This window comes from Mesorhizobium sp. LNHC209A00 (genome assembly GCF_000502915.1).
GTDB lineage: Bacteria > Pseudomonadota > Alphaproteobacteria > Rhizobiales > Rhizobiaceae > Mesorhizobium.
In genome coordinates, this window is the sequence record NZ_AYWT01000016.1 from 1 (window position 1) to 54,025 (window position 54,025).

At 64.7% G+C, this 54,025-nt stretch carries 58 protein-coding genes and 3 pseudogenes (1 of these 61 cut by a window edge); 29 read left to right on the plus strand and 32 right to left on the minus strand.

What is annotated here, in order from left to right:
- Both X739_RS141335 and X739_RS1000000168485 read left to right on the plus strand, forming a co-directional pair.
- A pseudogene (locus X739_RS141335) lies at positions 1-624 on the plus strand (ATP-binding protein); the annotation flags it as partial.
- A gap of 65 nt (positions 625-689) precedes the next feature.
- Positions 690-830: a hypothetical protein gene (locus tag X739_RS1000000168485; protein WP_023795737.1), complete on the plus strand. Its 141-nt coding sequence runs from the start codon at positions 690-692 to the stop codon at positions 828-830.
- A 90-nt stretch (positions 831-920) separates the two neighbouring features.
- On the opposite strand, the gene X739_RS141330 is transcribed toward X739_RS1000000168485, so the two are convergent.
- Both X739_RS141330 and X739_RS141325 read right to left on the minus strand, forming a co-directional pair.
- Complete coding sequence (locus tag X739_RS141330; protein ID WP_023773995.1) at positions 921-1,199, minus strand: usg protein; 279 nt, start codon at positions 1,197-1,199, stop codon at positions 921-923.
- 172 nt (positions 1,200-1,371) lie between these two features.
- Positions 1,372-1,593, minus strand: coding sequence for a hypothetical protein (locus X739_RS141325; protein WP_023795738.1), 222 nt, complete (start codon positions 1,591-1,593; stop codon positions 1,372-1,374).
- On the opposite strand from X739_RS141325, the gene X739_RS141320 reads away from it, so the two are divergent.
- The 5 genes from X739_RS141320 (at position 1,592) to X739_RS141300 (ending at position 4,986) form a co-directional block, all read left to right on the plus strand.
- The gene (locus X739_RS141320) at positions 1,592-1,906 is read left to right on the plus strand and encodes a co-chaperone GroES (RefSeq protein ID WP_023773997.1); all 315 of its coding nucleotides are present in this window, start codon (positions 1,592-1,594) and stop codon (positions 1,904-1,906) included. The two genes, X739_RS141325 and X739_RS141320, sit on opposite strands and share 2 nt — an antisense overlap.
- A 59-nt stretch (positions 1,907-1,965) precedes the next feature.
- On the plus strand, positions 1,966-3,597 hold the full coding sequence (gene groL / locus X739_RS141315) for a chaperonin GroEL (RefSeq protein ID WP_023773998.1): 1,632 nt from the start codon (positions 1,966-1,968) through the stop codon (positions 3,595-3,597).
- A gap of 60 nt (positions 3,598-3,657) precedes the next feature.
- Positions 3,658-3,882 carry a hypothetical protein gene (locus X739_RS141310; RefSeq protein ID WP_023773999.1) on the plus strand — a complete coding sequence of 75 codons (225 nt, stop codon included), beginning with the start codon at positions 3,658-3,660 and terminating at the stop codon, positions 3,880-3,882.
- 87 nt (positions 3,883-3,969) lie between these two features.
- The gene (locus X739_RS141305) at positions 3,970-4,278 is read left to right on the plus strand and encodes a DUF982 domain-containing protein (protein WP_023795739.1); all 309 of its coding nucleotides are present in this window, start codon (positions 3,970-3,972) and stop codon (positions 4,276-4,278) included.
- 105 nt (positions 4,279-4,383) lie between these two features.
- The gene (locus X739_RS141300) at positions 4,384-4,986 is read left to right on the plus strand and encodes a cupin domain-containing protein (RefSeq protein WP_023795740.1); all 603 of its coding nucleotides are present in this window, start codon (positions 4,384-4,386) and stop codon (positions 4,984-4,986) included.
- Positions 4,987-5,318: 332 nt separating this feature from the next.
- Here the strand turns inward: X739_RS141300 and X739_RS141295 are convergent, their stop codons facing one another.
- Positions 5,319-5,549, minus strand: coding sequence for a hypothetical protein (locus tag X739_RS141295; RefSeq protein ID WP_023774002.1), 231 nt, complete (start codon positions 5,547-5,549; stop codon positions 5,319-5,321).
- A 223-nt stretch (positions 5,550-5,772) separates the two neighbouring features.
- Between X739_RS141295 and X739_RS1000000168490 the strand changes: the two genes are divergently transcribed.
- Both X739_RS1000000168490 and X739_RS141290 read left to right on the plus strand, forming a co-directional pair.
- A complete protein-coding gene (locus tag X739_RS1000000168490) occupies positions 5,773-5,997 on the plus strand; it encodes a hypothetical protein (protein WP_023782864.1) in 225 nt (74 codons plus the stop codon).
- Between the two features lie 69 nt (positions 5,998-6,066).
- A complete protein-coding gene (locus X739_RS141290) occupies positions 6,067-6,375 on the plus strand; it encodes a DUF1236 domain-containing protein (protein WP_023795741.1) in 309 nt (102 codons plus the stop codon).
- A 180-nt stretch (positions 6,376-6,555) separates the two neighbouring features.
- On the opposite strand, the gene X739_RS141285 is transcribed toward X739_RS141290, so the two are convergent.
- The 9 genes from X739_RS141285 to X739_RS141245 all read right to left on the minus strand — a co-directional run bounded on the left by X739_RS141285 (position 6,556) and on the right by X739_RS141245 (position 16,707).
- On the minus strand, positions 6,556-7,530 hold the full coding sequence (locus X739_RS141285) for a nucleoside hydrolase (RefSeq protein ID WP_023782862.1): 975 nt from the start codon (positions 7,528-7,530) through the stop codon (positions 6,556-6,558).
- A 59-nt stretch (positions 7,531-7,589) separates the two neighbouring features.
- Positions 7,590-8,588: an ABC transporter permease gene (locus X739_RS141280; RefSeq protein ID WP_023774006.1), complete on the minus strand. Its 999-nt coding sequence runs from the start codon at positions 8,586-8,588 to the stop codon at positions 7,590-7,592.
- A 76-nt stretch (positions 8,589-8,664) separates the two neighbouring features.
- Positions 8,665-9,639, minus strand: coding sequence for an ABC transporter permease (locus tag X739_RS141275; RefSeq protein WP_023782861.1), 975 nt, complete (start codon positions 9,637-9,639; stop codon positions 8,665-8,667).
- Positions 9,636-11,183 (minus strand): sugar ABC transporter ATP-binding protein, encoded by a 1,548-nt coding sequence (locus X739_RS141270; protein ID WP_023795742.1) that lies wholly within the window; start codon positions 11,181-11,183, stop codon positions 9,636-9,638. Before X739_RS141270 ends, X739_RS141275 begins: the two co-directional genes overlap by 4 nt.
- Positions 11,184-11,351: 168 nt before the next feature.
- Positions 11,352-12,386, minus strand: coding sequence for an ABC transporter substrate-binding protein (locus X739_RS141265; RefSeq protein ID WP_023795743.1), 1,035 nt, complete (start codon positions 12,384-12,386; stop codon positions 11,352-11,354).
- An 89-nt stretch (positions 12,387-12,475) separates the two neighbouring features.
- The gene (locus X739_RS141260; RefSeq protein ID WP_023782859.1) at positions 12,476-13,390 is read right to left on the minus strand and encodes a sugar phosphate isomerase/epimerase; all 915 of its coding nucleotides are present in this window, start codon (positions 13,388-13,390) and stop codon (positions 12,476-12,478) included.
- Between the two features lie 34 nt (positions 13,391-13,424).
- Positions 13,425-14,957, minus strand: coding sequence for a mannitol dehydrogenase family protein (locus X739_RS141255; RefSeq protein ID WP_023795744.1), 1,533 nt, complete (start codon positions 14,955-14,957; stop codon positions 13,425-13,427).
- A complete protein-coding gene (locus tag X739_RS141250) occupies positions 14,954-15,736 on the minus strand; it encodes an SDR family oxidoreductase (RefSeq protein WP_023795745.1) in 783 nt (260 codons plus the stop codon). The genes X739_RS141255 and X739_RS141250 overlap by 4 nt, the downstream gene beginning before the upstream one ends.
- 77 nt (positions 15,737-15,813) lie before the next feature.
- Positions 15,814-16,707 (minus strand): MurR/RpiR family transcriptional regulator, encoded by an 894-nt coding sequence (locus X739_RS141245; RefSeq protein ID WP_023795746.1) that lies wholly within the window; start codon positions 16,705-16,707, stop codon positions 15,814-15,816.
- 302 nt (positions 16,708-17,009) lie between these two features.
- Between X739_RS141245 and X739_RS141240 the strand changes: the two genes are divergently transcribed.
- The gene (locus X739_RS141240; protein WP_023795747.1) at positions 17,010-18,197 is read left to right on the plus strand and encodes a Gfo/Idh/MocA family oxidoreductase; all 1,188 of its coding nucleotides are present in this window, start codon (positions 17,010-17,012) and stop codon (positions 18,195-18,197) included.
- Between the two features lie 50 nt (positions 18,198-18,247).
- Here X739_RS141240 and X739_RS141235 read toward each other — a convergent pair whose 3' ends face one another.
- Positions 18,248-18,712 (minus strand): NUDIX domain-containing protein, encoded by a 465-nt coding sequence (locus X739_RS141235; protein WP_023795748.1) that lies wholly within the window; start codon positions 18,710-18,712, stop codon positions 18,248-18,250.
- Between the two features lie 184 nt (positions 18,713-18,896).
- Here X739_RS141235 and X739_RS141230 point away from each other — a divergent pair, with 184 nt between their 5' ends.
- Entirely contained in the window at positions 18,897-19,430 is a 534-nt protein-coding gene (locus X739_RS141230) for a sterol desaturase family protein (RefSeq protein ID WP_023795749.1), read from the plus strand.
- Positions 19,431-19,508: 78 nt separating this feature from the next.
- Here X739_RS141230 and X739_RS141225 read toward each other — a convergent pair whose 3' ends face one another.
- Positions 19,509-19,892 (minus strand): YkvA family protein, encoded by a 384-nt coding sequence (locus X739_RS141225; RefSeq protein WP_023774017.1) that lies wholly within the window; start codon positions 19,890-19,892, stop codon positions 19,509-19,511.
- A 207-nt stretch (positions 19,893-20,099) separates the two neighbouring features.
- Positions 20,100-20,399 (minus strand): hypothetical protein, encoded by a 300-nt coding sequence (locus X739_RS141220; protein ID WP_023795750.1) that lies wholly within the window; start codon positions 20,397-20,399, stop codon positions 20,100-20,102.
- Between the two features lie 163 nt (positions 20,400-20,562).
- On the opposite strand from X739_RS141220, the gene X739_RS1000000168495 reads away from it, so the two are divergent.
- Positions 20,563-22,650, plus strand: coding sequence for an alpha/beta fold hydrolase (locus tag X739_RS1000000168495; RefSeq protein WP_084056473.1), 2,088 nt, complete (start codon positions 20,563-20,565; stop codon positions 22,648-22,650).
- A 61-nt stretch (positions 22,651-22,711) separates the two neighbouring features.
- On the opposite strand, the gene dinB is transcribed toward X739_RS1000000168495, so the two are convergent.
- Both dinB and X739_RS141210 read right to left on the minus strand, forming a co-directional pair.
- Positions 22,712-23,959, minus strand: coding sequence for a DNA polymerase IV (dinB, locus tag X739_RS141215; RefSeq protein ID WP_023795752.1), 1,248 nt, complete (start codon positions 23,957-23,959; stop codon positions 22,712-22,714).
- A gap of 159 nt (positions 23,960-24,118) precedes the next feature.
- On the minus strand, positions 24,119-24,535 hold the full coding sequence (locus X739_RS141210) for a helix-turn-helix domain-containing protein (protein ID WP_023795753.1): 417 nt from the start codon (positions 24,533-24,535) through the stop codon (positions 24,119-24,121).
- Positions 24,536-24,645: 110 nt separating this feature from the next.
- Between X739_RS141210 and X739_RS141205 the strand changes: the two genes are divergently transcribed.
- From X739_RS141205 to X739_RS141185, 5 genes are all read left to right on the plus strand, one after another.
- Entirely contained in the window at positions 24,646-25,524 is an 879-nt protein-coding gene (locus tag X739_RS141205) for an NmrA family NAD(P)-binding protein (protein ID WP_023795754.1), read from the plus strand.
- Positions 25,525-25,561: 37 nt separating this feature from the next.
- Positions 25,562-26,149, plus strand: coding sequence for a dihydrofolate reductase family protein (locus X739_RS141200; protein WP_023795755.1), 588 nt, complete (start codon positions 25,562-25,564; stop codon positions 26,147-26,149).
- Positions 26,150-26,271: 122 nt separating this feature from the next.
- Entirely contained in the window at positions 26,272-27,153 is an 882-nt protein-coding gene (locus X739_RS141195) for an SDR family oxidoreductase (RefSeq protein ID WP_023795756.1), read from the plus strand.
- 104 nt (positions 27,154-27,257) lie between these two features.
- Positions 27,258-28,196, plus strand: a complete 939-nt coding sequence (locus tag X739_RS141190; RefSeq protein WP_023795757.1) for an alpha/beta hydrolase — start codon at positions 27,258-27,260, stop codon at positions 28,194-28,196.
- A 2-nt stretch (positions 28,197-28,198) separates the two neighbouring features.
- Positions 28,199-28,729, plus strand: a complete 531-nt coding sequence (locus X739_RS141185) for a dihydrofolate reductase family protein (RefSeq protein ID WP_023795758.1) — start codon at positions 28,199-28,201, stop codon at positions 28,727-28,729.
- Here X739_RS141185 and X739_RS1000000170745 read toward each other — a convergent pair.
- Complete coding sequence (locus X739_RS1000000170745) at positions 28,714-28,995, minus strand: hypothetical protein (protein ID WP_023795759.1); 282 nt, start codon at positions 28,993-28,995, stop codon at positions 28,714-28,716. The two genes, X739_RS141185 and X739_RS1000000170745, sit on opposite strands and share 16 nt — an antisense overlap.
- Here X739_RS1000000170745 and X739_RS01000000166520 point away from each other — a divergent pair.
- Together X739_RS01000000166520 and X739_RS1000000171405 are read left to right on the plus strand one after the other, a co-directional pair.
- Positions 28,888-29,656, plus strand: a pseudogene (locus X739_RS01000000166520) (RNA polymerase sigma factor). The gene X739_RS1000000170745 and the pseudogene X739_RS01000000166520 sit on opposite strands and share 108 nt — an antisense overlap.
- A complete protein-coding gene (locus X739_RS1000000171405) occupies positions 29,617-30,321 on the plus strand; it encodes a hypothetical protein (protein ID WP_156939970.1) in 705 nt (234 codons plus the stop codon). The pseudogene X739_RS01000000166520 and the gene X739_RS1000000171405 overlap by 40 nt, the downstream one beginning before the upstream one ends.
- Before the next feature lie 73 nt (positions 30,322-30,394).
- Here X739_RS1000000171405 and X739_RS141180 read toward each other — a convergent pair whose 3' ends face one another.
- Positions 30,395-31,270, minus strand: a complete 876-nt coding sequence (locus tag X739_RS141180; protein WP_245273943.1) for an alpha/beta hydrolase — start codon at positions 31,268-31,270, stop codon at positions 30,395-30,397.
- Positions 31,271-31,494: 224 nt separating this feature from the next.
- Here X739_RS141180 and X739_RS141175 point away from each other — a divergent pair, with 224 nt between their 5' ends.
- Positions 31,495-32,397: a LysR family transcriptional regulator gene (locus X739_RS141175; protein WP_023795764.1), complete on the plus strand. Its 903-nt coding sequence runs from the start codon at positions 31,495-31,497 to the stop codon at positions 32,395-32,397.
- 7 nt (positions 32,398-32,404) lie between these two features.
- On the opposite strand, the gene X739_RS141170 is transcribed toward X739_RS141175, so the two are convergent.
- The 5 genes from X739_RS141170 to X739_RS141150 form a co-directional block, all read right to left on the minus strand.
- Entirely contained in the window at positions 32,405-33,148 is a 744-nt protein-coding gene (locus X739_RS141170) for a 2OG-Fe(II) oxygenase (RefSeq protein WP_023795765.1), read from the minus strand.
- Positions 33,145-33,696, minus strand: a complete 552-nt coding sequence (locus tag X739_RS141165; RefSeq protein ID WP_023795766.1) for a methylated-DNA--[protein]-cysteine S-methyltransferase — start codon at positions 33,694-33,696, stop codon at positions 33,145-33,147. The genes X739_RS141170 and X739_RS141165 overlap by 4 nt, the downstream gene beginning before the upstream one ends.
- Positions 33,697-33,832: 136 nt before the next feature.
- Positions 33,833-34,051: a hypothetical protein gene (locus X739_RS141160; RefSeq protein ID WP_245273940.1), complete on the minus strand. Its 219-nt coding sequence runs from the start codon at positions 34,049-34,051 to the stop codon at positions 33,833-33,835.
- 14 nt (positions 34,052-34,065) lie between these two features.
- Complete coding sequence (ada, locus tag X739_RS141155; RefSeq protein WP_023774034.1) at positions 34,066-35,184, minus strand: bifunctional DNA-binding transcriptional regulator/O6-methylguanine-DNA methyltransferase Ada; 1,119 nt, start codon at positions 35,182-35,184, stop codon at positions 34,066-34,068.
- A 64-nt stretch (positions 35,185-35,248) separates the two neighbouring features.
- Complete coding sequence (locus tag X739_RS141150) at positions 35,249-35,941, minus strand: helix-turn-helix domain-containing protein (protein ID WP_023774035.1); 693 nt, start codon at positions 35,939-35,941, stop codon at positions 35,249-35,251.
- Positions 35,942-36,117: 176 nt separating this feature from the next.
- On the opposite strand from X739_RS141150, the gene X739_RS141145 reads away from it, so the two are divergent.
- Both X739_RS141145 and X739_RS141140 read left to right on the plus strand, forming a co-directional pair.
- On the plus strand, positions 36,118-36,444 hold the full coding sequence (locus X739_RS141145; protein ID WP_023774036.1) for a DUF1330 domain-containing protein: 327 nt from the start codon (positions 36,118-36,120) through the stop codon (positions 36,442-36,444).
- A 127-nt stretch (positions 36,445-36,571) separates the two neighbouring features.
- Positions 36,572-37,102 (plus strand): hypothetical protein, encoded by a 531-nt coding sequence (locus X739_RS141140; RefSeq protein ID WP_051410628.1) that lies wholly within the window; start codon positions 36,572-36,574, stop codon positions 37,100-37,102.
- A 137-nt stretch (positions 37,103-37,239) separates the two neighbouring features.
- Here the strand turns inward: X739_RS141140 and X739_RS141135 are convergent, their stop codons facing one another.
- A complete protein-coding gene (locus tag X739_RS141135) occupies positions 37,240-37,689 on the minus strand; it encodes an ester cyclase (protein ID WP_023774038.1) in 450 nt (149 codons plus the stop codon).
- Positions 37,690-37,917: 228 nt separating this feature from the next.
- Here X739_RS141135 and X739_RS141130 point away from each other — a divergent pair, with 228 nt between their 5' ends.
- A complete protein-coding gene (locus tag X739_RS141130; protein WP_023795768.1) occupies positions 37,918-40,023 on the plus strand; it encodes an EAL domain-containing protein in 2,106 nt (701 codons plus the stop codon).
- A gap of 94 nt (positions 40,024-40,117) precedes the next feature.
- Here the strand turns inward: X739_RS141130 and X739_RS141125 are convergent, their stop codons facing one another.
- Positions 40,118-40,312 carry a hypothetical protein gene (locus X739_RS141125; RefSeq protein WP_023774040.1) on the minus strand — a complete coding sequence of 65 codons (195 nt, stop codon included), beginning with the start codon at positions 40,310-40,312 and terminating at the stop codon, positions 40,118-40,120.
- 260 nt (positions 40,313-40,572) lie between these two features.
- Here X739_RS141125 and X739_RS141120 point away from each other — a divergent pair, with 260 nt between their 5' ends.
- Complete coding sequence (locus X739_RS141120; RefSeq protein ID WP_023795769.1) at positions 40,573-41,292, plus strand: 3-keto-5-aminohexanoate cleavage protein; 720 nt, start codon at positions 40,573-40,575, stop codon at positions 41,290-41,292.
- Between the two features lie 132 nt (positions 41,293-41,424).
- A pseudogene (locus tag X739_RS01000000166530) lies at positions 41,425-41,988 on the plus strand (cytochrome b).
- Positions 41,989-41,994: 6 nt separating this feature from the next.
- Here the strand turns inward: X739_RS01000000166530 and X739_RS141115 are convergent.
- The 3 genes from X739_RS141115 to X739_RS141105 form a co-directional block, all read right to left on the minus strand.
- Complete coding sequence (locus X739_RS141115; protein ID WP_023795770.1) at positions 41,995-43,095, minus strand: serine hydrolase domain-containing protein; 1,101 nt, start codon at positions 43,093-43,095, stop codon at positions 41,995-41,997.
- 87 nt (positions 43,096-43,182) lie between these two features.
- Positions 43,183-44,796 carry an ABC transporter substrate-binding protein gene (locus X739_RS141110; protein ID WP_023795771.1) on the minus strand — a complete coding sequence of 538 codons (1,614 nt, stop codon included), beginning with the start codon at positions 44,794-44,796 and terminating at the stop codon, positions 43,183-43,185.
- A 44-nt stretch (positions 44,797-44,840) separates the two neighbouring features.
- Complete coding sequence (locus X739_RS141105; protein WP_023795772.1) at positions 44,841-45,974, minus strand: FAD-binding oxidoreductase; 1,134 nt, start codon at positions 45,972-45,974, stop codon at positions 44,841-44,843.
- A 132-nt stretch (positions 45,975-46,106) separates the two neighbouring features.
- On the opposite strand from X739_RS141105, the gene X739_RS141100 reads away from it, so the two are divergent.
- A complete protein-coding gene (locus X739_RS141100) occupies positions 46,107-46,724 on the plus strand; it encodes an XRE family transcriptional regulator (protein WP_023795773.1) in 618 nt (205 codons plus the stop codon).
- A gap of 122 nt (positions 46,725-46,846) precedes the next feature.
- Positions 46,847-47,551, plus strand: coding sequence for an SDR family oxidoreductase (locus X739_RS141095; protein WP_023774046.1), 705 nt, complete (start codon positions 46,847-46,849; stop codon positions 47,549-47,551).
- Positions 47,552-47,565: 14 nt separating this feature from the next.
- Here the strand turns inward: X739_RS141095 and X739_RS01000000166535 are convergent, their stop codons facing one another.
- Together X739_RS01000000166535 and X739_RS141090 are read right to left on the minus strand one after the other, a co-directional pair.
- Positions 47,566-49,968, minus strand: coding sequence for an EAL domain-containing protein (locus tag X739_RS01000000166535; RefSeq protein ID WP_245273941.1), 2,403 nt, complete (start codon positions 49,966-49,968; stop codon positions 47,566-47,568).
- A gap of 207 nt (positions 49,969-50,175) precedes the next feature.
- A complete protein-coding gene (locus X739_RS141090) occupies positions 50,176-51,444 on the minus strand; it encodes a cytochrome-c peroxidase (protein ID WP_023795775.1) in 1,269 nt (422 codons plus the stop codon).
- A gap of 195 nt (positions 51,445-51,639) precedes the next feature.
- Here X739_RS141090 and X739_RS141085 point away from each other — a divergent pair, with 195 nt between their 5' ends.
- Entirely contained in the window at positions 51,640-53,175 is a 1,536-nt protein-coding gene (locus tag X739_RS141085) for an acid phosphatase (protein ID WP_023795776.1), read from the plus strand.
- Between the two features lie 47 nt (positions 53,176-53,222).
- Here X739_RS141085 and X739_RS141080 read toward each other — a convergent pair whose 3' ends face one another.
- Entirely contained in the window at positions 53,223-53,858 is a 636-nt protein-coding gene (locus X739_RS141080; protein WP_084056469.1) for a DUF922 domain-containing protein, read from the minus strand.
- 59 nt (positions 53,859-53,917) lie between these two features.
- On the opposite strand from X739_RS141080, the gene X739_RS141075 reads away from it, so the two are divergent.
- Positions 53,918-54,025 carry the 5' end (the start) of a hypothetical protein gene (locus tag X739_RS141075; protein WP_031252335.1) on the plus strand. 381 nt of this gene lie beyond the right edge of the window, so the window shows 108 of its 489 coding nt (coding positions 1-108); its start codon is at positions 53,918-53,920; the stop codon falls past the right edge of the window.

Sequence of the window (54,025 nt, forward strand, 5' to 3'; positions counted from 1 at the left end):
CGGGTGGCGTCGCCGGACCTGCTCGACCAGCTGATGGCGGCGAAGTCGGCTGCGCTGGAAATCCGCCCCGAACCTGCCGAGCCGCAAGTCAGCGCCGAGGACCTGGCGGAGCGGCGCGAGCGGGTGGACCGCGTGCTGCGCGCCATTCTTGCACAACCTGACGCGGGCTTCCGCGTGATCGGGGTGCTCTACCAGGAGTTTGTCGTGCGCTGCCGCATCGAGGGCCTCGCCTCGGTCGTGCCTGATCTGCCCGCCTTCCGCCGCATGTTGACGCGCGCCCGTGCCGGGCTGGGGGCCGAAACCAGCGAGGACGATGTGTGGCGCGACGTCTCGGTGCGCGCTTCGCTGCTGCCGGAGGACATGCAAGGCGTGTTCATGATGATCGCGCGCGCGGCGAAGGAGGGCTGGCCATGCCCGAGCGATGGCGCGATCGCCCGTGCCTACGGCTCGCACTCCATGCGCCGCGCCCGGCGGCTGCTCACCTATATCGAGGAGCAGGGCCTCATCGTCTGCCAGCTCGACGGCACGGGAAAGCGCACCGTGACGCTGGTCGAACTCGCCTGGGCAACGGCGCCCGGCGATCCCAATGCCGAGGGGGCGGAGCAGGGAAGCCTGGCATTGTGAGGGCATCCAACGCGGCCGTGGCTGCAGTGCGACCTCATCGGCGAACGCTGATCCGCTGGTTCTCGATGGCGGACCTAGCGGCGGTCGGCATCGCCTCGCTGGCGCTTGCGCGGTCCCCGGCAAGCGGCGCCGGGTTGCCGGTGCAGGGAACCCGCGGCTCGATCCTTGCCGGGCTCGGCGTGGCGCTGGTCGATCATCGTATCTGAAGCTTGCTTGCAGGCGGCGGTGCGAAGGCGATGCCGATGAGGTCGCTGGTCGGCTTCTGATGAGGTCAGCACCGCACGACGCCGCCGCCCTTACTGGACCGTGATGACACCGTCGACCGCCCGCCATTCCGATGGGGTGATGAGCCGGTGATGCGCGATGTGAACGGAGTGAAGCGGCCCTTCCAATTCGCGCTCCCAATAGGAGAGAAATCCCTTGAGTTCGGGGAATTCCGGCGCCAGGTCGTAGTCCTGCCAGACATAAAGCTGCAGCAGGCTCCGATGGTCAGGCAGATGGTAATGGATTTGTGCGGTGGTCAGGCCATAGCCCTCCATCTGGAGGCGGAACTCCTTGCTGACGTTTGCGATCATTCATGTCTCCTTTCGGCGGCAGCGGTGGCCGTAATGGCGAAAAAATCTTTCGGCCCATCGATGTGCGCCGTCGGCAAACAACTCCTTCAGAGGGTGAGCGGTTCCGGCGCCCGCGATGGTACTGGCCGCGGATATTTTTGCCGGATCGAGGCGGGAATTCAACCGTCAGCTCTCAACGCAGAGCGAATAAGACCGCAATAACAGCAGGTTGGAACTCCACCAGCGTGAGTGCTAAAATTTTCTGGCCGGCCTCTTGAAACCGAAAAAAGGGAAAACTAGCTCGATATGCGCGCGCGATGCCTGCCAAAGGGTCGCCGCATTCCGCAGCGGCCCGAATTGCCGGTCCGGTGTGGAGGAAGCTGAAAACCTGTTTGTCCCAAGAGGAGAACGACATGGCGTTCCGTCCATTGCATGACCGTATCCTGGTCCGCCGCATCGAGGCCGAGGAAAAGACCTCCGGCGGCATCATCATTCCCGATACCGCCAAGGAAAAACCGCAGGAAGGCGAAGTCATCGCCGTCGGTCCAGGCGCGCGCGACGACAGCGGCAAACTGGCCGAACTGGATGTCAGGGTGGGTGACCGTATCCTTTTCGGCAAATGGTCCGGCACGGAGATCAAGCTCAAGGGCGAGGATCTGCTCATCATGAAGGAAAGCGACGTGATGGGCGTGATCGAGCAGACAGCGCAAGTGAAGAAGGCCGCCTGACGGCTTCTTCGAAAAACCACCAGTCAACGAATGCTGCCTAGAGATAGAGGAGTGATCCAATGGCTGCCAAAGAGGTAAAATTCCATACCGAAGCGCGCGAGAAGATGCTGCGCGGCGTCGATATCCTGGCAAATGCGGTGAAGGTGACGCTCGGCCCCAAGGGGCGCAATGTCGTCATCGAAAAGTCGTTCGGCGCGCCGCGCATCACCAAGGATGGCGTCACCGTGGCCAAGGAAATCGAGCTCGAGGACAAGTTCGAGAACATGGGCGCGCAGATGGTGCGCGAAGTCGCTTCCAAGACCAATGACCTTGCCGGCGACGGCACTACCACCGCGACCGTCCTGGCCCAGGCGATCGTCAAGGAGGGTGCCAAGGCCGTTGCCTCGGGCATGAACCCGATGGACCTGAAGCGCGGCATCGACAAGGCGGTGGACGCTGTCGTCGCCGAGCTGAAGGCCAACGCCCGCAAGGTGACCCGCAACGACGAGATCGCGCAGGTCGGCACCATCTCCGCCAATGGCGACGCCGAGATCGGCCGCTTTCTCGCCGAAGCGATGGAGAAGGTCGGCAATGAAGGCGTCATCACGGTGGAGGAAGCCAAGACCGCCGAGACCGAGTTGGAAGTCGTCGAAGGCATGCAGTTCGATCGCGGCTACCTCTCGCCCTATTTCGTCACCAACCAGGACAAGATGCGCGTCGAACTCGACGAGCCCTACGTGCTGATCCATGAAAAGAAGCTAGCCAACCTGCAGGCACTGCTTCCGGTGCTGGAAGCGGTGGTCCAGTCGGGCAAGCCGCTGCTGATCATCGCCGAGGATGTCGAGGGCGAGGCGCTGGCGACGCTGGTCGTCAACAAGCTGCGCGGCGGCCTCAAGGTCGCGGCCGTCAAGGCGCCGGGCTTCGGCGACCGCCGCAAGGCCATGCTGGAAGACATCGCCATCCTCACCGGCGGCACCGCGATCTCCGAGGATCTCGGCATCAAGCTCGAGAACGTGACGCTGGAGATGCTGGGCCGCGCCAAGAAGGTGGTGATCGAAAAGGAAAACACCACAATTGTCGACGGCGTCGGGCGCAAGGAGGAAATCCAGGGCCGTGTCGCGCAGATCAAGGCCCAGATCGAGGAGACCACCTCCGACTATGACCGCGAGAAACTGCAGGAGCGGCTGGCCAAGCTCGCCGGCGGTGTCGCGGTGATCCGCGTCGGCGGCTCGACCGAGGTCGAGGTCAAGGAACGCAAGGACCGCGTCGACGATGCCTTGCACGCCACCCGCGCGGCCGTCGAGGAAGGCGTGCTGCCCGGCGGCGGCGTCGCGCTGCTTCGCGCCGCCAAGGCGCTCGATGCGGTCCAGACGGCCAATGCCGACCAGAAGACCGGTGTCGAGATCGTGCGCCGCGCCATCGAGACGCCGGTCCGCCAGATCGCGGAAAATGCCGGCGCGGAAGGCTCGATCATCGTCGGCAAGCTGCGCGAGACCAGCGAATTCGGCTGGGGCTGGAACGCTCAGACCAACGAGTTCGGCGATCTCTATGGCCAGGGCGTGATCGACCCGGCCAAGGTGGTGCGCACCGCGCTGCAGGATGCGGCATCGGTCGCCGGCCTGCTGGTGACCACCGAGGCAATGGTGGCCGAGAAGCCGAAGAAGGAAGCCGCCAGCCCGGCAATGCCCGCCGGCGCCGGCATGGACTTCTGAGGTCCGACCAGTCCGCCCGCTCCCGGACAGGGGGCGGGCATCGGTTGAAGGGAGAGAGATATGGATGCACTTGCTGACCTTGGGGCCGTGCCCGCGCCGACACTTCAGGCAAAGGAGTTCCTGGCCTATGAAAGCGAATGCCGCGCGGCGCTGAAGCCGCTGCTGGCGGAACTGCTCGACAGAGCCGAAGCCGCCGGCTGGAAGCGGCGGACCGTTGCCGCGACGCTGATGTTCCTGGCCGCGCAACAGGTGTCGGAGGCGTCCGAGGCATCGGCCGGCGGCTGAGCGCCGACATCCAGTCCCATTAACCCTTACGCGGCGGGCCTCGCCCTTCCGGTGTTTGGCTCGCACAATCGAGAGGAGGCACAAGCCATGAATCGCTGGCAGTTTGAAGAACCGGTGACCATTCTGGTCGGAATGGGCTTTCCGAGGAAGATCGAAAGCCTGATGGAAGCCTACGTGGTGTTGCAGGAATGGCCGGCCGCCAGCCGCAACAGCGCTCATTCCGTCGCCCTCAACGCCTGCAAGGCGGGCATCGCCGGTGAGATCGACCCGGAGACGGTGCGCGCGACGCTGGTCACCTTCGCACGCCGCAACGACATATTGCTGCCGGACATGGTTTCGCCGGCCTCTGCGATGGACAATGCGCTGCAGGCGGGGGGAGGCGGCAGGTCCGTCTGATCTTTGGTGCTCCGCCTCGCGGCCGCGACGGGCGCCGAGCCCGCGGGAACCAAGCGATGGCCATCGGGTTGAATCAGCCCTGGGCTCCCCAAGCGAGGCGACGTCATGAGCATCCTGCAAAGCATCAAGAAAGTGGCCGAACAGGTGACCGGTGCCGCAAGACCGGACAGTCGACAGGCGGCCGACCTTGTCAGGCCGCGAAAAGCGAACGAGTTCAGGTTTGGCGACGATGGCCTGGTGCCCAATCACCCGTCGTGGCCGCTGGTCGTCTATCGCGGCGCGGTTAGATTGCCGGAAGACTTCGATCCCGCGGCCGTGATAGAGGAGCTTTTCTCGGCCAATGGCTGGGGGGACAGCTGGCGCAACGGCATCTACGACTATGTCCACTACCATTCGCGCATCCACGAAGTGCTCGGCGTGGCCCGTGGCACGGCGAAAGTCCGGTTTGGCGGCAAGAAGGGCCGAACGCTGGCGCTGAAGGCCGGCGATGTCGCGGTCCTTCCGGCCGGCACCGGGCACCAGCGCATCTCCGCCTCCGACGACTTTCTCGTCGTTGGCGCCTATCCGCCGTCCGGCACCTATGACGAATGCACGACCACCGCCGACCACGTCAAGGCGGTGGTGACGATCCCCAAGGTCGGCCGTCCGCGCAAGGACCCCGTCTATGGAGGCAAGGGCCCGCTGTTGGCGGCGTGGAAGAAAGATTGAGTACGCCGAAAGCCAAAGAGAGCAAAGCTTGCCGACGCAAGCCCTGCCTCGGAACGATCCACCGGCGGATCCCAGCATGGGTCATTATTCCGGTGGAACGCTCTCGGGCATTGGAGGTTGGTAGCCGTCGAGTGCTTTATCAACGGACTGGAAAACGGAGAGAGCCCGTCTTCGGTTGACGCCGGGGCGGGTTCTTTTTTGTCTGAGCTTCTCGGGATTGACGCGGGCGGGATCCGGCATGCCAGGCGCGATGTTGGGAGCAAAGCCTGGAGAGAGCAGGTGGTCAAGACATCGCGCCTGCCTCGGAGGCGGACAGACGACTGCCATACCGTCTACATTCCGTAGGTCAGGGCAACATAGATCGCCGGGATAAGCGTCAGGCAGATCGCCATTCCCACGACAACCGCGATGGCCAAGCGCTCGGTTCGCCTGACAAGATCGACAATGTTGGCGTCCTCACTCAAACAGACGGGCAGGGCCGAGGGGATTTCCGGTGCCTGAACATCATTGTCATTTGCAGGGCGATTGTCGTCGCGGATGCTCGGTCTGTGGGCTGATGTCACTGCTTGCCTCGCTCTCAGAATATCCGGCGGTCGAGCTGGATTCGGCGATGATGGATGATTGGCCGCGTGCTCCCGCGCGAAACCTAACGTATCGGCAAGATTTGGGTTGCCGCATAAGACCTCGGTCTTGCCGTCTATAAGACCTAAGCCTTGCCCGGGAACGCAATGCAGCGGGAGCCGTTGCTGACCGGTGACAACTCAAAGAATAGGAGAGGAGAAAGTCATGGCTGACGGTCCAACTGTTGTTAATTCTGGAGGTGGCGGCGGCACTGCGGTCGCTATTGTTCTTGCGATAATCGCCATCGTTGTCTTGCTGATATTTACCGGCGTCATCAACATCGGTGGCGGCGGCGGGAAGGACATCAACGTGAAGGTTGAGGCGCCAAAGGTGGAAGCTCCGGCCACTTCAGCGCCCGCGAAGCCCGCCGCACCTGCCAATGGCGGCTGATTGGCTGCGGCAGAGGCCAGAATTGTTCTGGCCTCTGAGAATGTTTCTCAGTTCACAAAAGGACTTGTCATGAAAAGATCTCTTGTCGGCGCTATCGCGGCCCTCGCGCTTGCGGCTGGAATTGGTGCTTCCTTCGCGGGAGACGTCGTGATTCTCAAGCCTGAGCAGCAGACGGTTGTCCGCGAATATATCCACAAGCAAAAACTCGCATCAGTCAGCCTGCTCGGCGTCGAACTCAACGTCGGCTCCGCTCTCCCTGACACTGTCGAGCTCCATACAATCGACGTTCCCGACGTCAGATACAAATACACCGTTGTCGGGGACCATGCGGTCCTGGTGGACCCCGATACACGCAGGGTCGTGCAGATCATCGAGTGATGCTGGTAGGTGGCCCCTGGTCAAAGGGGGCGGCCCGCCGTGCCGCGAATGGCGCGGCGGGCTTTCTAAACGGAGCCACTTTAATGCCTGTGAACACAGTCGAAACCGTTCACACGGCCGTGCGATCTTCAACAGAACCCTTGCCCACCACCCGCCGGTCGTGCGGATAGACGGGCGGCGTCATGCCTTGCCGCGGGTCAGTCGCTCAAGCGCATCGACGATCAGGTCGCAGAATTTTGGATGGTCTAGTCTCATCGCCACCGTATGGCGGAAATCGACCTGCTCGCTCGCGGTGCCGCCAAAATGGTGCATCCCGCCCATCTGCTCGAAATTGCAGACCGTCATCCCCTTGGTCCACCGCCCGGCGATTTCGACGCGGATATCGGCCTTCTCGGTGGTGAAGACGGTCGGGTCGATCATGGCCGCGACGCAGCAGGCGTCGTGGACGGCGGGATACTCGATCTGCAGGAGGCCGCCATGCGTGGTCGCTATGAATTCCCAGATATCGAGGACGAACTTGGCTATCGGGCCGCCAACGGCGCGTACCCTGTTTTGCAGGTCCGGAGTGGCCAGCGCCTGGTGCGTGAGGTCGAGGCCGACCATGGTGACGTTCCAATCAGCGCGGAACACGACGTCCGCCGCCTCCGGGTCGCCATAGACGTTGAACTCCGCCGCTGGCGTGATGTTGCCGCGCGTGTACGCTCCACCCATCGCGACGACGCCCTTCACCCGCCCGATGATGCGTGGTTCCTTGCGAATGGCGAGCGCGATGTTGGTGTAGGGACCGACCGGCACCAGCGTGATGGTTTTCGGCTCGTGTGCCATGACGGTGTCGATGATGAAGTCGACGGCATGCCGCTTATCGAGTTCGAACGAGGCAGGCGGCAGGACGGGGCCGTCGAGCCCGGTATCGCCATGGATTTCGACGGCCAGCACCTGGTCGCCGATGAGCGGGCCGGGTGAGCCCTTCGCCACCGGCACCTTGATGCCATAGGCAGTGCATACGGCCAGAGCATTGCGCGTGGTGTTCTCGACATTGTGGTTTCCCGAAACCGTCGTGATGCCGAGAAGGTCGATAATCGGGTTTCCCGCCGCAAGCAGGATGGCAATGGCGTCGTCGTGCCCAGGATCACAGTCCAGGATGATCTTTTCCATGATTTCGTCTCCCTTGTCGGCGGAGCCTGTGGCTGCCCCGCGCCAATAGTCGGCCGCGCCTACTTGTCCTCGACAATGCGCAGATATGCCGCCGTCACGAACAGGACGATCAACCCGAACAGGATCCTTCTCGCTCCCTCGGGCATTTGCAAAATCGTCAGCAGCGTCGTCAGCACCGTCAAGATCAGCGCGCCGATGACGGTGCCGGTATAGCCGCCGCGGCCGCCGAAGATAGAGGTGCCGCCGATGACGGCGGCGGCGACCGAGGGCAGCACCAGCGGTTCGGCGAGCGACAGCGATGGCGCCTTGATCAGGCCGATATAGAGCAAGCCGGTGATGCCGGCGAGCACGCTGGAGGTGACGTAAAGCGCCGTCATGACCTGCCAGTATCGCACGCCCGACAGGCGCGTCGCGCGCTCATTGTCGCCGACGGCGTAGAGCAGGCGGCCGAAGCCGGTGCGGGCGAGCGTGAAGACGATGAGGGCCGCCAGCGGCAAGAAGAGCAGCAAGGCGTTGGGCAAGGCAAAGCCGAGCATGGGGGTCACACCGGTGCCGAGCCAGGCGAGGAAATCGGGAATTTTTGCGCCCGACGCGATCACCGTGCGCTGGTAGACCTGCAGGCAGCCGGTGCCGATCAGGCTGGTGCCCAGCGTCATGATCAGCGGATGGACACGGAAGACGCCGACGCCGATGCCGTTGACGAGGCCGATCAGCACCGCCGGCATCATCGCCAGGAGGAAGGCCACCGCCGGGTCCTGGCTGACGATCTGGGTTGCCATGATGAAGGCGCTCATCGTCGCCACCGTGCCGACCGAAAGGTCGATGCCGCCGGTCAACATGGTCATGGTCTGGCAGCCGGCGAGGATCGCCAGCGGAATAGCAAATTTGATGGTGTTGGCGATCCAGCGCTCGTTGACGATGCCGGGGCGCAGGATCTGCAGGATCATCACCAGGATGACCAGCAGGATGATCAGCGGGATGAGAGGCCGATCGGCCATGAAGCGTTTTACGCGGCGGCCGAAGGGGACCGGCGCGGGCGTGATCGCGGTGGTGCTCATGGGGTGGCTCCTGCTCGCGAGGAGGTGTTCTGGAAGGATGGTGCTCTACGGCGCCGTAGAGCGCTGCGAGGGAGTTTCATGATTGGCGACCTCGCATCGTGATGAAGGCGCCGAACATCACCACGGCGACCATGATCAGGCCTTCGATGATGGCGGTGACGTTGGGGTCGATGGCGAGCAAGGTGAGATCCGTGCGCACCAGCCGCAGCACGAAGACGGCGACGATAGGGCCGAGCAGGCCGCCCTTGCCGCCGCCGAGCGCCACGCCGCCCAGCACGACCGCGGCGACGCTGGCCAGCAGATAGGGGCCGGGGATAGGCGCGCCGATGCCTGTGCTCATGGTCAGCGCCAACCCGCCCATGGCCGCGAACAGGCCTGACAGCGCGTAGGCGATGACCCTGGTGCGGGCGACAGGCACGCCGCTGCGGAACGCCGCCAGTTCGCTGGAGCCGATGGCGTAGATGGAAAGGCCGAGGCGCGACCGCCGAAGCGGTATCCAGACGATGCAGAGGCAGACGATCAGCACCAGCAGCGCCTTGGGCAGCCACGCGTCGACGGCGTCGGGCAGACCCGGTATCGGCGCGGTGCCCGAGATCAGCGCCTTCAGCCATTCGGCCGCCGCGCCGCCCGGGGCGCCGAGCACCAGAAGGGCCGCACCTTGCAGCACGAACAGCATGGCCAGCGTGACGACGATGTCCGGCACGCGGGTGACGACGATGAGCAGGCCGTTGAGCGCGCCGAGCACGAACCCCATGGCGAGCACGAAAGGCACCACGAACAGCGCGTATTCCTCGCTCGCGCCCGCCATCATCGAGGCGGCGGTGACGCTGGTCAACGCCATCATGGCGGCGACCGAGAGGTCGATGCCGCCGGCGATGACGACGACCGTCTGCGCGGCGACGGCGAAGGCGTAGGGCAGCACGGCCCGCGCCAGCGAGCCGAAATCGCCACTGCCATAGGCCGGCTGGATGATTTTGGTGGCGATGAACAGGATGACGAGAAGGGCGAACAGGCCTGTTACCCAGCCCTGCCGGCGCAGGAAATGGCTCATGGCGTTGCCTCCGGCGCCTCGGAAGCATTCGCCGTGGGTGCGGCCAAAATACCGATATCCGCCTTGACGCCGCGCGGCAGGCCGTAGGCGGCGCGCATCAGCGTCGGCTCGTCGGCCTCCTCGACGGGGAAAATATCGACCAGCCGGCCGCCGAAGATGACGATGACGCGGTCGCAGACACGCTGCACTTCTTCCAGTTCGGAGGTGTAGAACAGAACCGACTTGCCGTTGCCGGCGAGCTCGCGCAGCAGACGATAGATCTCCTGCTTGGTGCCGACGTCGATGCCGCGCGTCGGGTCGAAACACAAGATTGTGCGCGCGTCGGCCGCGATCCAGCGGGCGATGGTGACCTTTTGCTGGTTGCCGCCGGACAGGCGCTGCACCTCGCCTTGCGCGCGGGTGTCGATCTGCAGGCGCTGGATGGCGCTCGCCACGGTGGCGCGCTCCTTGCGCATACGAATGGGCCCCCAGTTGCGCAAGGCGGCGCTGAAGGGGAGCGCAATATTCTCGCGCACCGAGCGCTGCATGGCGAGCGCCTCCGAACGGTCGCCCGGCACATAGGCGATCCCCGATCGGATGGCGTCGATCGGGTGGGCGAATTTCACCGGGCTGCCGTCGACCTCGATCGTGCCGCCCGATGGTTTGATCGAGCCGGCAAGGGCGGCGAACAGTTCGTCCTGGCCCTGGCCTTCCAGCGCCACGACGCCGGCCATCTCGCCATCGCGGAGATCGAAGGAGACATCGCTGAGCTTGGTCCCGACGCGCAGGTTTCTCACGGCGATGCGCGGGCGGGCAGGGGCGCGGGCCTTTTCGCTGGCGCTGCGGGCGGCGACATGGGTCTTGACGATGCGAGTGCCGAGCATCAGCTCGACGATCTTTTCCTCAACGCCCGGCACGATGTCGACGACGCCGACGGTCGCGCCGTCGCGCAGCACCGTGGCGCGGTCGCAAAGGGCCGAGATTTCGACGAAGCGGTGGGAGATGAAGATCACGGCGCGGCCGGCGTCGCCCTGGCGGCGCACCACTTCCAGCACCTTTTCGGCGAGGTTGGCGGGCAGTGCCGCCGTCATCTCGTCGAGCAGCAGCACGTCGGGCTCGACGGCCAGCGCCCGCGCCAGGTCGAGCACGCGCAGGATGGCGAGCGGGATGTCGCGCGCGGTGTCGCGCAGGTCGAGGTCCGGTATGCCGAGCTCGCGCACCCAGGCGCGGAACGGCTCGACCGGCGTGCCGGTCAGCCGCAGATTGGACAGCACGTCGAGATCGGGGATCAGCGACGGCTCCTGATAGACGGGCAGCAGCCCGGCCCGGCGCGCGGCGGCCGGCGAGCGTATGTCGCGCGCCTCGCCACGGATCAGGATGCGTCCGGCATTGGCTGATATCGCGCCGGTCAGGATCTTCACCAGCGTCGACTTGCCGGCCCCATTGGCACCCATCAGCGCATGCACCTCGCCCGGCAGCACGGAGAGCGATGCGTCGCGGAGAGCCGCGACCGCGCCGTAGTTCTTGGCGACGCCTGACGCGTCGAGGAGGGGGGCGGCGGTCAAATGATTTGGGTCTCGATTTATGTGGTGAAATCCTGGCGAACGTCGGCGCCGCGCCTCACTGTCCTGCTGGACATCTCTCCCCGTATGACGGGGAGAGAGAAGCTGTTGCGGCGCCGTGCAGGCAGGTGAGGGACGGCGCCAACGGAGGGTCCGCTGGCGAAGCCAGCCTTACTCGCCCGGGCCCTTGCAGGCGACGATCTGCTCCTTGGTGTAGGTCGTCCACTCCGGGATCATGATCGAGACCGGCCATTCGGGGCTCAGCGACGGGTCGGCGGCGGCTTTCAGCTTGGCCTTGCCTTCCTCGGTGGCATTCTCCCACAGCTGCGGGTCGACCAGCACGGTCTGCTGGGCCGGCTTCTTGCCGTCGAGGATCTGCAGCGCCAGCGTCACGCCGGCACCGCCGATCGAGCCGGGGTTGGTGACGGCGGCACCCAAGAGGCCCTTGACCGAGCTCAGCTGGCCGACGAAGCCGGCATTGTCGGCGCCGACCACGGGCACCAGCGGCGCCTGCGATTCGACCAGCGCGTCGACGATGACGTTATCGATGCCCGACGTCCACACGCCGTTGAACGGCGTGCCGGTGGCCAGGAACGACAGCATCTGCTGCTTGGCCTGGTCCTGCTGCCAGCCGGTGAAGACCTCCTGCGCCACCTTCACGTCGGGGAATTCGGCCAGTGCCTTCTTGAAGCCTTTGTCGCGATCGCTATCGGCCGAAGCGCCCGCCGCGCCGCGCATATAAAACACCTCGCCCTTGCCGCCCATCTGCTGGAACAGCCATTTGGCACCGAGATACGCATACTGCTCCTGGTTGTTGGAAATGATGTAAGCCGACGGCTCGGTGACCGCCTGGTCGACGGCGACGACGACGATGCCGGCCTTGGTGGCTTCTTCCAGGCCGGCCTTGATGCCGGCCGGGTCGGCGGGGTTGACGACGATGGCGTCGACCTTGGCGCTGATCAGGTTGCGGATGTCTTCCAACTGGCCGGCGGCATCCGTGTTGCGGTGGGCGATGTTGAGCTTGGTCACTTCGCCGGAGGCGAGCGCCTGCGCCTTCATGGCGCAAACCATTTCCTCGCGCCAGCCATTGCCCTGCACGGTGTTGGAAATCCCGATCGTGTATTTGCCGGCAGCGGACGACACGCCCACCGAGGCCAGCAGCGCCGCGCTGGCAAGCAGCGGGACCATGGTCAGATATTTCTTCATTTCAGTCTTCCTCCACATTGTTTTACAGTGCAGTTTCAACCCGTTAAGCCGCGCCACTCACAATCAGTGTAAAGTGGCCCGCTTTGCCGTCACTTGACGAAGGGGCGCAGCACGTCGCGGGCGAGCAGAAAGCCCCGCTTCACTTGCTCGTCGCTGCCTTCAAAGCGCCTGTCCTCGTGTTCGATGATGACCGATCCGTCATAACCAGCGCGGTAAAGACCCGAGAAGAAGCCGCTCCAGTCGACATCGCCCAGCCCCGGCATGCGCGGCACCTGCCAGCCTATCCCCGCCGAAAGGGTTCCGCGCTCGTACAAACCATCATGATCAATCATCAGGTCCTTGGCGTGGACATGCAGCATATAGGGGCCGAATTCCCGGATGAAGCGGGCCTGGTCGATCATCTGCCAGACCAGATGCGAGGGGTCGAAATTCATGCCGACCTCGCCGCCCCAGGCTTCCAGGATGCGGCGCCAGACCTGCGGCGAATAGGCGATGTTGTGCCCGCCCGGCCATTCGTCATGGCTGAAGATCATCGGGCAGTTTTCGAAGGCGAGTTTTACCCCGTGGTCGCGTGCATGGGCGACGATTTCCGGCCAGACTTTCAGCGCGTCCTGCCAGTTGACGTCGACTGTCTTGGAGGCATCGCCGCCGCAGAAGGTGTTGACCACGGGAACGCCCATGTTGGCGGCCAGGACGATCACCTTTTTCAGGTGGCCGATGACCGCCTCGCGATGGGCGGCATCAGGGTGCAGCGGGTTGGGGTAATAACCGAGGCCGGAAACCGTGAGGTTCTTTTCCGCCAGCGAGGCAACGATTTCTTTCGCCCGCGAGGCCGAAGTCCCATCAGCATCGATATGGCTGGTGCCGGCATAGCGGCGGGTCGCGCCGGAGGTTTTCGGCCAGCAGGCGATTTCCAGTGCCTCGAAGCCGACAGAGCTTGCCCAGCCGGCGACCTCGCCAAGCGGCGTGTCCGCGAACGGTGCGGTGAGCAGTCCAAGTTTCATCATGCCTCCCTGACCGCGAACCCGCGATCGATACCTATAATGCCGATTGTTTGGATCGCTTCAACCTCGCGACCTCGTCTTGTTCGAGACTATGACGGACTGCCGCCATCGGATCGCCCGAAAGCAGTTCGCCAAGCGCCAATGTGACGGCCTGCCGGAACGTCTCGTTCGCGGCAAGGCCCGGGTCGAATATCGTGTCGATGGCCAGGATGGCGGAAGCCAGCCCCCGCGCATCGTGGCCGGTTTCGTCCGCAATCGCGGCGACCATGCCGGCATAGGGATCCGACACTGGCCAGCGCTTGCCGAAGCCTGCCGAGGCCAGGATCAGATAAGCCATCCAGCCGGCGACCGGCACCGACAGCAGGCCGATGCCGGCCCCCAGGTTCAGGCGGTCGCGGATCGGGTTGAGCAGGCGCTGCACGATTTTTTGCGAGCCGTCGGTGGCGATCTGGTGGTTGCGATGGCGGATCGCGGTGTTCTTCAACCGGTCAAGGCTCTGCTCGACATACGCCGATGGGTTCATTCCAGCCACCGGCATCAGTGTCGGCAGGGTTTGCTCGACCAGCATGCGCCTGACAAAGAGCGAAAGCAGCGGGTCGGCGATGGCATCCGACGTGTGTTCGAGGCCGGCCAGTACGCCGAGCGTGGCGAGTGTCGTCTGGGCGCCGTTCAGCACTCGCATCTTGAGCTGCTCGAACGGGGTGACGTCATCGACGAAGGTAGCGCCGGCCAGGTCCCAGCCTGGCATGCGGCCGGCGAATTTTTTCTCGATCACCCATTGCCGGAAGGGTTCGCCGACGGCGACCGCGCCATCACGATAGCCATAGCGCTGTTCGACGCTGTCGAGGTCTTGCCGGGTCACCGCCGGCGCGATGCGATCGACCATGGCCGAGGGGAAGGCGGCATTGGCCGCGATCCAGTCGGCCAGGCCATTGCCGCGCCGTTCGGCAAAGCTCCGCACGACATTTTCCAGGATGCTGCCGTTGGTCGGAATATTGTCGCAGGAGAGCAGCGTCAGCTTCCGGGCATGCGTGGCCCTACGTTGCTCCAGCGCCCGCGTGAGGATGCCGGGCACGCTGCGCGGCGCTTCCGGGTTAGCCAGGTCATGGACGACGTCGGGATGATCGAGGTCGAGCGCGCCAGTCGAGGGGACGTGGCAATAGCCTTTTTCGGTCACCGTCATCGTCACCAGCTCGATGTCCGCGGAGACGAGCACCTCGAGCGCCGGTGCGGCGCTGTCCTGGCTGTCGACCACCTTCACAATGCTGCCGATGACGCGTGCCTCGACATGGCCGTTCTCGCGGATCAGCCTTGTGTAGAGGCCGTCTTGCCGGCCAAGCGTCTCGGCCAGGGCGGGCGGGCGAATGTTGATGCCGACGATACCCCAGCGGTCGAACCGGCGCGAAAGCAGGTCGTCGGTGTATTCGGCCTGGTGACAGCGATGGAATGCGCCGACGCCCAGATGCGCCATGCCTGGTGAGAGCGCCGCGCGGTCGTATGACGGCTTTTGCACGGCTGCGGGGAGCCGCTCCAGCAGTCCGGGCCCGAGCCTTTCGATAGCGTTCACCGGTTCGCCCCGACCACCGACTGTTCCTGGTCGATCACCGCGCCGGTCATCGGCCCGGCCGCGTCGGAAAGCAGGAACACGGCGAGATTGGCGATATCGTCCGGCTTGAGCAGCCGACCGAAGGGCTGCGCGGCATTGGCCGCGTCGAGCCATCCCGGGCCATTGCCCAGCGTCCGCGCCTGCATGATGCGTTCGGCCGGCGTGTCGGTCCAGCCGACATTGATGCCGTTGACGCGGATGCGGTCGAAGCGGTGGGCGTTCGCGGCGTTCTTGGTCAGCGTCGCCAACGCGCCCTTGGTGGCCGAATAGACGGCGAGTTCCGGTGAGCCGCAATGGGCGTTGATCGACAGGATGTTGACGATCGCGCCGCCCTGGCCACGCTTCTTCATGTCGGCGATCGCGGCCTGCATCAGGAAGAACGGCGCACGGGCGTTGACGGCGAACAGCGCCGACCAGTCATCGAGGGTCGCGTCTAGGAAGGAGGCACGGTCGGTCAGGCCGGCGGCGTTGACCAGGCCGTCGATGCGGCCGAAGTGGTCGATGCAAGCCTGCGCCAAAAGGGCGGGCGTTTCCGGGTCTCCGAGGTCGGCGGCGACGAAGAGCGTCGGCGTACCGAGGGTCGACAGTTCCGCAGCCACGGCCTCGCCGCGCTTGCTGTCGCGCCCGCTGATCAGCAGGCCGGCAGCGCCGCAGCGCGCCAGCGTCTCGGCGATGGCACGGCCGATACCTTGCGTCGACCCGGTGACCAGCGCCACCTTGCCTTCGAGCCTGATCTCCATTCCTCCTCCTGGAACAAAGTTTCTATTTTTGAAATATGGAATGCCAATTCCCGATAGTCAATTGTACCAGCGGCGCCTCATGTGCCGCGGCGCGCCGCGACGCCTTGGACCAGCGCCATGCCCACCGCCAGCGACGCCGCCAGCGAGCGGAAGCCCGCGAAGTCGGATTCCACCACTTCCAGCCAGCTGTCCGACAGCCGGATCAGCGGCGAGAAGGTGCTATCGGTGATGGTGACGATGCGCGCCTTGCGCTCATGCGCCACGGCCACCAAGTCCGGCGTGATCGAGTTGTAGGGGCTGAAGGACACCGCCAGCACCGCATCCTGCCGGCCGATGCAGCCGATCTGGTCGAGCGCGGTCGAGCCGACATTGTCTACCAGCACATTGCGCACGCCTTGCTGCGAAAGCGTGAGCGACAGATAGGTGGTGACGGGGAAGGCGCGCTTGGAGCCGATGACGTAGATCAGGTCCGCCTTGGCCAGCGTCGCCACCATCTTCTCGAAGCTCTGGATATCGAAGCCGCTTTCGATGCGGCCGAGCGAGGCCTGCGAGGCGCCGACCATGCCGCGCAGGAAATGCGTGGCGGCATTGGGCTCTGCCTCGGCGCGCTGCTCGCCGCGGCCTTCCGGCCAAGATCCCTTGATGTGGTCCTTGAACAGGCCCTGGAAGTCGGAAAAGCCGGCATAGCCGAAGATCTGGGCGAAGCGAACCAGGGTCGAGGGCTGCACGCCGGCCTGTGCCGCCACCTGGGCGATGGTGCCGAGCGCCACCTCGCTCGGGTGCTGCCACAGGAAGATCGCCACCTGGCGCAGGCGCTTGGGAAAATGCACGGTGCCTGAAGACAGCACCGCGCGCAGCTCCTCATAGGTTCGCGGCTGTATATAGCCGAGTGCCGCCAGCGAACGGCCGCGTTTGCGCGTCGCCGCCTCGTCGGCACTGGATCGTCCGGATGGTTTTCTCGCCCCGCTCATGAATTCAGGCTAGCGCGATACGATCGTTTTACAATATGGAAATTGGAAATGGTGTTCGATGGGGGTAGCGGCGAGGGCTCGGCGATTTCGTCATCCCAGGGCGAAGCAGCCGCGCAGCGGCGTCCGGAGACCCTGGGATCCATGCCGCGACTTTGGTTGTAGAGTGCAACGGAGCAGAATTCTTCACCGTGGCAACGCACCGGAGTCCCCGGCATGGATCCTGGGGTCTGCGCCGCGTCGCTTCGCTCCTTGCTACGCCCCAGGATGACGACCCTGCTAGTGATCAGCTCCGAGGAGAAAACATGGTCTACGCAACATCGGATGGATCGGCGCGCCAGCGTCTGCGCGTCGGCATGGTCGGCGGCGGCCGTAATGCCTTCATCGGCGCCGTGCACCGGCTGGCCATGCGCCTCGACGACCAGATCGCGCTGGTCGCCGGCGCGCTCTCGTCCGACCCCGACAATGCCGCCGCCTCGGCCGCCGAGATCGGCATCGCGCCGGAGCGCAGCTATGCCGATTACCGCGCCATGGCCAAAGCGGAGGCCGCGCGGCCTGACGGTATCGAGGCGGTCGTCATCGTCACGCCCAATCATCTGCACGCGGCGATCGCCACCGCCTTCCTCGAGGCCGGCATCGACGTGATCTGCGACAAGCCGCTGTCGACGACGCTGGCCGACGCCGAGGCACTGGTTGCACTCGCGAAGGCGAAAAACCGTCGCTTCGTCGTCACCCTCAACAACACCGGCTACGCGATGGTGCGCCAGGCGCGCGAGATGGTGATGGCGGGCGAGCTTGGGCGGATCGTGTCGGTGCACGGCGCCTACATCCAGGACTGGCTGACCAAGCCGATCGACGCCGAGGGCCAGAAGCAGGCCGAATGGCGCACCGATCCGGCGAGGGCGGGGCAGTCGGCGGTGCTGGCCGATATCGGCGTGCATGCCTTCAACCTGGCAGGCTTCATTTCCGGCCGCGAGGCGGAGGCGGTGTCGGCCGACCTGTTCACCGCCGTGCCGGGGCGCCGGCTCGACGACAACGCCCATGTGCTGGTGCGCTGGACCGAGGGCACACGAGGCACGATCCTGGCCAGCCAGACCTCTCCCGGCCACTACAACGATCTCTCCGTGCGCATTTATGGCGACAGAGCGGGGCTCGAATGGTCAGGCGGGCGGCCGGAAGAACTACGCTTTTCCGTCTATGGCGAGGAAACCCGCACGCTGGTGCGCGGCGGCCACGGCTCGACCGCCGAAAGCCAGCGTGTGTCACGCATGCCAGCGGCGCATCCCGAAGGCTATATCGAGGCCTTCGCCAATTTCTACAGCGACGCCGCCGACATCATCCGCGCCCACCGTTCGGGTGGCGCGGTCGATCCGGCCCGCGCTGCGCAGGTGCCCGACGTGACCGACGGCGCGCGCGGGGTGAAGTTTGTTGCCGCGGCGGTGGAGTCGAACGCGGCTGGCGGGGCGTGGACGGCGGCAAGGTTTGCGGGATGAGCTGCAGATCTCCCTGCGAGAGGGAGATCGGCAGCTTTTGCCGTTGGCGATCATGCGATACCCAACTGTTCCGCCAAATCCGACAGCATCGGGCGCTGACCCTGAAGAATCTTCACTCCGGCTTCGGTCAAGGTGAACCAGCCGGCTCTGTCGACCTCCGGGAATTCCTTCATCGATCCGGACCGCGGCGGCCATTCCATGGTGAAGGTGTTGCTCTTGATGGCGGCCACATCGATGTCGGCCTCGACGGACCAGGCCATGACGATCTTACCGCCCGGCTGCTTGTAGTCGCCGAGGCGGACGAAGGAGCCTTCGAAGGCGATGCCGAGCTCTTCCTCGGTCTCGCGTCGTGCCGCCGCCAATTCGTCCTCATCCTCCTCGACGAGGCCCTTCGGGATCGACCAGGCGCCATCGTCCTTCTTTGCCCAGAACGGGCCGCCGGGATGAACCAGAAGGACGCTGATATCGTCATTGCTCCGGCGATAGATCAGCAGACCCGCGCTGCGTTTTGCCATGTTTGCATGTCCGTTTGCGGCACCGGTGCTAAGCCGGCCGATTCCGAGCGATCATGGCTGCCGATCTTGCACCTGGAAATTGCGACGCTATGTCAGATGCATCCGCATTGCACCTCATGCGCGAGTCCGGCAAACTGATAGCATCGTTTTTGGGGCGGCGTCGAAATTCAGGTGAGGCGTCCGAATGCAGCTGGGTCTGATCGGCTACTACAGCGACTTCGTGGTCTATCCCCTGGTGATCGCCATATTGGGGGTGGCCGGACTGATCGAGGCCGGAGAAGAAGGCGCTCCGGACTGGGTCGGCACGATGATGATCTGCCTTGGCCTGTGGACGCTGATCGAATATGTGCTGCACCGCTTCGTGCTGCACCACGTCCCCTGGATCCGGGACTTGCACGACCGTCACCACGTCGAGGAGCGCAGTCCGGTGGGCACCCCCACCTGGCTAAGTCTGGGCGTGCATGCGCTGGTGGCGTTCCTGCCCGTCTGGGTGGTCTCCGACTTCGCGACCGCCAGCGCGGTGAGTTGCGGTTTGATGCTGGGCTATCTCTGGTACATCAGCGTCCACCACATGATCCACCACTGGCATCCGGCCCATCCGAGCTATCTCTACACGCTCAAGCGCCGCCACGCGGTGCACCACCATATCGACGACAACGCCAATTTCGGCGTGACCTCGATATTCTGGGACCGGATTTTCGGCACCGCTAGGCTTTGACAGGGGATGGGTCTGTCGGCGGGCCACCGATTGTGGTCTGACGGGCGGTCGAGTGACGAGAAACGCCGAGGCCGAAATCTAGGCGAAACGATCTGGCCAGAATAACCAGATGAGCGCGGCGGCCATCAGAACCCAAATTCCGACGATGAATGCGAGACCGCCGCGGCTGGTCGGCCTCGATCGGCGAATGGCTTCCGCGCGAAACTCCGCCATCAGATCGGCGGGGATCAACTTCACCGCAAGCAGGATGCCAAGCGGTACGATGATCAGATCGTCCAAATACCCGAGTACGGGAATGAAATCGGGTATCAGATCGATAGGACTGAGCGCGTAGGCGGCGACCATGCCGGCGGCAACTTTGGCGTACCAGGGAACGCGAGGATCGCGGGCGGCCAGCCACAGGGCCATGACATCGCGCTTGATGGCTCTCGCCCATTGCTTTGCCTTGTCGAGGACAGTCACCCGGCAACTCTCCTTAGAAGGCCCCGAACATCGGCGTCTCCGCTCCTTCGCCTCGATCATTGCAGCGATGTCGACGATCTGCAAACTGACCCGCCACCCGAGGGGCGTGCGTGAAGAAGACCTATTGAAAGCCGGGTGCCGGTGACGACCACCGCGCCACCTGGTTCGGGACGTCGATCCGGAAAGCGTGAGCGACGGGGGGACTACTCACTCAAAGCTCCTTTTCCGCCAGTTCCCTGAGTGCGTCGGGCACCGAGCGGGCCGCTTCCAGGGCGCCACCGTACCGTAGCCGACCGCCTGTTTGCCGAAACGCTGACGGATCTTGTCGATAAGGCGGCCGAGGAGGCCTGGCCGGCGATCCGCCTCCCGGTTGGCCGCCTGTTTTTCCAGGTACCCTGCCAGCGCCAGGTCGTGGCGCTGCGGCGTGACCCGGTCCCGAGACCGCGATGTCAGCCAGGGATCGCCGTAGAACAGCGGCGGCCAGTCTGTTGGGTGCGGGAGCAGCATCGTATTCTCCATGACAGTTGTCAGCAGCACCGTGCGTCACAGCCGTCGGACTCGCGTTGGTGTCAGCGTGACGAAATCGTGAAAAGCGTCGCGAGACGCAGAATGCCGGTTGAATTGGGAACGGCACCGGTAAAGGATTGCCGCTGAAGCTGTGGTGGATCCGATGGCGCGCCTCTCACTGTTGGGTGGGTTCGATTTCGCTGGCGGTGCCGTGGCCCCGTCCTTCACCCGCAAGGCGCGCGCCATGGTCGCCTATCTTGCGATCCATTCGGGGCATTCCCTCTCGCGCGAAAAGCTTGCCGCCCTGCTGTGGGGCGACACCGGCGAGCCGCAGGCACGTATGAACCTTCGGCAGGCCCTTTCTGTCGTGAGGAAGGCTATGCCCTCGGCCAATGGCGGGCGCTTCCTGATCGATGGCGACAGCATCATGCTGGAGCTGGATGATCTCGATTTCGACGTCGCCCGGTTCGAGGTGCTGGCCGCCGAGGCGGCACCCGAGCAGCTTGAGCAGGCCATCAGCCTCTATCGAGGCGATCTCCTCGATGGCTTCAGCCTGAAGGAAGAACCCTTCGAGGACTGGCTGCGGGTCGAACGCGCACGGCTGCGGGCCACGGCCGTCTTGGTGCTGGAAAAGCTCGTCGCGCATTACTTCGCACAGAACAATCTGGCGTCCTGCGTGCTGGCGGCGACACGCTTGCTAGCCTGGGAGCCGCTGCGTGAAGATATCCACCGTGCCTTGATGCGGGCCTGTGCAGCCCAAGGTCGCGTCAATTTGGCGCTGAAACAATATGAGCTCTGCCGCGATGCCTTGCAGCGCCAGCTACATGTTCAGCCGGAACCGGAAACGAGGCAGCTCTATGAACAGCTTCGCGCCCGCCGCACGGCGTCGGCTGCTCCAGAACCCGCCGGGCCGGTTGCGCCCGGCGCACGGCCTACGTCGCCGCCGACCCACTATGTCAAATCGGCCGGCAGCAACATCGCGTATCAGGTAACGGGCAACGGCCCAGTGGACCTCATCTATGTGCCAGGCTGGGTTTCCAATCTGGACCTTGCCTGGGCATCGCCCAGGCTGGCGCATGTCCTGCACCGTCTTGGCTCCTTTTGCCGGCTGATCCGCATGGACAAGCGCGGCACCGGACTGTCGGATCGCAATGTCGGCCTGCCGACGCTCGAAGAGCGTATGGAAGACGTGCGCGCCGTCCTGGACGCGGTCGGTTCGAACCGTGCCGTCCTGTTCGGCAGCTCCGAGGGCGGCAGCATGTGCATGCTGTTTGCCGCGACCTATCCCGAACGCACGGCGGCCCTCGTCTTGAACGGGACCTATGCCCGAGGTGTATGGGCGCCGGACTACCCCTGGGCGAAAACCAAGGCGCAGGTGGAAAGAGAACTCATATCCATCGAGCGCGAATGGGGAGAGCCGGCCGACCTCAGCAATGCCGCGCCCAGCCTGATGAACGATGCATTCGAGCGCGAATGGTTCGCGGCCTTCCTGCGCAATTCAGCTTCGCCCGCCGATGCGATCTCGCTGTGGTGCTGGAGCGTCGAGATCGACGTTCGGGAGATACTGGGAGCCATCCACGTTCCAACGCTGATCGTTCAGAGAACGGGCGATCGCTGGGTCAAGGCCGAGGAGGGACGCTACCTGGCGAAACACATCCCGGGCGCGAGCTACATCGAGCTCGCGGGCAACGACCATGTCATCTGGGGTGAGGGCTCGGATCGCCTGATCGATGAGATCCAGTCCTTCGTCAGCGGCACCTTGCCGGCGGCACCCGGCGAGCGTGTGCTGGTCACCATTCTCTGCGTGGACATCACCTCGCCATCTGCCTCCGCCGATGGCCGGGATTTGAGGCGGAGATATGTGGACGCGATCTGCGATCAAGTGCAGCTGGCGCAGGGCAGGGAGATCCGGCGCGACGCGAATGGCCTCCTCGCTGCCTTCCAGCGTCCGACGCGGGCGATCCAATGCGCCATGGCGATCCGCGACAGTTTGAAGCCTTCTGGCCTCGCCGTCCGTGCCGCGGTGCATATTGGCGAGTGCGAAAGGGAAAACGGTGATTTAACCGGCACCGCCATCGACCAAGCAGTGCTGATGCTCGGCCAAGCCTCGCCAGGCGAGATCATTACGTCGCGCACAATCCGCGACCTCGTGCCGGGCTCCAGCCTTGTGTTTACAGAGCGCGGCGGGACCGAAACAGGCGCCGTGCCGGGAGGCGGGCAACTCTATGGGGTCGGTGCAGCGTCGGCCTGACAGCGGCGAAGCGCGGAATGGTGTCGGTTGACGCGCCGCCGGGGACAGTCCCTTTTTCCGGTCAAAGCTCCTTTTCCGCCAGTTCCCTGAATGCGTCGGGCACCGAGCGGGCCGCTTCCAGGGCCACCGTACCGTAGCCGACCGCCTGTTTGCCGAAACGCTGGCGGATCTTGTCGATGGCGCGGTCGGCGCCGAAGCGCGCGAGGCCTTTTTGGCTGCCCGGGCGGCGCTTCTCGTCGGCGAGGCCGAGTGGCAGGTCGAGCTGCAGTTCAGCGCTCTCCTCCAGGTGCGAGACCGAGATCGCCAGCAGAGAGATCGTTTTCTCCCGGGGATGCTCGGCGAGCACGCCGCGCACCAAATCCCCAGCGATCTCGGCCAGCATGGCGGTCGCCGAGATCGGCTGTTCCAGCGTGATCGAGCGCGTGACGGCGCTGAGATCGGCAAAGCGCACGCGCACCGTTACCGTGCGGCCGGGGCGGTTCTTGGCGCGCAACCGGCTGGCGACGCGGTCGGCCAGATGCAGCAGTGTCGGCACGATCACCCGGGCCACGGCCGGCTTTTGCCCGAGGGCCGATTGCGCGCCGGCCGAGTGCGCCCGGCGCTTCGTCTCCAGCTTGCGCGGATCGCGGTTCCACGACAGCGCCGCGAGCTTTTCTCCGGCGGCGGGGCCAAGCAGCCGGGCCAGGGCGCCGCTGTGGGTCCGGGCCAACTCGCCGATGGTCTCGACGCCGATCTCGGCCAAGCGCGCCCTGGTGGCCGGGCCGACGCCCCACATCAGCGAGACCGGCAAATCATGCATAAAGGCAAGCTCGGTGCCGGGCTCGACCACCACCAGCCCGTCGGGCTTGGCGACTTGCGAGGCGATCTTGGCCAGATGCTTGGTGCGCGCCACGCCGATCGAGATCGGCAGGCCGAGTTCGGCCCGCACACGGCCGCGGATCGTGGTCGCGATTTCCCGCGGGGAGCCGAACAGATGCGTGCAGCCGGCGACATCGGCGAAGGCCTCGTCGATGGAGATGCGTTCGACCACCGGCGTGAAATCGTCGAGCACCTTGATCGCCGCGTCGCCCAGCCGCTGGTAGTGGCTGAAATTTCCGCCGACGAAGATCAATTGCGGGCAAAGCTCGCGCGCCTTGCGCCCCGGCATGCCGCCGCGGACGCCAAAGGCGCGCGCTTCGTAAGAGGCGGCGAGCACCACGCCGCCGCCGACCGCGATCGGCTTGCCGCGCAGCGTCGGATCGAGCAGTTGCTCGACCGAGGCATAGAAGGCGTCGAGATCGGCATGCAGGATGGTGGCCGTCGTTTCCATCCTGTTCCGCTCATCCGCGATTGCTGATAGATAGGAACATATAGTGAACAAATAGAGATCATTGTCAATTGATCTTTGGCGCATCGGTGCTCTTTAGGAGTAACCGAGGCGCGCAAAGCTCCTGCTTCTCCACAGGAAAGAAGGGAGGCAGCGCACTTCCTAGACAACATGCTCCGCCCGCAGTGCCGCCTTCATCCGTTCCAGCGCCGGCTCGCCGCCGGCCGACAGTTCGTCGGCGATACGGGCGAGCTTGTCGTCGGACTTGCGGTGCTTGCCGCCCCAGGCGCCAAGCGTCGCCAGCACCGGCAGGAGATCGATGCCGGCTTCGGTCAGCCGATAGATCGCCTTCAGCCCGTGGCTGGGGTCGTCGCTGCGGGTGAGGATGCCTTCGTCTTGCAGCGTCTGCAGCCGCTCGGCCAATGTGCGCGAGGAGATGCCTTCATCGGATTGCAGGAACTCGCGAAAATGCTTTTTGCCGGCGAAGACCAGGTCGCGGATGATGAGCAACGTCCAGCGATCGCCGAGCAGTTCCAGCGACAGGTTGATGGGGCAGCCGGATCTTTCACGCGTTGACATCTCTATGGTTCCATTTTTAAATCACTTTACTATTGACATCATTCTTTCCATCAGTCAAATGCTTCCAAAAGTAAATCGTTAGATCGCAACTTGGCCAGCAGGAGGACGTCATGAGCCAGGCCATCGGGAAAATCGGCACACCAAGAACCGTCGTGGTCGTCGGGGCTACCAACGAGGTTGGCAAGGCGGTCGCCCAGGTCCTGACCGGGCGGGGGCATATTGTGCGCGGCGTGGCGCGCAGCCTGGGTGTGGCGCTTGACGATAGCGACGCGCTCGCCTCCGCCTGTTCCGGTGCCCACAGCGCCTATGTGATGATTCCGTTCGACATCACGGCGCCGGATCTTCATCGCTTCGAGGATGAAGTGGGCGCGCGGCTGGCGGCGGCGATCGCGAATTCAGGCGTGCGCCGCGTCGTGCTGCTCAGCGGCCTCAACGCCCATCTGAGGATGGGAACTTCGCTCGGCGCCGCCTTGATGGAGGAACGGCTGGCGGCGCTCGGCCTCCACGAACTGGTGTTTTTGCGCGCCTCATTCTTCATGGAGAACTTCGCCAAGGGCATGGGCTTTGTCCAGCAGGCCGCTTCCGGCATCTTCATGACGCCGTTCCGGGGCGATCCGCTGATGGCATTGATTGCTGCCAGCGATGTCGGCCAGCGCGCCGCCGCCCTGCTGGACGCCACGCGTTTTCCAAGCGAGCGGATCATCGAATTGCATGGCGGCGGCTACTATGCCTTGGAGCAGGCCACCGCGATCCTTGGCAGCGCGATGGGGAGGCAGGTCGCTTACAAGGCGGCCCCATTCACTGAGGCGCGCGCCGGGATGATCGCCAGCGGCCTGTCACCGAGCTTTGCCGATGCGCTCGGCGAAACGGCGGCGAGTTTCAACAAGGGTGAACGCTGGGCGCTTGAGGCACCGTCAATCCGCAACGCCACGCCGACCACTTTCGAAAGCTGGGCACAAGCCCTTGCCCGTTCGCAAAACGCGGCGTGATCCTTCCTGACTGGAATCCGGAAACGAGGAGAACCCCATGAAAAAGCTGATCCTTCAGATGCAGATGTCGGTCGACGGTTTCGTCGGCGGCGATGCCGACCATCCTTGGCAACTCTGGGGATGGGGCGACGACATCGGGTGGGACGAGGAGCTGAAGCGTGATTTCAACGCCGTGTTTGCCGGCATCGACACCGTGCTGCTCAGCCGCAAGATGGCTGAGGAAGGTTATCTCGCCCATTGGGGCCATGCGGCGAGGAAATATCCGGCCGATTCGTTTTATGCCTTCGCCCAGCGCATCGTCGACGCGCGCAAGGTGGTGCCGAGCGACAGGCTCGAGACCTCGCGATGGGAGCGCACGACGGTGGTGAGCAGCGACCTGCCGCGCGAGGTCAACGCATTGAAGGCGGGTGAGGGCGGCGACATGGCCGTCTTCGGCGGGGCTGGCTTTGCGTCGGCGCTGATCGCGGCCGGATTGATCGACGAGTTCCAGCTGTTCGTCAATCCGGCCGTGCTGGGCGCCGGCCGCCGCATTTTCGACCAAGGCGGGTTCCAAAACCTGCTTCTGCTTGGTTCGAAGGCTTATGCCTGCGGCATGGTGGTCAGCCGCTACGCGCCGGCAGGTTGATCGCGGGCGTGCGGGCCGCACGCCGGTAAAAGACATTTGGCCGGAATCCTTTGCCCGCTTCTCTTCGTCTTCTAGGTGGGTCGCCGGAAGGGCGGCCGCATCAATTCTGAATGGAGAGACAGATGATCCTGGTGACAGGCGTCACCGGCCTGAACGGCAAGGCAATCGTGCGCGAGTTCGCGCGGCAGAGGCATCAAGTGAGGGCGCTGGTTCGCGATCTTGACCGGGCATCCGCGGCAGGGCTCGGCGGACTTGCCGGCGTCGAGCTGGCCGAGGCCGATATGCGGCGGGCGGAGACGCTTGGCGCGGCCCTCGATGGTGTCGAACGCGTGCTGATGATTTCGACCGCCGCGCAAGACATGGTCGAGACGCAGTGCCGTTTTATCGACGCCTGCAAGCAGGCCGGCGTCGCGCATGTGGTGAAGTTTTCCGGTGCCGAATCCAACATCGGCTATGACGCGACGAAGTTCCGCTTCACACGGATGCATGAAGAGGTCGAGCGCTATCTCGAAGGAGCCGGCATGGCGTGGACGCATCTGCGCCCCAGCCAGTTCATGCAAGTCTATCTGCGCGACGCGCCGACCATCGCCGCCGAAGGCGCTTTCTATCTGGCGCTTGGCGGCACCGAACTGTCGCCGGTCGATGTCGAGGATATCGCCAAGGTCGCCGCCCGTCTGCTGCGCGATGGCGGCCATGAAGGCGAGAGCCTCGACATGACCGGACCCGAGGCGCTGACGATGAGCGATATCGCGGCGCGGATTTCGCAGGCGATAGGCAAGCCGGTCCGCTATGTCGACATCAGCCCGCAGGACCGCCGACGCAACCTGCTGGCCGCCGGCGTTCCCGCCGACTTCGCCGATGCACTGGACGAGCAGTTGGCCGAGCGGCTGCGGCGGCCGAAATCGCGGGTGCATCTTGCCACTCACGAGATGTTCGGCGTGCGCGCAACGCCGTTCGTCGAATTCGCCCAACGCCACGCGGCGATGTTGCGGGGCGGGGCGTAGGCCGCCGAAAAAAAGCAGGTCGGCACGTATCCTTTTTACCTGCCCGTCCGTCTCTTGCCTGAAGGTCGCGCCGGACCGCGATCGGCAGCAACGGAGAAACAGTCATGGCGAGCATGCAAAGTCAGGCAAACAGGAACCACTACGCCGCGCTCGCGGCGAATGCAGGCAAGTTGACCAGCCAGCGGGCCATCATCGACCACAACGATATGCACTGGACGGCGCTGACCGGCGAGCCGGGCGGCGTCGATTACATCGAGGTCGATGCCGGCGGCGTGCCGGCGATGTGGGTCGTGCCGAAGGGCGCCGACGAGCAGCGGGTGCTGTTTTATGCGCATGGTGGCGGCTTCATCGGCGGCTCGATCTACACCCACCGCAAGCTGGTCGGCCATCTCGCCAAGGCTATCGGCTGCCGGGCGCTGCTCTACGATTATCCGCTGGCGCACCAAGCCAAGCATCCGGCCCAGCTCGAAGCCGCGACATCGGCCTGGGACTGGCTCGTCGACCAAGGCTTCGACCCCAAGCGGATCGTGATCGCCGGCGACTCCTGCGGCGCGGTGCTGACCTATGGCGTCCTGCAGCGGCTGCGCGCGCAAAGGCGGCCACTGCCCGTCGCCACGCTGATCATCTCCGGCTGGTTCGACATGGCGTTGACGGGCGCCAGCTACGAGACCAACCGCGACAGGGATCCGGCCTTCGCCAGGGAAGCCGTCGACTGGCTAGCGGCCAATTTCATCGGCGATGCCGATCGGCGCGATCCCGAAGTCAGCCCGCTCTACGCCGACCTCTCAGGCTTTCCGCCCGTCTTCCTGCAGGCCGGCGCCGACGAGACGCTGGCCGACGAAAGCCGGATGTTCGCCGAGCGGGCGAGGCAGGCGGGGGTCGAGACGCGGCTCGACGTCTTTGACGGCATGCTCCACTCTTTCCAGATGATGGCAGGGCGGGCGCCGGAGGCCGACGACGCCATTGCCCGCTTCGCCGCGTGGGTACGGCCGAGACTGGGGCTGCCGGCCGCCGGTGAGAAGACCAGCGAAAAGGCTGCGTGAGCATGCGGCGGCTGATCGTATCGAGTTTCGTCTCCCTGGATGGCGTCATCGAGGCGCCGATGACGTGGGCCTCGCCATTCTTCGTCGGAGACAATGTGGAGCACGCCTTGCAGGCGCTTTCGAACGTCGAGTTCTTCCTGCTTGGCCGCGCCACCTACGAGATGTTCTTCGCGCGCTGGCCTGAGGCCAAGGGTCCGTACATGGAGCGCATCAACGGCCTGAAGAAGCTGGTTGCCTCGACGACGCTGAAGACGGTGTCGTGGAGTGCCGCGCTGATCACGGGCGACGTCGCCGAGGCGCTCTCGGCGCTGAAACGCCAGCCGGGCGGCGACATCCTGAAATATGGCGTGTCGCAACTCGACCGCACCTTGCTTTCCGCTGGGCTGGTGGACGAGTATCATCTGTCGATCGTGCCGACATGGGTCGGGCGCGGCAAGCGCGCCTTCGACGACGTCGGGCCGATCGATCTCGAACTGATCGACACGCACCGTTTTGCCAATGGCGTGGTGACCCTGACCTATGTGCCGCGATGAACGAGCAGATCCGCAAATCCCCCGACACGGCGCAAGGCATGCGGGCCTCGCCCGAGCCCGACCGCGTGTTCGACCTGCGCTATGCCGCGTTCCTGGAGACGGTTTCGCATCTGCGCGCCAGGCTGCATCGCTATTGCGCGCGCATGACCGGCTCGGCGCTGGATGGCGAGGACGTCATGCAGGAGGCGCTGTTCGAGGCCTATCGCAAGATCGAGCTGCTCGACGATGGGCAGGCGCTGCGGCCGTGGCTTTTCCGCATCGCGCATAACAGGTGCATCGATTCATCCGCAATCGCCGCACGCGGCACGCGGCCGAAGCCTTCTACGGCGGCGACGACATGGTGCAGCCGGTCGAGCCGGCCGGTCCGGGCGCCGGCCGCGCCATCGAGCGGTTGGTGGTGCATCTGCCACCGAAGGAGCGCGCCTGCGTGCTGCTCAAGGATGTCTTCGACCACTCGCTGGAGGAGATCGCCGAGCTGGTCGGCTCGACACCGGCGGCGTCAAGTCGGCGCTCAGCCGCGGCCGCGCCAAACTCGCCGCTCTACCCGCGCAACCGGCCGCGCCGCCGCCACACGATCCCGAACTGGAGCGGCTGCTTGATCGCTATGTCGCGCTCTTCAACGCCAGGGACTGGGACGGCGTGCGCGCGCTGACCAGCGCCGATGCACGCCTGCAGGTGTCGGATTGCTACAGCGGCTTGCTCTCGGCTTCGCCCTACTTCGTCGAATATGAGCGCAGCGAACTGCCCTGGCGCATGCGGCCAGGCACGTTCGAAGGGGAGATGGTGCTGGTCGTCGACAGGCAATATGGCGAGCTCTGGCGGCAGGCATATCTGGTCCGGATCGGCGCCACGGGCGGGGTGATCGACAGCATTGCCGATTACTACGCGTGTCCATGGATGCTGGAGATGGCAAACGCGGAGGGGTAATGGATTTATCCTGTCTCCTCGCCGGTATCGTTTCTCTGCCTACTTCACCCAGCGACTTCGCGGGGCTTAGCGAGCATGGCGACGTGGCTGGTCGCAAGCTCGGTCACCTCAGCGCCGATCGCCTTGGCCATCGCCGCTTCGGCAGCCGGCGGTATCATGCCATGATGACTGGTGACGATGTAGAAGCTCGGCTTGGTCTCGTAGGCGGCGGCAGTGAGCTTCTCGTCAAAAATGCCGGCAAAGGGCGGACCTTACGTGGCTGCGATCAGGTGCCGGCTGGCCTCGCCAAGATCGTTCACCGACAGGCCTTTTGGCGGCGCGAAGCCGGCGACGTAGACCAGCATCTTGACCTTGTCGTCCACGCCCGCCTGACTGATGACGACACCGCCCCAGGGATGGCCGACCAGGATGACCGGCCCCTGCTGGGCATCGATGACGCGCTTGGTTGCGCCGACATCGGCGGCAGCGAGCTCAGCGGATTTTGCACCGCCACCACATTGAGCCCCTTGGCCTCCAGCAAGGGAATGACCTTGCTCCAGCTCGAGCAGTCGGCGAAGGCGCCATGCACCAGGACGACCGTTTTCTTTGGAACATCGGCGGCTGACGCCGGTGCTGTCGCCGTCAGGAGAACGCGGTTCCCAGAGCGAGCCAGGAAAATGCGTTAGCGGAATAGAACGTCTCCCATCGTCGCGAAGGGCCGCACCCTTGCTGGGCGCAGTGGTCGCTGAAGCCGTGCTGTTACTTGGCGAGGAAATCTGTAATCAGCCTGACGGTGGCATCCGGGTTTTCCTCCATGATCCAATGGCCGGACGCTGGCACGATGGCGCCCGTCACGTCCGACGCAACGAACCGCAGGACGTCGGCCTGTGTCGTGCCTGCCGATTTCTCCGCGCCGGCCGCCAGCACCGGCATGGGCAGTTTGCCGTCGTTGGAAAGCATCGCCTGGTTGTCGATGGCGTCCTCGTCGAATGCCTTGAACTGCTCGAAGGCGTCATGCATGGCATGCGGCCGCGCATAGAGTTTTGCGTAGTGGACGCGCGTCGCCTCGTCGATCTTCTTCGGATCGGCCGACAGTTCATTGTAGAAGCGGTCGAGGTAGATGCGCTCGCGGCCTGCGACCAGCCGCTCCATATCGGGGCCGCGGAAGTTGAAGTGCCACAGAAGCGGGCTTTGCTTGATCTTGTCCCAATCGCCGATGCCCGGCAGCGGCGCGTCAATGACAACCCATTTGGTGATGCGCTTCGCATACTGCGCGGCTAGCGCATAGCCGACCATGTTGCCGATGTCGTGTGTCACCAGATCGGCCTTGTCGACCCTCAGCGCGTCCATCACGCCGGCGATGTCGACCGCCTGGTTCTTCTTGGTGTAGCCGCTGTCCGGGTGCGCCGAAAGGCCCATGCCGCGCAGGTCCGGCACGATCACCGTGTGATCCTTCATCAGGGCTATCGCGGCCGGAGCCCACATGTCGCCGGTATCGCCGAAGCCATGCAGGAGTACAACCGCCGGACCTTTTCCGCCGACGCGGACGTGCAGGCTGGTGCCGTTGGTCTTGATCGTCTGCGTCTTGAAACTGGCAGGAAAAGCGACCACGCGGGCCGAAGCCGGGACACTCATTGCCAACAACCCGAGCACGATGACCAAAGGACGAAACATGAAATCACTCCTGGAGATTTTGTTTTGGCATCTTTGTTCTGCGCAATTTCCGGACGGAAAACCGCTACGCACTTTTCCTGGAATTGCTCTATCACCGCGGTATCGCGGTTTTGTGAACTATGACACCATGTCCTTGATTTCGTTAGGCGTCGGTCGCCTGATTGTGAATTCGGGAAAGCCGAACAATGCTGAAGCTCGAATCCGCCGCCGCCTTCGTCGCCGTCGCGGAATCCGGTTCGATCACCGAGGCGGCCAGGCGCATGAACCTGTCCAAATCCGTCATCAGCGAACGGCTGTCGGAGCTTGAACGCGGCCTCGGCACAAAGCTGCTGGACCGCACCACCCGCAAACTCTCGATCACCGAAGCGGGGCGAGGCTTTTACGAACGCGCCAAGCGCATCATGCAGGAGGTGGTCGAGGCCAAAGCCGAAATAGCCGAACAGCGCGGCGAACTCGCCGGACCGCTCAGGATATCGGCGCCGACAAGTTTCGGCATTCTCCATCTCGGCCCGGCGCTGTATGGCTTCCTCGCCAGGTACCCGGGGGTTGAGCTGACGCTCAATCTCGACGATCGTTTCGTCAGCATAGTGGCCGATGGCTACGATGCCATCGTGCGTCACGGGCCGATCGTCGATGACGGACCCGTCATCGTCAGGAAGCTGGCTTCCAGCCGTCGCTTCCTGGTCGCCTCACCGGACTATGTCGAGCGATTCGGACGGCCGGCGACCACCGACGAGCTGAAACGCCACAAGGGCATTATCTTTTCCATCCGGGGTGCAGCCGACTGGCGGTTCAAGATTTCGCGGCGGCTGGTGACGATCCGCCCGCAGACCGCGCTGCGCGTCAACAATGGGATTTTGATGCGCGACGCAGCCCTTGCCGGCCTCGGCCTGGCACTGCTCCCCGCCTATTTCATCCGGACCGAGATCGCCGACAGGGGATTGACGGTCATCGATGTCGGCGCCGAGCCTGAAGGAGCCGCCATCTATATAGCCTGTCCCGAGGACAGGCGCGGTTCCGCCAAACTGCGCGCGCTGACCGCATGGCTGCGCGATGCCTTTGGCGATCCGCCCTATTGGGAGGCTTGAGCCGGCCTCATTTCGCATCGTGAAAAATGATGCCGATCGTGTGGCGCATGCCTGAGCGCAGGCGGCTGACGCCGTGGCGCAGGTTGACGCGGTAATTGCCTTTCGTGCCCTGCACCGGCCGGTTGTGGACCGCGAAGGCCACCGCATCGCCCTGGCGCAAGGGCACCACTTCGACCCGGCTCTGCATGCGCGGCCGCTGTTCGGTCAAAGCGAATTCGCCGCCGGTGAAATCCTCGCCCGGCTCGGAAAGCAGGATCGCCACCTGCAGCGGGAAGGCGAGGTCGCCATAGAGGTCCTGGTGCAGGCAGTTGAAGTCGCCGGGCACATATTGCAGCAAAAGCGGCGTCGGCCTGACTTGGCCGGCGGCATGGCATTGGTCGAGAAACGCGGCATGCGTGGCGGGGTAGCGCGTGGCGACGCCCATGCGCTCGTTCCACCGGTTGGCGACCTCGGCCAGCCTGGGGTAGAGCGCGCCGCGCAGGCCGCCGACCAGATCGGGCAAGGGATAGCGGAAATAACGGTATTCGCCCTTGCCGAAACCATGCCTGGCCATATGGATGTGGCTGCGGAAATGCTGCTCCTGTGGATAGAGGCCGGCGAGTTGCCGGCACTCATCGGCGGAGAGCAGCTTTTCCATCACCGCGCAGCCGAAGCCGTCGAGCTCGGTGGCGAGCGCCGGCCAATCATAGGCGGCGATGCGTGTCTCGGCGGCTTCGATCAGCGATGGCGCGACCTTGGCGTCGGCGTTCATATCGCGGCCTCCCTTTCCAGCAATACGCGCTTGCGTTCGATGCCCCAGCGGTAGCCGGACAGCGAGCCGTCGGCGCGCAACACGCGGTGGCAGGGAATGCCGAGCGCGATGGCGTTGGCGGCACAGGCCGTCGCCACGGCGCGGGCGCCGTCCGGCATGCCGAGGCGCCGGGCAAGGGCGGTGTAGGTGACCGTGGCACCGCACCGGATGGCGCGCAGCGCCTCCCACACGCGCTGCTGGAAGGGCGTGCCGTGACGCATGTCGAGCGGCAGGTCGAGACCCGCGCCGGGCGTTTCGATGAAGCGCGCTATCGCCGCGAGATCATCGCGCAGGCAGGCCGCGTCTTCGAGCAGCACCCTGCCGGGGAAGCGGTTGGCGAGGTCCTGCCGCAACGTGCCGGCGTCGGAGCCGATGAGGATGGCGCAGACGCCGATGGGGCCGCGCGCCGCCAGGATGTTCCCAAGCGCCGACTGGCCGATGGCATAGGTGATGGTGTCGAGGACGACGCTGGCGGCTGTCGCCTTGAGATCGGGTTGCATGTGGTTCATTGCCTTCACTCCTTCTGTGTGCCTGAACCCTAGCCATGTGCCTGATGTTCCTCACTCCGGTGCTTGCTTTCAAATGCAAATCCCTGGGGGCTGAACGGCGAAAGCAGGTGCCGTCGAGTGCGGTTTTTGACCACCCTCATGCGACACGGGTGACGCCGATCTCGCCCAGCAAAAAAACTTCGCCTGATATCAGCCGCAGCTCGAACTCGCCGGTCGCCATGCGGCGCCACTCGGCCTTGCCATCCTCGACAAGCTCGCCAATGGCAGCCAACACCAGCGCCTTCGCGTCCTCCAGGCTGACGGCAGCGCCGTTGGCGACCTGACCGTTCGCACCGGCGGTGGAAGACCTGGCCATCGCGCGCATTGCGGTCAGGCCCGCGAGGACCGGTGGGCATTGTCAGCAGCCTCGCCGGCCTCGCGGTCGAGCAGCGCGCGTTTGCGCTCGGCGCCCCAGGCATAGCCCGACAGGGCGCCATCCTTCCGGATCACACGATGGCAAGGGATGACGACCGCGTGGGCATTGGCGGCACAGGCGGCGGCGACGGCGCGGGTCGCCTTGGGAGCACCGACACGGCCGGCGATCTCGGCATAGGAAACCGTGCGGCCAGCCGGGATGTCCCGCAAGGCCTGCCAGACGCGCTGCTGGAACGCGGTGCCGCGCACGTCGAGCGGCAGGTCGAGACCGAGCGCCGGCGCCTCGACTAAACCGACGACGCGGGAGACCAGCGCCTCGTAGTCGCGGTCGCCACCGATCAGCCGGGCCTTGGGGAAGCGGTCCTGTAGGTCGCGCACCAGCGCGTCGGGATCGTCGCCGAGCAGAATCGAAGCGACGCCTTTTCGGCTCGACGCGACCAGGATGGCACCGAGCGAGGATTCGCCGACGGCGAAGCGGATGTCCTCGTTGGTGCCGCCGGAACGGTAGCGCGTCGGCGTCATGCCGAGCATGCCGGTGGACTTTTCATAGAAACGCCCGCTCGAATTGAAGCCGGCGTCATAGATTGCCGCCGTCACGCTGGCGCCGTCCTCGAGACCCTGGCGGACGCGGGCGGCCCGCCGTGCCGCGGCATAGTCCTTCGGTGTCAGCCCGGTGATCGCCTTGAAGACGCGGTGGAAATAGCCGGGGCTGCGGCCGGCGGCGGCAGCCAGTTCGGCAAGTGGCGGTTCGTCCTCGCTCTCTTCGATCCTGCGGCAGGCATCGGCGACCATGGCGGCGTTGGCGGCCTCGAGCGAAGGGCCGTCCGGATTGCAGCGCCGGCATGGGCGAAAGCCTGTCGCCTTCGCCGCCTGCAAAGTGTCGTGCAACTGGACATTGGCGGGGTTGGCGCGCCGGGACGGACAGGAGGGCCGGCAATAGACGCCGGTTGTCGCCACCGAATACCAGAACGCGCCATCGGCCGACTTGTCGCGCGCGACGATGCGGGTCCAGCGCGGATCGTGGGCGACCGGCAGTGGCGCGGGTTGCAGATGTTTGGCCAGGGCGATGAACATGGCCGGCATTGAAGCCGCCAAAAGCCGGCCTCGCCACCCGTTTCCTGACAGGGCCCGCGCGTGCCTACGCCGCGCGTTTGGGTTCCACCGCGAACGGGCTCAGCCCCAGCCAGGCCTGCATTTTCCTGCCGATGGCCTGGTCGCCGGTCAGGGTGACCTTCGCACCGGCCTTCTCGACGGTGAGCACTCCCATCCAGATCGCCGTCATCGTGTGCAGGTCGGTCGAGACATAGAGGTCGACGTCGAAGCCCGGATCGTACCAGCACAGGTCGACTTCGCCGTGCTTTTCGACGATCAGCCACCAGGAGCGTTTGGAGGCGGGGAGTTCCTGATACAGAAATTGTATCACCGTGCGTCCCTCGGGCAGCGGCGAGGGGTTTAAATTGCGCCGCATGTCCCACATCAGCAGCGACGGATCGAGGTTTTTGAGCGACAGCCTGGATTCGACCCATTTCTGGCCCCAGAAGCCCATCGCCTCGACCACCGGGCGCAAATCGCGGCCGGCTTCCGTCAGCCGATAGTCGAAGATTCCTTTTTCTCCCAGGACCTCCTTGCGCTCGACGATTCCTGCCAGCTCAAGCTCCTTAAGCCGTTGCGACAGAAGGGTCGGCGACATTTTGGGCACGCCCCGGCGCAAGTCATTGAAACGGGTCGAACCGGCCACAAGCTCTCGCATCAGCACCATCGTCCAGCGGGTGCACAGCACCTCGGCGGCCATCGATAGCGGGCAGAACTGTTTGTATCCGTGCTGGGTCATGACCGTGCCTCTCCCTCGAACCTTGGGAGAACATTAGTCCTTCGTGATTGAAGCGGCGAGTACAGAAACTGTACCGGCCCAGTACAGATCGCGGACTGGTCGGCTCGGGCCCCGCCATGCGAACCCATTGGACGGTTGCACGGGATATCCCTGTGCGCCGCAACCAGGAGACGACAATGACTGCTTACGTTATCGCCGATATCAAGATGAAGGACCCGAAATGGGTGCCGGCCTATGCCGCCTCGGTGCACGACCTCGTCCACAAGCATGGCGGCAAATATCTGTCGCGCAGCGGCAATGTGAAGACGCTCGAAGGCAAGCCGCTCGACACCACGCTGATCGCCCTGATGGCGTTCCCGTCGGAAGCGGCGGCGCGCGCCTTCACCGACGATCCGGCCTACGCGCCTTTCGTTTCGGCCCGCCAGGGCGGCAGCGACAGCCGTTTCCAGCTGATCGACGACACCGATCTGGCAGGAACGATCCCGTATCTGCCGAAGGGATGATCTCTCCCGGCATTCCTTGCACCGTATCCGGGGTCACCAGGCAACAACAGTCACAGCGCTTGCCTGCCGGGCCTCCGTATTTTCGGCGGCCGGCCCGCTGTGCTTTTTCAAGAAGAATGGAACAAACATGATACGCGATTTTCGCAACGGGCTTTTCGTGGCAGGGGCCATTCTGGCCGTCTGCACCACCTTTGCCCAGGCGCATCAGGAGGCGGCCGAAACCGCGTCCGGTGCCAATCCGCTGGCCGAAAAGGTGCGGGCCGCCAACAGCCGGTTTCTCGACGTCAACGCCGCGACGGCGGAAGGCTATGCGCCCATTCCCTGCGCCAGCGGTATCACCGGCGGCGCCATGGGCATCCACTATGTCAATGGCGGGTACCTGAAGGACGACAAGATCGACATCGCCCGTCCCGAAGCGGTGATGTACGAGCCGATGGCCGACGGCACGCTGAAGCTGGTGGCGGTCGAATACATCACCTCGAAGGGGCCGGCGTCGCTCGAGGGACAGCTGTTCAACTTCAACAGCGCGCCCAATCGCTATGGCCTGGGTGAGTTCTACGAACTGCATGTCTGGGCCTGGAAAGGCAACCCGACCGGCACGTTCGCCGACATGAACCCGAAAGTGTCGTGCGAACACGCGATGGCGCTGAGCCAGTAAGCGGCATAGCCAGGCGGCGCCAATGCCGCCTGGCCGAAGTCTCGATTCTGGGTGAANGATGGCGCTGAGCCAGTAAGCGGCATAGCCAGGCGGCGCCAATGCCGCCTGGCCGAAGTCTCGATTCTGGGTGAAGTTTCTCAGGCGGTCTTGATCAGCCCGAGCTGGGTGAGGGCGGCGACGCCGTCGTCGAGGCCGATTTCCTCGACGATCCTGCCGTCGATCACCTTGAGCACCGTGGTGCCGGTGAAGCGCATCGTGCGGCCCGTCGCGGCGGGCAGCGAACCGATGAGAAAATCGCCGAAGGCCGGGCCGGTATGCGTGCCGCCCCCTTCCCACTGGCCGACGACGTAGTCGCCCTCGGCGATGAGATCGGCGGTGGCCCAGAAGTTGAGATCCGGGAAGGCTGCACGAAAATCGGTCATGAATGCCTTGATGTCGGCGCGCCCGCGGCGCGGCTCGTGCAGCGAGTATTTGAGCAGCATATCGGGGGCGGCGACGGCATCGACGACGGAGAGGTCGCAGGTTTCACCCCAGAAGTCGGTGAACCATCTGATTACGACGGCCTTGTTGTCTTCCTGCTTGGTCATTGGGAGGTTCTTTTTGTCTTGCTTCGCGATCACCGGACTGGCTGGTGAACACGGCCATTCCTATGATCAATCGAGGCGCGCCAAACTCCGGTTCTTGCCCGCCAATCAAAAGGCTGATGCCAAGATCGTCGCCGGGAGGGTGGACATTCCGCCCTTCCGCGGCCCGGTAACGGTTTCTTCTCTGGTTTTGCCGCAGATTGCCCAGGGGCGGGGGTGGCGGAACGGACGATGGCGGGTCAGGGTAAGAAAAGTCGCAGCGGAGCGTTTTGGGCCAAGGCCCTGGAGCGGGCCCATCTTGGCGTCTGGGACTGGGATCTCAGCACCGGCGACTGCTTCTATTCGGCGACCTGGGCGCGAATGCTGGGTTACGAGGAGGGCGAACTCGCCAATACCAGTGACCTGTGGCTGCAGCTTACCCATCCCGACGATCGGGAACGGGCGCAGGCCAGTGGCGACCGCCACATTGCCGGGCTGACCGACGCCATCGAGACCGAACTCAGGCTCAAGCACAAGCAGGGCCATTGGGTTTGGGTGCTCGACCGAGGCGGCATCGTCGAGAGCGACGCCGACGGCAAGCCGCTCAGGCTGATGGGCGTGCAGACCGACATCTCCAAGCAGAAGGCGGCCGAAGCCGCGCTCGAACAGGTCAATATCCGCTTTCGCCTGGCGCTCGCCGCCAGCGGCACCGGTATCTGGCACTACGACATTGCTACCAACAAGAGCTATTGGGACGCGCGCACAAGAGAGATATTCGGCCTCGTCGCAGTGACCGACGAGGTGACGGCCGATCTCTGGCACAGCTACCTGCATCCCGACGACAAGGACGCCGCCGAACGCGCCCACAGGGTGCCGTTGGAAAGCGACGGCGTCATCGCCGCGCAGTACCGCATTATCAAGCGCGACGGCCAGATCCGCCATGTCGATTCGCTGCTGCGCTTCATCGCCGCCGCCGGTGCCGCGGGCCAGGTCCTGGGCACCGTGCGCGACATCACCGAGGACAAGTTGCGCGAACAGGAGCTTGCCTTCGCCGCCCGACACGACGCACTGACCGGCCTTTGGAACCGCGCCGCCTTCGACCGGCTGCTCGCCCACCACATCACCACTGGCGTGCCGCTGGCGGTGTTCTATGTCGACCTCGACTACTTCAAGGCCCTCAACGATTTCGCCGGCCATGCCGCGGGCGATCTGGCGCTGAAGAGCGTCGCGGCGGGTATCGGCCGCTGCCTGCCGCCATCGGCGCATGCGGCGCGGCTCGGCGGCGACGAGTTTGCCCTGATGGTGCCCGATTGCGACGCCGTGCAAGCAGAAGGTCTGGCCGCCGCCATCCTGGCGGCCGTGCGCGACGCCGATCTTGGCCTTGCCGCGACGTCGCGCCGGCTGGCGGCCAGCATCGGCATCACCATCGTCCGCGACCGTGCCACCACGGTTGCCGACGCGCTGGCCTGCGCCGACGATGCCTGCTACGCGGCCAAGGCCGCCGGGCGCGATCGCTTCGCGCTGTTTTCGACCGATGCCGTCTCCGGTTCGGTCGGCCTCAACGCGGCTCGGCTCGCAGCCGACACGGTCGACGCCATGGATGACGGCAGGCTGAAATTGTTCGGCCAGCAGATCCACCTGCTGGGCAGGCCCTGGGAAGAGAGCCGCCATGTCGAGGTGCTGGCGCGGCTTGCCGGACAGGGTGGCCGGCTGATCCCGCCTGGCGAGTTCATTCCGGCGGCGGAGCGCTTCGGCGTTGCCGCGCGGCTCGACCGCTGGATCATCCGCACCGCGCTGTCTCGGCACGGCGCGGCGATGAAGTCCGGCGCGATCACGCTCGGCTTCAACCTGTCGGCGCAGACGCTGAGCGACCCGGGACTATGGGATTTTGTCGACCGGGTCATCGAGGAAACCGGGACGCCGCATTTCGGTATCGGCTTCGAGATCACCGAAACCGCCGCCGTCACCAATTTCGATGCGGCCGAGGCGTTCGTGCGCAAGGCGCGCGAGCGGCGCTGCCGGGTCAGCCTCGACGATTTCGGCGCCGGCATGAGTTCGTTCGAATATCTCAGGCGCTTTCCGGTCGACGCGATCAAGATCGATGGCTCCTTCATCGAACACGTCACCGAAAGCCGCTTCGATCGCGAGATCGTGCTGGCCATCACCAGCATTGCCCGCAGCCTCGGTTGCACCGTGGTGGGCGAAAAGATCGAGCGGCAGGACACGGTGGCCATGCTGGGCGATATGGGCGTCGAGTTCGGTCAGGGTTTTCTGCTGCACCGGCCCGAACCGCTGGAGCGGGTCGTGGCCCAGGCGGCTCGAATGGCCGGCGCCGCATCGAGACGCAGGGCGTCCTGACGGATCAGATGCACTTCGCTCCAAAACGGCCTGGAGCGCCAAGCGTGAAGACGAAGACTTGATGCGCAGGCTGAACCAATTCCACGCGTGCTGTTCAGCCGAGTCGGCGCGCCGACGCTCGCGGAAATTCCAGCACTCCGGGTTCCGGCTTCCTGTGTTGTGCTTCCGCCACCATCTCGATCAACAGGTCGAGGGCCTCGCATGTGGCGCGGCTCGTCTCGTCATTGCCGCGCAGATAGTGGTAGGCGCGTTCGAGATGGAGACGGGCGGCTGAAAAATCGCTGGTCAATGGTCCCTCCATGATCCCGCCCTGATGGATATTGGCCGGCCTGGCGCAAAGTGGCGTAAATATCCCCAGGCGCCTTTTATTCAAATGCCGGCGAATGCCGTGAGAGGCGCCCTGGCGGCGGCGCCGCCGTGTCAGGGCGCCATGGCTTTGCACGGTTTGGCGGCGCGGCTAGATCCCAGGAAAGTGTGTAACCGGTTCCCGTCCGGAATTGCGTAAAAGGCACAGAGCTGGAGTGCGCTCTTTAGTCCGAGGTGAAATCGATGATCGTTCAAGCCTGCATCAACGGCGCGCGTCCGCGCGATTTCCATCCCACGCTGCCGCTGACCGCACAGGCAATGGCCAGCGATGCCGCTTCCTGCGTCGCCGCGGGTGCCGCCGAACTGCACATCCATCCGCGCGGCGCCGACGGGCGCGAAAGCTTGGCGTCGGTGGATGCGACGGTCCTTGCCGTGCGCCAAGCCTGCCCGGGCACATTGATCGGCGTCTCGACCGGCGCCTGGATCGAGAACGATGTGGCGCGCACCCGCGCGGCGATCGCCGCCTGGCGGGAACTGCCCGATTATGCCTCGGTCAATCTTTCGGAAGCCGACGCGCCCGCCGTGATGGAGCTGTTGCGCAAGCAGGGCGTCGGCATCGAGGCGGGGCTGGCCACGACGGAAGATGCCGAGCGCTTCGTGGCGCTCGCCGATCACGGCCGCGTACTGCGCATCCTGATCGAGATCGACATACCGGACCTGCCTGGAGCCCTCGACGAGGCGCATGACATCGCCGCCGTGCTCGACCGCGCAGGCGTGCGGCGGCAGATCCTGCTGCACGGCGTCGACGGCACGGTCTGGCCGTTCGTGCACCTTGCGCGGCAAAAGCGCTGGTCGACACGAGTCGGGCTGGAGGACGGCAAGACGCTCGCCGATGGAACGGTGGCTAGGGACAATGCCGAGATGCTGGCTGGCGCCGCCACAATCTTCCGCTCCACGAGTTAAGCTGAACCTTGTCGGGCTGCGCCGCCAGCGAACTCGGCGATGCCATTCGCGCAGCAAGGCGATTGAGGAACAGCTGAAATAAGGCCACATTCACGAGCGAGGGGAGATGTCCAACCGTTTCGGAGCTCTCGCATGTCGCTGTCCGGCACGACAACCCGCTATGGGCGCCTCGCCCAGGCATTTCATTGGCTGACGGCACTGCTGGTGCTCATTGCCTTCCTGGTCTCGGCGGGCGGTCCGCCGGAGCGGGTCTATTCGGCGGCCAGGGCGTCGACGCTGCTGCTGCACGAGTCGCTCGGCTTCACCGTTTTCTGCTTGCTGGTCGTTCGCCTGATCTGGCGCCGGTTCGATCGCATTCCCGATGCCCCGGCCATGCCGTCCTGGATGGAGGTCGCCTCGAAGGCAACGCATTGGGCACTCTATGCGCTGCTGTTCGCGGTTCCGGCGACAGCCATGGTCGGCGCCTTGTTCGGCGGCCACCCGGTCACTGTCTATGGATTGTGAGCGATCGGTCCATTTTCGGGCAGCTGGGGCGCGCCGCTGGCGGAGATTCACGGCACGCTCGGCGACGTCATGATGTGGCTCGCCGGCCTGCACGCGGCCGCCGCCATCTTCCACCATTTCTTCCTTCGCGACCGGGTGCTGAGCCAGATGCTGCCGGGCCTGCCCGATCCGTCGTTACGGCAGGGCGGCTGAAAACGATCAGTCGAGAATGATACGGATCGCCTGATCGACGACCCCGTGCAGGCCACTGGCCTGGAAGGAGAGGCGATTGCCGGAGCCGACATTGCTGGTCATGGCGATGGTGAGGTCCGTCTCGGGGTCGTGCAGCATGACGGCGACGTAGCCCGGAATGCTGCCCTGGTGGCCGTAGAAGGCGCGGCCGGCATAGGCGCTCCGGAACATCCCCGCGCCCGTCTCGCGCATGCGGGTGCCGGGGAAACTCGCCGGTACGCGGTGTTCGAACATCTCGGCGAAGAAGGAGGGCGACAGCAGCTTGCCGGAGAACAGGCCACGCATGAAGCCGACCATGTCTGACGGGGTCGACACCATGTCGCCGCAGCCATAGGCGGCGGCGAACGGGAAGGAGTCGGACGAATCCTGCAGTTCATCGCAGTAGGGCAGCACGCCGTCCATGCGCCACATCTCGCCGCCCGAGGCTATATCGGTGGGCGCGTTCGGCGCCGGCGGTGGCCGATGGTAATAGCCGCGCACCATCGATTTTTCCGGAAAGGTTTCGGTCGCCGGCGACCATGTATTTTTCAGGCCGAGCGGCTGCAATATCGCGGTCCTGACATAACCGCCCAGAGAGTCTTTCGCGACCGCCTCGATCAGAAGGCCGGCCAGCACATAGCCGGTGTTGTTGTAAACGGCAGGTCCGCCCGGCGCCTTCTGCTTGTCGGAGGCGAACGCGATGTCGACCAGCTGTTGCGGCGTCCATTGCCGGCTCGGGTCCATCGGAATGTAATATTCGAATTCCGGCAGGCCGCTGCGATGGTTGATCAGCTGGCGTACCGATATGGTTTTGGCGCCAGGCAGGTCCGGGAACCAGGAGGCGATCGGCGCGCCGAGGTCGAGCTCGCCGGTCTCGGCGAGCTTGACGAGGGCCGCGGCGACGAAGGTCTTGGTGCAGCTGCCGATCTTGAACAGATGGTCCGACGTGACGGGCGTGCCCTGCGCGCGATCAGCGAGGCCCGCGGTGAGGGCGGTCGGTGTGGTGTCACCCCTGGCATAGGCGAGCGACGCACCCACCGCGCCATCGCCGAGGTAGGCATCGAGGAGAGCGTTCAGGTCTTTTGGCACGGTGGTCTCGCTTTTTGTGGATCGCGGGATCTTCGCAAATCGGCTGGCGTTTTGCCTTTGATGAGGGGGCACCCGGCGTGACAAGCCTCACTCCGCCATGTCGACGGCGGCGAAATTCTGCCGGCCGAAGGGGTCGAGCACGTAGTTTAGGACGCTCTTGCGGATCGGGATCGCCACCATCGAATGGGCGATCGGCGCCACCGGCACCTCGGCCTTCAGGATGGCCTGCGCCTTTCCATAGATCGCGGCGCGCTCTTTCGGGTCGGCGGCAACGCGGCCTTCGTCGAGCAGCTTCTCGAAACCCTTGTCGCACCAGCGCGAGCGGTTGGAGCCGCCCTTCACGCCGTCGCAGGAGAGCAGATAGCTCAGCATGTTGTCGGGATCGCCATTGTCGCTGCTGCCGCCGAGCAGGAAGGCGTCCTGTTCGCCCGCAGCGGTGCGCTTGAGGTATTCGCCCCATTCGAAGCTGACGATCTCCGTGTGCACGCCGACCTTCGCCCAGTCGGCCTGGATCATCTCGGCCATGCGCTTGGCGTTGGGGTTGTAGGGGCGCGACACCGGCATCGCCCACAGGCTGATCTTGAGGCCGCTTTCGTGGCCCGATTCCTTGAGCAGTTTCTTGGCGCCATCGGGATCGTAGTCGATGCCGGCATCGGTGACGGCGCCAAGCTGCGCCGGCGGCACGACGCTGCCGGCCACCGTGCCGGCGCCGGCGTAGACCGCATCGACGATCGCCTTGCGGTCGATGGCCTTGGCCAGTGCCGTGCGCACGCGCACGTCGCCCAGTGGCGGATGCTCGACATTGAAGCCGAGGATGCCGATGTTCTGGCCCTTGAGGTCGAGGACCGTGATGTCGGGATCGCTGCGCAGGTCGGCGACAGCACTTGGCGGCGGCGGGGCGGCGACCTGGCATTCATTGGCCTTGATGCGCTCGACACGGGTCGTCGGCTCGGGCGTGACGGCGAAGACCAGCGTGTCGATCTTCGGCGCGCCGCGCCAGTAATCCTTGTTGGCGGCGTAGCGGACCTGGCTGTCGGGCACATAGGCCTCAAGCACGAACGGGCCGGTGCCGACCGGCATGCTGTCGATCAATTCCGGCGTGCCGGCCGCGACCATCTTTTCGGTCTGTTCCAGCGACAGGATGGAGAGATAGTCGAGTGCCAGCCCGGCCAGGAAGGTGACGTTGGGAGCCGTCAGGGTGAAGCGCACGGTGTAATCGTCGACCTTGTCTATTTTCCCGATCAGCGTGCCCATGCCCAACGCGTTGAAGTACTCGTAAGAGCCGCCGCCAAGCTTGTGATAGGGATTGTTGGCGTCGCGCTGGCGGTTGAAGGTGTAGAGCACGTCGTCGGCATCGAAGTCGCGCGTGGGCGAAAAATGCTCGTTCGACTGAAACTTCACGTCGTGCCTGAGATGGAAAGTGTAGGTCTTGCCATCCGACGAGACGTCCCAGCTTTCGGCCAGCGCCGGTCCGACCTCGGTCGTGCCCGGCTTGAACTCGACCAGCCGGTTGAAGATCGTCTTGGCGGCGGCGTCCATGGTGGAATCGGCGATGCCGATCGCCGGGTTGAAGGTCTCGGGATTGGCTTCCGAGCAATAGACCAGCGTCTTGGCGTAGGCCTGCCCGCCGAGAAGGACGGATGAGGCCAGAAGGGACGTGGCCAAAAGGGACGTGACAAGCATCGCGCGCATAGATTTCATCGCAAACGCTCCTGATGACACATTCGGGGTTGAGGGAAGGAACTTCATGGCGTCGCCGCCGAGGTAAGGAAGCGATCGGGCGCCAGCGCCCCAGCGGTGATGCCGAGCGCGATTACATCTTCGGGCAGCGGCTCGCCCCGCATCAGCGCCGCGCTCAGCCTGGCCAGCGTCAGCGACACCTGAAAACCGTAGCCGCCCTGGCCGCCGAGCCAGAAGAAGCCGGGCAGGCGCGGGTCGAAGCCGGCGACCGGCGTGCGGTCGGGAGCGAAGGTGCGCAGGCCCGCCCATGGCGTCGACGGGCGGCCGATGCGCATCGACGTTGCCTGTTCGATGCGGTCGACGGCGATGGCGACGTCCATATCTTCGGGATACGCATCGCAAGGCTCGGAGTCTGTCTCGTCGGCGAGCGAACCGATCAATCTGCCGGCATCGGGCTTGAAGTAGAACTGCTCGTGCAGGTCGACCACCAGCGGCCAGCCCGCGATGTCCAACCCGGCGGGCGGATCGAACAGGAAGGCGGTGCGCCGTTTCGGCTGGAAGCCGAGGCCCGCGAGCCCCGCCATGCCGGCGACAACATCCACCCAGGCGCCGGCGGCGTTGACGACGATGTCAGCCGAGTAGACGCCGGCGCTTGTTTCAACCCGAAAAGCGCTGCCGTCGCGTGAGATGGCGCGGACCTCCTCGCCGGTGCGGATGGTACCGCCGCTGGCTTTGAGCTTGGACGCGCAGGTCGCCAGCATCTTGTCCGTGTCGACATCCACCGCGTCCGGCTCATAGACGCCGCCGCAGGTGGCTTGCTGGGCAACGACCGGAACCAGCGCGTGGAGCTCGGCCGCCGAGAGGCGGCGCACCGATGGCACCAGCGCCTGCAAATCACGAGCCAGCTTGTCGATGGAGGCATCGTCACCGGTCCATCCGACATGCAGCGCGCCGCGCCGGTGGGCGACGAAACCGCCCTCGACGATCGCCTGCCGGCTGGCCAGCGTCAGCCCGCGCACGAGGCGGTTGCCGTAAGTCTCGGTGAACAGAGCGGCGGAGCGTCCGCTGGCGTGGTAGCCGAGATGCGGTTCGCGCTCGATGACGGTGACTTCGGCCCAGGCCGCCACCTCGGCGGCAAGCGAGAGGCCGGCAATGCCTCCGCCGATGATGGTAATCTTTCTGAGGGAGTTCGACTGCATTCATCAGTCGTAAAAATAATTTCGTATCCAGTCAATATTTAGCGTATAAGAAAATTATTGATGTTGTTGATGGCAGGGGGGAGTTCGACTACCTAGGGTGGAGCGGCGCGATCCCGCGCCTTGGAGCTGGCGATGTCGGAGCAACCGAACCTCGGTGACTGTCTGCGCTCTTTGAGAAAGACGCATGGCTGGACGTTGCAGGAGGTCAGCGCGTTCACTGGCGTGGCGGTGTCGACGCTGTCCAAGGTCGAGAACGACCAGATGTCGCTGAGCTACGACAAGCTCTTGCAGATCTGCGAGGGGCTCGGCATCCATGTGACGGAACTGCTCAGCGGCGACCGCAAGCAGCCGGCGACGCGCACCCGCCGCTCGGTGACCTCGCAGTCCAACACGCTGCGCCAGCTGACCCGAAACTACGACTACCGGTATCTCGCCACCGACTTGGTGCGCAAGCGCATGGTGCCGATCCACGCCTATGCGCGCGCCCGCACGCCGCAAGAGTTCGGCCCGCTGACCAGGCATGCCGGCGAGGAATTCCTGATCGTGCTCAAGGGCGAGATCGAACTGCACACCGACCAGTACGCGCCGGTGCGGCTGAAAGCGGGCGAGAGCGTCTACATCGATTCCACCATGGGCCACGCCTATCTGTCGGTGGGCGAGGGCGACGCCGAGATGCTGTGCGTCTGTTCCGGGGACGAACCGGACATGGAAGGCACGCTGCTGAGTGAGTTGGAGACGGTGGAAGGATAGGGCGCAGCTCAACGCGCAAGTTTTCTGCAGCCCAATTCAGGCTTTCTCGTTCGAACTGCGCGTCGAAACCGGCTATAGGACCGCTGAAACCGTAGCTCCCGCCAATCTGAAGAGGAAATCCGATGAGTGTAGAAAAGACAGCTGTCATCGTGGCCGGCGGCAGCGGCATGGGGGCGGCGGCGGCCAAGCGGCTGGCGGCGGATGGCTTCAAGGTCGCGATCCTATCCTCGTCCGGCAAGGGCGAGGCGCTGGCCAAGGAGCTGGGCGGCATCGGCGTCACCGGCTCCAACCAATCTAACGAGGATCTGCGGCGGCTCGCGGACCTGACTCTGGAGCGCTATGGCCGCATCGACGTGCTGGTCAACAGCGGCGGCCACGGGCCGCGCGCGCCGATCCTGGAGATCACCGACGAGCAGTGGCACACCGGCATGGACGTCTACCTGATGAACGTCATCCGGCCGGTGCGCATCGTGGCCCCGCAGATGGTCAAGCAGAAGGCCGGCGCCATCATCAACATCTCGACGGCCTGGGTGGCAGAACCGAACGCGATGTTCCCGACATCGGCCGTGTTCCGCGCCGGCCTTGCCGCCTACACCAAGATTTTCGCCAACACCTACGCGGCCGACAATGTGCGCATGAACAATGTGCTGCCCGGCTGGATCGACAGCCTGCCGGCGACCGAAGAGCGCCGCGACTCCGTGCCGATGCAGCGGTATGGGACGTCGGAAGAGATCGCCGCGACGATTGCGTTTTTGGCGTCGGAAGGGGCCGGCTACATCACCGGCCAGAATATACGCGTCGATGGCGGGATTATCCGGGCGATTTGAGGCGGGCCGCAGCGCTACGCGGTCAAGACTTCCGGCTGTTCGAAAAGCGCATGGAGTTCGGAAACCGGCATCGGGCGGCCAAAGAACCAGCCCTGGACGTCCGTGCAGCCATTCTCCCTGACCAGGCGATACTGGGCCTCGGTCTCGACGCCTTCGGCGGTCGTCGTCATGCCGAGCGTGGTGCCAAGGTCGGCGACGGCCTTGACGATCGCCCGGCTTTCGCTGCTCTCGCACATCAGGCTGACGAAGCTGCGGTCGATCTTGATGCGGTTGAACGGGAACGACCTGAGATAGCTCAGCGAGGAATAGCCGGTGCCGAAATCGTCCATGGCGATGCTGATGCCAAGGTCGCGCAGGCTGTGTAGCGTTCTGACCGTGTTTTCATTGTTCGCCAGCAGCACCGACTCGGTGATCTCCAGCTCGAGCCGTGACGGCAGCAGGCCCGAAGCCGCGAGCGCCGAGGCAATCTGGAGCGACAAACCCGGTTGCTTGAACTGGGCCGGCGAGAGATTAACCGCGATCTTGACGGGCAGCGGCCATTTCGCGGCATCGCTGCAGGCACGCTGCATGATCCACTCGCCAAGCGCGTCGATGGCGCCGGTCTCCTCGGCCATCTGGATGAACTCCGATGGCGGCAGCAGGCCGAGGCGTGGATGGTTCCATCGCACCAATGCTTCGAAGCCGGTGAGTGTCGAGGTCTTTGCGTCGTGCAGCGGTTGATAGTACAGGACGAATTCGTCGTTGGTCACGCCGAGGGCAAGTTCGGATTCCAGCTGGCGCCGCTCCTGCAGTTTTGCATCCATTCCCGGCTCGAACGACCGGGCGGTGCCACGACCCTCCATTTTGGCTTTGTACAAGGCAAGGTCGGCATTGCGGATCAGCGCTTCCGAGCTTTGCCCGTCGTCGGGGAAGACGGCGATGCCAATACTGCTGCCGATGTTGACTTTGTGGCCCTGGATCGAGAATTCGTCGGACAAGGCATGAATGACACGGCTTGCCAGCACGCCGGCCTCGTCGTTGCCGTCGAGCAGGAGCTGGAGGATGACGAACTCGTCGCCCCCCACTCTTGCTACCATGGCGGTTTCGCCGGCCTGCTGTTTCAGGCGCTTCGCCACTGCCCCGAGAAGCTCGTCGCCGACCGGATGTCCCAACGTGTCGTTGACCGGCTTGAACCGGTCGAGGTCGATGCAGTGGACGGCCAGCTTCTCATCCTCCCTGAGGCTTCTAAGCGCCTCGTCCATCGTGTCGGCCAGCAGGCCCCGGTTGGGCAGGCCGGTGAGAATGTCGTGCGTGGCGAGGTGCTGGATCTGAGCGGTGCGCTCCTCGACCCGTCGCTCCAAAGTCTCGGCGGCATTGACCTGCATCGTCATGGCCCGCCCGATCGCATACCAGCAGGCCAGCGCCAGCAGGGTGCCCACCGCGACCGCGACATAACCGGCCAACTCGAATTGCCGCACGGACCGGGTGTCCGTATCGCTGTCGAACCTGCTGTTGGGAAAACCGGCCCAGAGGCGCCAGGCGCTTCTAGGATCGTTGAGTGAGAGCGGGAGGACTTCGGAGTAGATCAGATTGGGGTCCGCCGCCGTGAAGGCTCGGGAATCCGCGGCCAGGGCCGTCGCCATCTTGTGCTGGTCGGATTCGAAACCGTAGCCTGAATTGACGATGACATAGTCGCTGCTCGGCAACAGTTTGCGCAGCGCCGAGGTGAGCATGATCGCCGAGACGGAGCCGCGCAGGCTGCCGTCCCCGCCGTAGACCGGGACCGACAGGATAAAGCCGGAGCGATCGGCGTCATTGCCGGTGTGGATGAAATCGGTGTTATCGCAAGTGATGAGCTCCTTCGTGCCGATGATCGGCACATCCAGCCCGTCAATGGCGCTCGAATTTGGATAGTTCGCCTTCAGCCAGGCAAGCTGCTTTGCCAGTTCGTGGTATTCATAGGTCTCGACTTCTTCCGGCGGGCGGGTCAGCGCACTGGCGTCCAGTTTTACCCGCTTTGCGCCGCCAGCGGCATCGGACCTCGCCTTTGCATTCACGATCAGCTGGTCGAACTGGAGGATCGGTTCCTCGAGCTTTCCGGTCACGGCATCGAAGCCGTCCGGGTCGAAATCCAGCGGCAGAAAGTAGACCTCGGAAATGGAGACGTTGTTGGCGAGGTTGTTGTAGATCTGCTGGATTGTCGCGCGACCCTCGTCGCCAAGGTTCGTGCCATGCCGATCGAGGTTTCTCACGCTTGGCAGGTAGCTCAGAGTCCGCACATTTTCGTAGACGGCCCGCAGGGCGTCTTCGACGGTCTTGGCCGTTGCCCGGGCCGCGGCCTGGGAGTTTTCGACATACCGTTGTCTTGCCAGCGCGAAGTTCCGCTGGGCGTCGATGTGCAGCGCAGCCAGCATCGCCGCGCCGGTCACAAGGATCATGATAAATCCGACTGCTCGCCTGAATGCGTTCATCAGCGTTCCGCCATCGATTGGCAAAGGGATACGACAGAGCGGTTTAGGAAGCGCTAATGGGACATGTCATTCCTTACGGCTTCAGGGCGTTGCCACGCATTAAATCCTGCAGGGATGGAGCCCCCCGTTCTTCGCGGGTGGGAAGGCCCGGGACTGGGCAGGGCGCGTCAGGGTTCAGTTCGCCGGCACTGCCCGGTGGTCGGCGTCGTTGAGCGTGGCGAGAAACGCGACGATGTCGTCGATCTCGGCCTCGTTGAGGGCCGGTTTGTCGCCGGGCTTCTTGCCGTTGAAGGGCGGATCCTGATTCAAGTTCGGCCAGTAAGCCTTTGGCAGATCGTCATATTGCCTGATCGTGCCGTCGGCATTGCTGGGGTACCAGCGGCCAGGGTCGGTGTCGCGGCTGGCGTAGAAGGCGACCACGTCGTGGAGCGTGTGGAAGTATCCGTTGTGGAAGAAACTCTTGCGCAGCGCGACGTTGCGCAGGGTCGGTGTCTTGAACAGGCCGCAATACTCCGTCCGGCCCTTGAAGTCGGTGCGCAGCGGGCCGCACAGGCCGAGATCGACGTAGGCCGGATCGGCGTTGGCCGGGATGGTCGGGTTGCGCGGCACGGCGATGGCGATGAGGCCGAAATCGGTGAATTGCGGCGGCTCGCCGTCACTGGCCGGTTCGCTGAGGTGGCAGGAGGCGCAATTGCCTTTCGCCTCGTCCTCGAACAGTTCGCGGCCATGCAGTTCCTGCGCCGACAGCGTTGCCTTGCCGGCGAGGAAGGCGTCGTAGCGGCTGGAATAGGGGTAGAAGTCGGCCGCGCTCTGCTCGAACGTGCCAAGCGCCTCGGCGGCGGCGTCGAAGGCATCGCCCGGGCGGTCGAAGACATCGTTGCCGAAGGTTGCCTTGAACTCGTCGGCATAGGCTGACTTGCGCAAGACAGCAGTGACCGCCAGGGCATCCTTGTTGCCCATCTCGAAGGGCGAGAGCAGGGGGATTTTCGCCTGGTCCTCGCCATGGTCGACGCGACCGTCCCAGGTCAGGCCGCCGGTCGGGCCATTGTCGACGCTCTCGTCGCCCTCGTCCTCGGAATCGTGGAAATGCTCGGTGAAGGCGGGCGCCGCCTCGAGGTAGCGCAGCGACGGCACCGCGCGCACGCCGGACTGGTCGAGGTTCGGGCCGCCCCTCTCGACGGGAGATGCGGAGGCCGGACCGAAGGCGTGGCGCGGATCGTGGCAGGAGGAACAGGCCTGTTTTCCCGAAGCCGAGAGCGCCGGGTCGAAGAACATTTTTCGCCCCAAGGCAGTCAGCGCCTCGGCGCGTGCGAAGGCTTGCCCACGCGACAGCGGACCGGGATGGACGCCGTCCGGCCCCGCCGTATTCGCGGGCGCGGCAAAGCCAAATGCCGAGATCGCGGCGCTCGCGATCATCAGGCTTTTCCATCGTCTCATCATCATGGGCCACGGTCCGCTTTGGCCCGGAAATAAGAACGCAGTGCAACGGATTGATGACCGGTCCCAGTGCTCACGAAACCGTGTTCGCCGAGGCGGCCGATGTCACAAAGGTGACAAGGCAGCCACGTTAGCTGCCTATGGTTGCCGCGCCATAGCCCCATAGCCCCATTAGCCACAGTCAAGCCACGAGGTCTTTCCATGACGAGGCTCAAGTTCCTCACTTCCTTCTGTCTGGCCGGTTCGGCCTGGTTTCCCCTTGCGGCCGCCGATGCCGCCCCTCCCGGCTTCGACAAGATCGACACCGTCGTCGTCATCTATGCAGAGAACCGCAGCTTCGATAATCTTTATGGCGGCTTCCCCGGCGCCAATGGGCTGGCCAATGTCTCGGCCGACCAGGCGCGCCAGCTCGACCGCGATGGCAAGCCGCTCACCGAACTGCCGCCGGCCTGGGGTGGGCTGACCGGAAAAGGCGTCACCCCCGTGGTGACGGAGGCGCAGACCGCGCATCTCGCCAACGCCGCCTTCGCCATCGACGATCCCAAGGGCTTCAACGAAGGAACCAATGTCATCACCCACGATTTGTGGCACCGTTTCTATCAGGAGCAGATGCAGATCGACGGCGGCAAGAACGACAAATTCGTCGCCTGGGCCGATTCCGGCGGCCTGGTCATGGGCCATTATGACGGCTCGATCCTGCCGATGTGGCGGATAGCCAAGAAGTACGTGCTGGCGGACAATTTCTTCCAGGGCGCCTTCGGCGGTTCCTTCCTCAACCATTTCCAACTCGCCTGCGCCTGTACGCCGGTCTATCCGCATGCCGACACCAGTCCGATCAAGGGCCAGATCGCCGTGGTCGAGGCCGACGGCACGACCTTGAAGGTGGCCGACAATTCGCCGCCGTCGGCGCTGGGCGGCGTGCCGAAATTCGCCAATGACGGCGCCATCACGCCCGATTTTTACGCCGTCAACGCCATGCAGCCGCCCTATCAGCCGAGCGCCAACAAGCCGGCGGAGGGCGGCGACAAGGCGCTGGCCGATCCGGCCGCGCCCACCACGCTGCCGCCGCAGCACGACATCACCATCGGCGATCTCCTGTCGCTGAAGGGCATCGATTGGGCCTGGTACGCCGGCGCCTGGCAGGCGACCCTCGACGGTAAGAACGCCACGCCGGTGCCGAACTTCCAGTTCCACCACCAGCCGTTCAACTATTTCGCCGCCTACGCGCCCAGCACCGCCGCGCGCACCGAGCATCTCAGGGATGGCGGCCTGAATGGCGCCGAATTCATCAAGGAGATCGACGACGGCAAGCTGCCGCAGGTCGCCTTCTACAAGCCGCAGGGCAACCTCAACGAGCACTCAGGCTATGCCGACGTGACATCGGGCGACCAACATCTGGCCGACCTCGTCGCGCATCTGGAGAAGAGCCCGCAATGGAGCCACATGCTGGTCGTCATCACCTATGACGAGAATGGCGGCTTCTGGGATCACGTCGCGCCGCCGAAGGCCGACCGCTGGGGCCCGGGCAACCGCATCCCGGCCTTCGTCATCTCGCCCTACGCCAGGATGGGGACGGTCGACCACACGCAATACGACACGACGTCGATCCTGCGCTTCATCACCGCGCGCTACGATCTGCCGGTGCTGACGGGCATCGTCGCCCGCGACAAGGCGCTGGCCGCCAATGGCGAGCCGCCGATGGGGGATCTGAGCGCGGCGCTGGATCTTAGCCGGTAGACCGGAGCGAACCGCGGATGAGCCACCGCGCCGCGAGGCGCGGTGGCTCAGCCGCCATTGACCAGGGCAAGAATGAGTTTTTGCAGATTGCCGCCCTGGCCGAGTTCGACGCGGTCGAAATCGCGGCTTGCCTGCCGCTGCGCCTGCGAAAGGGCGGACAGGCGTTTGGTCATCTCGACCCGGATCTTGCTGCATTTGGGATCGTCGGGAACGGTGAGGCCGACTGTCGCCGCCTCGATCCTGCGCGCCATGTCGACAATGGTCGCGCCATGCACCTTTTCGTGGGCGCTGACGCCGGCGAGGAAAACCTCCCAGTTCTTCTGGATGGCGGACGGCAGCGGCGAGGAGGGGCTGGGCAAGGTGTAGGTGATGATGAGCTTGGGCTTGGCCGATACCAGCACGCAGGCTCCGGCGCGCGGCTGATAATCCCTGGTCCAGGTCAGCTTGAAATTGGTGTGGGCGATGGCGCGGGCAATGCCGACATTAGGCCCGTTCTCGCCGATCGACCGGTAGAGCTCCGGTCCGGATTGGCCTGAAATGGCATAGGTCTCCACCTTCTCGACCGGCTTCCATTCGGCATGCGCGGCGAGCGGCAAGGCCACCAGGGCGGCTGTCAGAAAACACAGGCGACCAAAGGCCCTCAACACCGGTCTCTCCAAGGCGCGCGGCACGTGCAATGCCATTCAACGGCTTTTCCTATATGCTGCCGGCGGGTGCTGCAAATGGTCGGAGGGGGAAAGTCATGAGAAGATGTCTCGTTGCCGGTGCCTTGGCGGCATTGCTCGGTGCGCAACCGGCTTTTGCCGCGTCCTGCGGCTGGAGCGCCAAGATGGAAGAAGACGAGGGCGGC

Bases quoted from the DNA above. Each gene is read 5' to 3' on its own strand.
- X739_RS1000000168485 (WP_023795737.1), top strand. From the start codon at position 690: ATGGCGGACCTAGCGGCGGTCGGCATCGCCTCGCTGGCGCTTGCGCGG.
- X739_RS141330 (WP_023773995.1), bottom strand. From the start codon at position 1,199: ATGATCGCAAACGTCAGCAAGGAGTTCCGCCTCCAGATGGAGGGCTAT.
- X739_RS141320 (WP_023773997.1), top strand. From the start codon at position 1,592: ATGGCGTTCCGTCCATTGCATGACCGTATCCTGGTCCGCCGCATCGAG.
- X739_RS141325 (WP_023795738.1), bottom strand. From the start codon at position 1,593: ATGTCGTTCTCCTCTTGGGACAAACAGGTTTTCAGCTTCCTCCACACC.
- groL (WP_023773998.1), top strand. From the start codon at position 1,966: ATGGCTGCCAAAGAGGTAAAATTCCATACCGAAGCGCGCGAGAAGATG.
- X739_RS141310 (WP_023773999.1), top strand. From the start codon at position 3,658: ATGGATGCACTTGCTGACCTTGGGGCCGTGCCCGCGCCGACACTTCAG.
- X739_RS141305 (WP_023795739.1), top strand. From the start codon at position 3,970: ATGAATCGCTGGCAGTTTGAAGAACCGGTGACCATTCTGGTCGGAATG.
- X739_RS141300 (WP_023795740.1), top strand. From the start codon at position 4,384: ATGAGCATCCTGCAAAGCATCAAGAAAGTGGCCGAACAGGTGACCGGT.
- X739_RS1000000168490 (WP_023782864.1), top strand. From the start codon at position 5,773: ATGGCTGACGGTCCAACTGTTGTTAATTCTGGAGGTGGCGGCGGCACT.
- X739_RS141290 (WP_023795741.1), top strand. From the start codon at position 6,067: ATGAAAAGATCTCTTGTCGGCGCTATCGCGGCCCTCGCGCTTGCGGCT.
- X739_RS141285 (WP_023782862.1), bottom strand. From the start codon at position 7,530: ATGGAAAAGATCATCCTGGACTGTGATCCTGGGCACGACGACGCCATT.
- X739_RS141280 (WP_023774006.1), bottom strand. From the start codon at position 8,588: ATGAGCACCACCGCGATCACGCCCGCGCCGGTCCCCTTCGGCCGCCGC.
- X739_RS141275 (WP_023782861.1), bottom strand. From the start codon at position 9,639: ATGAGCCATTTCCTGCGCCGGCAGGGCTGGGTAACAGGCCTGTTCGCC.
- X739_RS141265 (WP_023795743.1), bottom strand. From the start codon at position 12,386: ATGAAGAAATATCTGACCATGGTCCCGCTGCTTGCCAGCGCGGCGCTG.
- X739_RS141260 (WP_023782859.1), bottom strand. From the start codon at position 13,390: ATGAAACTTGGACTGCTCACCGCACCGTTCGCGGACACGCCGCTTGGC.
- X739_RS141250 (WP_023795745.1), bottom strand. From the start codon at position 15,736: ATGGAGATCAGGCTCGAAGGCAAGGTGGCGCTGGTCACCGGGTCGACG.
- X739_RS141245 (WP_023795746.1), bottom strand. From the start codon at position 16,707: ATGAGCGGGGCGAGAAAACCATCCGGACGATCCAGTGCCGACGAGGCG.
- X739_RS141240 (WP_023795747.1), top strand. From the start codon at position 17,010: ATGGTCTACGCAACATCGGATGGATCGGCGCGCCAGCGTCTGCGCGTC.
- X739_RS141235 (WP_023795748.1), bottom strand. From the start codon at position 18,712: ATGGCAAAACGCAGCGCGGGTCTGCTGATCTATCGCCGGAGCAATGAC.
- X739_RS141230 (WP_023795749.1), top strand. From the start codon at position 18,897: ATGCAGCTGGGTCTGATCGGCTACTACAGCGACTTCGTGGTCTATCCC.
- X739_RS141220 (WP_023795750.1), bottom strand. From the start codon at position 20,399: ATGCTGCTCCCGCACCCAACAGACTGGCCGCCGCTGTTCTACGGCGAT.
- X739_RS1000000168495 (WP_084056473.1), top strand. From the start codon at position 20,563: ATGGCGCGCCTCTCACTGTTGGGTGGGTTCGATTTCGCTGGCGGTGCC.
- dinB (WP_023795752.1), bottom strand. From the start codon at position 23,959: ATGGAAACGACGGCCACCATCCTGCATGCCGATCTCGACGCCTTCTAT.
- X739_RS141210 (WP_023795753.1), bottom strand. From the start codon at position 24,535: ATGTCAACGCGTGAAAGATCCGGCTGCCCCATCAACCTGTCGCTGGAA.
- X739_RS141205 (WP_023795754.1), top strand. From the start codon at position 24,646: ATGAGCCAGGCCATCGGGAAAATCGGCACACCAAGAACCGTCGTGGTC.
- X739_RS141200 (WP_023795755.1), top strand. From the start codon at position 25,562: ATGAAAAAGCTGATCCTTCAGATGCAGATGTCGGTCGACGGTTTCGTC.
- X739_RS141195 (WP_023795756.1), top strand. From the start codon at position 26,272: ATGATCCTGGTGACAGGCGTCACCGGCCTGAACGGCAAGGCAATCGTG.
- X739_RS141190 (WP_023795757.1), top strand. From the start codon at position 27,258: ATGGCGAGCATGCAAAGTCAGGCAAACAGGAACCACTACGCCGCGCTC.
- X739_RS141185 (WP_023795758.1), top strand. From the start codon at position 28,199: ATGCGGCGGCTGATCGTATCGAGTTTCGTCTCCCTGGATGGCGTCATC.
- X739_RS1000000170745 (WP_023795759.1), bottom strand. From the start codon at position 28,995: ATGCGCGATGCGGAAAAGCCACGGCCGCAGCGCCTGCCCATCGTCGAG.
- X739_RS141180 (WP_245273943.1), bottom strand. From the start codon at position 31,270: ATGAGTGTCCCGGCTTCGGCCCGCGTGGTCGCTTTTCCTGCCAGTTTC.
- X739_RS141175 (WP_023795764.1), top strand. From the start codon at position 31,495: ATGCTGAAGCTCGAATCCGCCGCCGCCTTCGTCGCCGTCGCGGAATCC.
- X739_RS141170 (WP_023795765.1), bottom strand. From the start codon at position 33,148: ATGAACGCCGACGCCAAGGTCGCGCCATCGCTGATCGAAGCCGCCGAG.
- X739_RS141165 (WP_023795766.1), bottom strand. From the start codon at position 33,696: ATGAACCACATGCAACCCGATCTCAAGGCGACAGCCGCCAGCGTCGTC.
- X739_RS141160 (WP_245273940.1), bottom strand. From the start codon at position 34,051: ATGGCCAGGTCTTCCACCGCCGGTGCGAACGGTCAGGTCGCCAACGGC.
- ada (WP_023774034.1), bottom strand. From the start codon at position 35,184: ATGTTCATCGCCCTGGCCAAACATCTGCAACCCGCGCCACTGCCGGTC.
- X739_RS141150 (WP_023774035.1), bottom strand. From the start codon at position 35,941: ATGACCCAGCACGGATACAAACAGTTCTGCCCGCTATCGATGGCCGCC.
- X739_RS141145 (WP_023774036.1), top strand. From the start codon at position 36,118: ATGACTGCTTACGTTATCGCCGATATCAAGATGAAGGACCCGAAATGG.
- X739_RS141140 (WP_051410628.1), top strand. From the start codon at position 36,572: ATGATACGCGATTTTCGCAACGGGCTTTTCGTGGCAGGGGCCATTCTG.
- X739_RS141135 (WP_023774038.1), bottom strand. From the start codon at position 37,689: ATGACCAAGCAGGAAGACAACAAGGCCGTCGTAATCAGATGGTTCACC.
- X739_RS141130 (WP_023795768.1), top strand. From the start codon at position 37,918: ATGGCGGGTCAGGGTAAGAAAAGTCGCAGCGGAGCGTTTTGGGCCAAG.
- X739_RS141120 (WP_023795769.1), top strand. From the start codon at position 40,573: ATGATCGTTCAAGCCTGCATCAACGGCGCGCGTCCGCGCGATTTCCAT.
- X739_RS141110 (WP_023795771.1), bottom strand. From the start codon at position 44,796: ATGAAATCTATGCGCGCGATGCTTGTCACGTCCCTTTTGGCCACGTCC.
- X739_RS141105 (WP_023795772.1), bottom strand. From the start codon at position 45,974: ATGCAGTCGAACTCCCTCAGAAAGATTACCATCATCGGCGGAGGCATT.
- X739_RS141100 (WP_023795773.1), top strand. From the start codon at position 46,107: ATGTCGGAGCAACCGAACCTCGGTGACTGTCTGCGCTCTTTGAGAAAG.
- X739_RS141095 (WP_023774046.1), top strand. From the start codon at position 46,847: ATGAGTGTAGAAAAGACAGCTGTCATCGTGGCCGGCGGCAGCGGCATG.
- X739_RS01000000166535 (WP_245273941.1), bottom strand. From the start codon at position 49,968: ATGATCCTTGTGACCGGCGCGGCGATGCTGGCTGCGCTGCACATCGAC.
- X739_RS141090 (WP_023795775.1), bottom strand. From the start codon at position 51,444: ATGATGATGAGACGATGGAAAAGCCTGATGATCGCGAGCGCCGCGATC.
- X739_RS141085 (WP_023795776.1), top strand. From the start codon at position 51,640: ATGACGAGGCTCAAGTTCCTCACTTCCTTCTGTCTGGCCGGTTCGGCC.
- X739_RS141080 (WP_084056469.1), bottom strand. From the start codon at position 53,858: ATGGCATTGCACGTGCCGCGCGCCTTGGAGAGACCGGTGTTGAGGGCC.